The organism is Caldimonas mangrovi (assembly GCF_023721835.1).
Taxonomy (GTDB): domain Bacteria; phylum Pseudomonadota; class Gammaproteobacteria; order Burkholderiales; family Burkholderiaceae_C; genus Caldimonas; species Caldimonas mangrovi.
The window spans coordinates 1-57,671 of record NZ_JAMKFE010000011.1; the positions used below are offsets into that span (position 1 = coordinate 1).

Consider the following 57,671-nt stretch of genomic DNA (forward strand, 5'->3'; position numbering starts at 1 on the left):
GAGAAGCTGTCGCAGGTGGTGGCGGAGGTCAACGGCGGAGCGGAAGCGCTGGCGGGGGCGTCGGAAGAGGTGAGCGCGACGGCGCAGGCGCTGTCGCAGGCGGCCAGCGAACAGGCCGCGAGCGTGGAGGAGACCAGCGCGTCGATGGAGCAGATGACGGCATCGATCTCGCAGAACACGGAGAACGCGCGGGTGACCGACGGGATGGCGACGAAAGCCGCGACGGATGCAGCAGAAGGCGGCGAAGCGGTGAAGGCGACCGTGTCGGCGATGAAGCAGATCGCCCAGAAGATCGGCATCATCGACGACATCGCGTACCAGACCAACCTGCTGGCGTTGAACGCGGCGATCGAGGCAGCGCGCGCGGGAGAGCACGGCAAGGGGTTTGCGGTGGTCGCAGCAGAGGTGCGCAAGCTGGCCGAGCGCAGCCAGGTGGCGGCGCAGGAGATCGGCACCGTGGCGAGCTCCAGCGTGGAGCTGGCCGAGCGGGCCGGCAAACTGCTGGGCGAGATGGTTCCGAGCATCAAGAAGACGTCGGACCTGGTGCAGGAGATCTCGGCGGCATCGCAGGAACAGTCGTCAGGGGTGAACCAGATCAGCTCCGCGGTGACGCAGCTGAGCCAGACGACGCAGCAGAACGCGTCGAGCTCGGAGGAGTTGGCGGCCACGGCCGAAGAGATGAGCGGCCAGGCCGAGCAACTGCAGCGCACCATGTCGTTCTTCAAGCTCGAACACATCGCGGCGGCCGAGCCTGCATCGCCGGCACCGGCACGCCGCGCGGTTGCCGGGGCGAAGGCAGTTGCACGGCCTCGCAGGGAGGTTCGCATGCCCGTGATTCATGCACCGGTCGTCGACGTGCTCGATGAAACCGAGTTCGCCCGTTTCTGATCCGGCACAAAGGGGTCATCATGAACACGACTGCTCTTCAGCAGCCCACGAAGCGCCAGCGGACGGAGGCGCTCCAAGCCAGCGTTCAGAGCGCGCAGTATCTGACGTTCATGCTTGCCGGCGAAACCTTCGCCGTCGGCATCCTGGCCGTCAAGGAGATCATCGAGTACCGGGGGCTGACCGAGGTCCCGATGATGCCGGTGCACGTGCGCGGTGTGATCAATCTTCGCGGTGCCGTGGTGCCGGTGATGGACCTGCTGATGAGGTTCGGCCGCGCCCCGAGCCCAGTGGGAAAACGCACCTGCATCGTCATCCTGGAGATCGAATCCGAGCAGGAACGGCAGGTCATCGGTGTCGTGGTGGACGCGGTCAACGAGGTGCTGGACATCGGCGCTTCGGAGATCGAGCCTCCGCCGGCGTTCGGCGCACGCATACGCAGCGACTTCATCGAAGGCATGGGCAAGGTCCGTGACAAGTTCGTGATCCTGCTCGACGTGAACCAGATGCTGTCCGTCGGCGAGGCCGCGCAGATGACGCGGCAGGCCGAGTCTGCATCCAGCGGTCCGGAGACGAGCGGACGTGCGCTGACCGGCGAGTGATCGGCGAGTAAATCGAGCCGGCTGCCCGAGGCCACCGGCGTATCTCAAGACGAATCCGCGTAGCGCCCGCCACCAGGAGCAGCGGATCAAGGAAAAATCATGTTCAGGAATCTCCAGATCGGGGTCAAGCTCGGCATCGCATTCGCATTGCTGACGCTGTTGTCGGTGATGTTGGGAGCGACAGCGACGTTTCAGACGCGCCACATGGAAGTGTCATGGGCGGGCTTCGAGCAGCAGACGCTCGCGAAGCGCAACGCCGCGGTGCAAGGCAGCGAGAATCTCGCAAGCGGCGTACAGAACTTCAAGAACTTCATCCTGCGCGGCGGCGACTATGCGAAGCGTTTCGACGCCGACATGGACGCGATCGACCAGCAGGCCAAGATCTACGGCGAGATTGCAGAACTGCGCGCAGAAGAAAAGGAGCTCATGCAGCAAGTGTTGGCCGGCACGGCGAGCTACCGCAAGGACATGGAGACGCTGGTCACCCTGCGTGCCACCACCGGGAATCCGCTCGAACTCGACAAGGCCGTCAAGGGAGCGGACAAGCCGATCGCCCAGGCGCTGGACAAGCTGCTGAAGCTGACGGACGAATCGATCGCCAAGGCGGGAGCCGAGATGAGAGCGGCCAGCGCCCGCGCCCAGATGACAGTCGTCCTGGCGCTGATCGTCATCGTGCTGGTCTCCATCGTCAGCGGCGCGGCCATCACGCTGAGCATCACCCGTCCTCTGCGGCAGGCTGTCGCCGTGTCGTCTTCCCTGGCCGCCGGTGATCTCGACGTCCGCATCGACGTGCGGTCGCGCGACGAGACCGGTCGGCTGCTGGAGGCAATGAACCACATGGTCGGCAAGCTGCGCCAACTGGTCGAGGGCCAGCAAGGACTGGTTGCCGCCGCCAATCGAGGCTCGTTCGAGGCGCGCATCGACCCGCAGGGGCTGCAGGGCTTCCAAAAGGAGATGGCCGAGTCGCTGAACCAGCTGATGCACACCACCGGTGAAAGCGTCAGCGACGTCGTGAACGTCATGGAATCGATGGCGCAGGGAGACCTCACCAGGAGGATAGAGCGCGAGTACCAAGGCACTTTCGGCGACATGAAGGGCTACGTCAACAAGACGGTGGAGAAGCTGTCGCAGGTGGTGGCGGAGGTCAACGGCGGAGCGGAAGCGCTGGCGGGGGCGTCGGAAGAGGTGAGCGCGACGGCGCAGGCGCTGTCGCAGGCGGCCAGCGAACAGGCCGCGAGCGTGGAGGAGACCAGCGCGTCGATGGAGCAGATGACGGCATCGATCTCGCAGAACACGGAGAACGCGCGGGTGACCGACGGGATGGCGACGAAAGCCGCGACGGATGCAGCAGAAGGCGGCGAAGCGGTGAAGGCGACCGTGTCGGCGATGAAGCAGATCGCCCAGAAGATCGGCATCATCGACGACATCGCGTACCAGACCAACCTGCTGGCGTTGAACGCGGCGATCGAGGCAGCGCGCGCGGGAGAGCACGGCAAGGGGTTTGCGGTGGTCGCAGCAGAGGTGCGCAAGCTGGCCGAGCGCAGCCAGGTGGCGGCGCAGGAGATCGGCACCGTGGCGAGCTCCAGCGTGGAGCTGGCCGAGCGGGCCGGCAAACTGCTGGGCGAGATGGTTCCGAGCATCAAGAAGACGTCGGACCTGGTGCAGGAGATCTCGGCGGCATCGCAGGAACAGTCGTCAGGGGTGAACCAGATCAGCTCCGCGGTGACGCAGCTGAGCCAGACGACGCAGCAGAACGCGTCGAGCTCGGAGGAGTTGGCGGCCACGGCCGAAGAGATGAGCGGCCAGGCCGAGCAACTGCAGCGCACCATGTCGTTCTTCAAGCTCGAAGCTTGGGCCGTCGCGGCTCCGGGCAAGCGCCTTGCAGCCGCGCCGACTGTGGCCGTGAAGTCGGCCGCCAACAAGCGCCGACCCGCCGTCGGTACCGCCCTCGCGGAAGCGCAGTTCACTTCGGAAGCAGACTTCGTTCGCTTCTGAGGCCGCGACGTCCTTCCGAGCGACGGCACGCCTGCCGCACTTCCTTTCGGGGCTCAGCCGACATGAGTTTCATCGCCATCGACGACAGAGAATTCCTGCAGTTCCAGCGCTTCATTTACGACCGGGCCGGCATCACGCTGTCGTCGACGAAGAAGGCGCTGGTATCCGGCCGACTGGCCAAGCGCGTGCGGCAGCTGCAGCTCGACAGCTACGCCGATTACCTGGAGCTGCTGGCGAGCGGGCAGGCCCAGGCCGAGGTGCAGACGGCCATCGACCTGTTGACGACGAACGAGACCTACTTCTTCCGCGAGAGCAAGCATTTCGAGTTCTTGCGTGAACTGTGCCAGGCACGCGCGCCGAACTCCGAGCCCATGCGCGTGTGGAGCGCCGCGTGCTCGACGGGCGAGGAGCCGTACAGCATCGCGATGGTGCTCGCTGACCTGATGAGCCGCGAGCGCTGGGAGGTGCTGAGCACTGACATCAGCAGCCGCGTGCTGGAACGGGCGCGCGTCGGACACTATCCGATGGAGCGCGCGCGCGACATCCCAGCGGACTACCTCAAGCGCTTCTGTCTGAAGGGCATCAAGGGGCAGGAGGGAACGCTGCTCGTTGAAAGGGCGTTGCGACAGCGGGTGCAGTTCATGCATGCCAACCTCAACGAGCAACTGCCGCAGATCGGCATGTTTGACGTGGTCTTCCTGCGCAACGTGATGATCTATTTCAGCGGCGACACCAAGCGGCAGGTGGTGTCTCGCGTCGTGTCGCAGCTGAAGCGAGGCGGACATCTTTTCATCGGGCATTCTGAAAGCCTTCACGACATCAACAGCGACGTGCAGCAGATCCGCCCGGCCGTCTACCGCAAGCCATGAGTTCCATCAAGGTTCTCGTGGTCGACGACTCGGCCGTCATGCGGCAGGTCGTCTCGGGCTTGCTGCAGGAATGCCCCGGCATCGAGGTCATTGCCGCCTGCGCCGACCCCCTGCTCGCTCAGGAGCGCATGCGTCAGCAGTGGCCGGACGTCATCGTGCTGGACGTCGAGATGCCACGTATGGACGGCATCACGTTCCTGCGCAAGATCATGGAGGAGCGGCCCACACCGGTCGTCATCTGCTCTACGCTCACCGAGAAAGGCGCGAAGACCACGATGGAGGCGCTTGCCGCCGGTGCGGTGGCGGTCGTCACCAAGCCGAAGCTCGGCCTGAAGCAGTTCCTGCACGAATCGGCCGATGAACTCGTCTCCACGGTGCGAGCCGCGGCGAGAACCCACCCCAAGCGCCTGAAACCACGAGCAGAGGCGACGCCGGTGGCACCGAAACACACGGCCGATGCCGTGCTTCCGGCTGCAACGGCGGCGCCCATGATCCAGACGACGGAGCGGGTGGTGGCGATCGGGACGTCGACCGGCGGCACGCAGGCACTGGAGGCCGTACTGACCGCCCTACCTCGCCTGTCCCCGGGGCTGGTCATCGTGCAGCACATGCCCGAACGCTTCACCGCGGTATTTGCCGCTCGCCTCGACGCGCTGTGCGAGATCCGCGTGAAGGAAGCCAGCAGCAACGACAGGGTGCTGCCCGGGCGGGCCTTGATCGCTCCTGGGGGCAAGCACATGCTGCTGCGGCGCAGCGGCGCGCAGTATTTCGTCGACGTCGTCGATGGCCCGCTGGTCAATCGCCATCGGCCGTCGGTGGACGTGCTGTTTCGCTCCGCAGCGCGCTGCGCCGGACCGAATGCGACGGGGATCATCATGACCGGGATGGGCGACGACGGCGCGGCAGGTTTGCTGGAGATGCGCAATGTCGGTGCCCATACGGTGGCGCAGGACGAGCAGAGCTGTGTCGTCTTCGGGATGCCGAAGGAGGCCATCAAGCGCGGCGGCGTTCAGAAGGTGGTCAGCCTCGACGCCATCCCGGCAGAGATCGCCTCGCACCCGCCGCTGCAGCACCGGAGCTGAGGTTCACGACGCGACGTCGAGCAAGCAGCAGTTGCCTCAAACCAGATTCGGTCCACCGGTGATAGTCGTGGGGGCCGACGTGAACCCGCAACAGCAAGGGTGTGGCGATGAGGGCATGACCGCCCGGTTCGAGCATCTCTCGCATGCACCGGACGGCCTCGACCGGCTCGGGCACATGCTCAAGCACCTGATCGGCGATCAGATGTCGAACGGCTTCGGCAGCACGTCCCGGCAGATATCGAACTCGGGATATTCCACCGCGGTGCAGCTTGCAGACGGGAGGCGTTTCCATGCCTGGTTCCAGCCAGGCGACACTTCCAGCACATCGCCGATGCGGCCGCGTGACCCCAGGAATGGGTGGAACGAGTCGATTTGGCGCATTCGCAGCCAATGGCGATCGTCATAGCCGACTTGCTTCAACCATCCCTTGATACGTCGTAGTCCTCGCATTGCGCTCCGTCAGCGGTAGATTCGAAACGCGCTTCAAGATATTGGCCGAAGGCCCAAGCCGCCGCCGCTGGCAAGGAGTCGGATCACGGGGATGGCTCGCGACAGCGATCGTGAGCCAAATCATCCCCTGGCGATCGCCCAACGCTGAATGGCCAGCATCCGGCCGCTGGTGTACTGAGCGGCCACGAGCAGGAACGTGACGCTGCTCGACCCCACGACGACAATCTTGCCCCAGGCTTCGTCGAGCGAGCACATGCGGCCTTCCACGTCATGCACCTGGAAGGCGAGTCCAGGGCGTGGGTCACCAAACTCAAGGAGCACGGGTGCGCCCGAGATTTCTCCCGATAGGGCCAAGCCGTTGCGCGGCGCGCTCAATGCAAGCGCAGCGCTGGGCGCGACCCGATACAAGAGCGGGTGTTTCAGCAGATCGTGAATGGAGCGCCGCGAGCCGCCGCCGTGCCGGTGGGGCCGGCCCGGGCGACTTGACCGAGCAACCCTTGGCAGCCGGTGTGCCCAGCGGAGATCCGTGGAGTCCGCTCGCATGCTCCCTCGTCAAGCGCCCTTCCAGAACCGGACCCTCAACGGTGAAGGCGCTGCTTCCGGCACGTTCATTGCTGCGAAAGAACTCACGACACCACGGATCTGCGATCCCGCCGCCCCTCAAGTTCGCGACGGCAGCGCCGCACATCGTTCGATGGGCCCGAACCGGGCTTCCCTGCTGGGTGTCGCGAACGCCGCGCCACATTCAGCCTTCGATCGGTCCATACAACCGCCATTGACCCTCATGCATGTCGGATTGCTCCGCAGCGCTGCAGCCAGACCGCACGTGTTGGAACGCTTGTGGCCGCTGCTGGTCGCCAGTCTGACAGCGGTCGTGTTGTTCACCTGCCAGCACTTGTACTTCGAGCTTCAATCGGCACGCGAGGATGCGGCCGATGACGCAGCCTCCATACTGGCCCTGGTGCACCACGTCGACGAGGGGCATTGGCCGGGCGCGACGGTCGTTGACGTACTGCGCGAAGCGTCGGCAGGGTTCGACCGGGTGATGTCCGCGACTTACTGCCACAGCGCGCACTGCCTGTCCGAATCCCGTGGATCCGCCCCCGATTGCGAAAGCGGCCGGGACTGGTTGTCGGTGTGCGTGACCGCGGCTGACGACAAATCGACGGCCTCGCTCACCGTTCGGTACTCCTTGGTGGAGGTCTATCTCGAGGCGTTGCGGGCCATCGCCTTCTTCGTCCTGGTGCTGCTGATCGCGGCTGCGACACAAGCGACCGCCTCGCGACGGCTTCGCGCTCGTCTGTCGAGCGCGGAGACGGACCTCCGGCGGGCCGCCACACTCGACGCACTCACCCACCTGCTGAATCGCTCGGCCTTCGAGATGGCGGTGCGCGCCGTGAACGACCGGGCGTCCGCCGATGCGCGCAGCTGGACCTTGATGTATTTGGATCTCGACGGATTCAAGGACATCAACGATCACCACGGCCACACCGTGGGTGACGTCGTGCTGAAAGAAGTGGCCGACCGGCTGCGCAGCGCAGTTCCCGATTCGGCGCTTTTGGGTCGGTTCGGCGGAGACAAGTTCGCGCTCGCGCTCTGCGCAAGCACCGATCGGCCGGCCATTGAGCGACAAGCGCAACGGCTGATGGAAATCGTGTCGCGACCGATCGATCTCGAAACCGGTTCGGTGTCGATGGGCCTGAGCATCGGCGTTGCCGAATCGATCACTGCAGAGCAGCCGTTTGGAGAGGCGTTGCGCCGCGCCGATCTGGCGCTGTACGAGGCGAAGCACGCCGGGCGGGGTCGTCTGCGGTACTTCGACCAGGCGATGTCGCGGCACGCGAGTGATCGCTACGAGTTGCTTGACGCCTTGAAGGCCGCGATCGAGCGCAAGCAGTTCTTCCTGGAGTACCAGCCGCAAGTGGATGTCGATGGCCAACTGCGCGGCGTCGAAGCGTTGGCGCGCTGGCGACACCCGACCCGCGGGATGATCCGGCCCGACCTGTTCATCGCCGCCGCCGAACAATCAGGATGGATGGGCCCGTTGGGTCTGCTGCTGCTCGAACTCGCCTGCACCGACCTGCAAGCCTGCCGGGGCAGCGGCACGTGCATTCCCTACGTCAGCGTCAACATATCCCCCAAGCAACTGGCCGACCCGAGCTTCGTGAGTGTGCTGTGCAACGTGGTGGAACGGCACGGCCTCACATCCCGGGATGTCGAACTCGAAGTCACCGAAGGATCGCTCATGGATGCGGCCACCAGCGAAGACGCGGTCCGGCGGTTGGCGGCCCTCGGTTTCCGTATCGCCATCGATGATTTCGGAACCGGTTACTCCTCCCTGAGTCGCCTGCACCGGCTTCCCGTCCACAAGCTGAAGATCGACCGGGCCTTCGTCGGGCAACTCGAGGGAGACCGCGTCGGCACGTCGATCGTGGAATCGATACTCGCGCTCGCCGATCGCCTGGGCCTCAAGACCGTCGCCGAGGGGGTCGAGACGCGCGAACAATCTCTGTGGCTGAAGGAGGCCGGCTGCACCCTGATACAGGGCTACTACTACGCGCGGCCGATGGCGCGAGAACGGCTGATCGACTGGATCCAAGACCGACGATTCGCTCGCGGCGACGATGCTCCTGCACCCGTGTGGTCCGAGACCTTGCCCGGCGAGGCCATGAAGCGATAGCCGAGGATCATCACGTGCCGCAGATACCGGCGGCACGGCTGCCTCTCACGTCGGAGGCCGATGAGCGGAGAACGCCGTCGCAGGGACGACCGGCGGTAGCAGCGCAGGCGTGCCTCGTCAGGCGGTCACTTTGAATGTCCCGACCGAGTGCGCCAACCGGTGTGCCTGATCCTTCAAACTCTCCGCAGCCGCGGCCGACTCCTCCACCAGCGCCGCGTTCTGCTGTGTCATGCGGTCCAGTTCGGCCACGGCCTGAAACACCTGCTCGATACCCTGATCCTGCTGCACCGCCGACGCGCTGATCTCGGCAATGATGTCGGACACGCGCCGGACCGAGGAGACGATGTCGTTCATGGTGGTTCCCGCGCGCTCCACCAGTTGGGCGCCGGAGCCGACCTTCTCGACCGAAGCGCCGATCAACTGCTTGATCTCCTTGGCGGCCTGCGCGGAGCGCTGCGCCAGATTGCGCACCTCGCCCGCCACCACGGCAAAGCCGCGCCCTTGCTCGCCGGCGCGGGCCGCCTCGACAGCCGCGTTGAGTGCCAGGATGTTGGTCTGGAAAGCAATGCCGTCGATGACGCCGATGATGTCGGCGATCTTTCTCGACGCCTCGTGAATGTCACCCATCGTGCTCACCACCTGCGCGACGACTGCGCCCCCCTGAGACGCGATGTCGCAAGCCGACGCGGCCATCTGGTTGGCTTGACGGGCGGAATCGGCAGACTGCTTGACGGTGTGCGTGAGCTGCTGCATCGAAGAGGCGGTCTGCTGAAGGCTGCCGGCGGCCTGTTCGGTGCGACCTGACAGATCCAGGTTGCCGCTGGCGATCTCGGCCGATGCAGTCGAGATGCTGTCGCTCGCGAGGCGCACGTCGGAGACGATCTTGGCCAGGCTGTGTCGGGTCAGCTGCACAGCCGCTATCAGGCGACCGATCTCGTCGTGTCCCCCTTGGGCATCGACGTCCTCGTTCAATCGACCCTCGGCGATCGCCTGCAAGGCGTGCTGTGCTGCCTCGAGCCGGCGTTGCACAGTGCGGGCCAGAAGGTGCGTGCACAGGAGCACGGTCACTCCGACCGCCAGGCCGATGCCCAGGCAGACGGTGGCGAACTGCAGCGCGGCACGTCGCACCTCGTCGACGTACACGCCCGAGCCAAGCACCCAGCCCCACGGCTTGAACCCGACCACATACGAGCGCTTGGGCTCGGGATACTGGTGGCCGGGTTTCGGCCACAGGTAGTCGACGTAGCCTGCGCCCGCGCGTTCCACGGTACGAACAAACTCCACGAACAGCTTCTTGCCGTCCGGATCCGCCATGCCGCTGAGGTCCTGCCCGTCGAGTTCCGGCTTGATCGGATGGGCAACCATGCGCGGCGTCATGTCGTTGATCCAGATGTATTCCTTGCCCTCGTAGCGGATCGCCTTGATCTCGGCGACAGCCTTGGCCTGTGCGTCGGAAGCGGAAAGCCTCCCTCCGCGCTCGTCGTCGTGATATCGCTGGGCGATGGCCACGGCCTGCTGCACGACCGAGCGCGTCGTCGCCAGACGGTATTCGACGATCTCGTGATAGTAGGTCCAGCCGGTATAGGCGGCCAGAGCCAAGACCGCGAGCGTCACGCCGATGGCGAGCAGACGCAGCTTGAGAGCCAGAGACCAGCGATGGAAACGAGACAGCACTTTGTTCACCTCTGGATTGCCCGCGCAGCGGGGTGATAGCGATGGTGGTCGCCGCACCCGCCCCGGGGGGCGGAACGACAGCGTGGTGTAGCGTTGTCGGCGTGGAACAACGCAGACTTGAGGACACAATTCACGCGCGACCTGCACTGCCGTCCCGATGGGTTGCCGCATTCCGTTGGGCCGGCAGGACCTCTCACTCCATGACCGGCACGCTCCTCCCCCGGATCGCGAGCCGCGAAGTCTGCGAGGGACGACCGCTTTCATTCCCGTTGCGCCAGGGCCTGTTTCATTCCGGCCGGATGCGTTTGAATCAAACGCACGCCCCGTGCATTTCTCACGCCTTGCACGTCCCCCGCCCCTACAAAACGCACGGCAGGAGCCGAAGGCGCAAGCATGCCCGTGCTCGATCCTTTCACGATCGGAGTCGTCTCCGTCCTGTTTGCCACCGCCTTCTCCGTCAGCCTGCTCATCAGTCGGATCAGTCTCGGTGCCTCGGCGATTGGCATGCGAACGTGGCTGCTGGGCGATGCCGCACTCATAGTTTCGCGATACCCGACACTGGCGGAACTGCAACCGGCCATGCTCCCCGCGTCGGTCGACGCGATGCTGCTGACCAACGTCTGCGTCGCCGCGGGTGCCGCCTGGCATTGGCTGGCACTGCGGCGTCACGTGTCGCCTCATCCGAAGGTCGGCACGGGGCTGGCAGGAGGCCTGGCCGTCGGCTTGCTGATCGCCCTGCTCAGTGCCCTGCTCTTCGACAGCGCGGTGGATCGGCAACGCCTGTTCCACGCCGTCATGGTCGTGCTGTTCGCCGTGAAGCTCAAGATCACATGGCCGCATGCGCGCCGTCTGTGGGGAGCACGGGCGCTCACGTTGGCGTTCGCATGGGCTCTCCTGGCGAATCTGGTCATGCTTGGCACAGCATCGGACCACAAGGCCGGAGGGCATCAGTGGGCCACCATGTACTTGCTGATGGGCACGATCATGACGCTGCTCGCGGCCATGGCGTTCCTGCTGTGGCTGCAACAGGAGGCCGCCGAAAGTCTGGCCCACCGCGCAAGCACGGACGCACTGACCGGTGCACTCAACCGACATGGCGTCCTCCCTCGCCTCACTGCCGAACTGCGTCGGGCCAGCCGCAGCGGACGCCCGGTGTCCATAGCGCTGTGCGATCTCGATCATTTCAAGAAGGTCAACGACAGCCATGGTCACGCCGTCGGGGATCAGGTGCTGAAACGGTTTGCCGAGTTGTCGGTCCACATCCTGCGCACGAGCGACCTTGTCGCCCGCTGGGGCGGCGAGGAGTTTCTCCTGGTGCTACCCGACACCGGCGGCTCCGACGCCCTGATCGCGCTCGAGCGCCTTCGCAACGCACAGGCTGCCGCCACCGACGATTTGCCGATGGTCACCTTGAGTGCCGGGATCGCCACCGCCCAAGGCCGGCCGGAGGTCTACCAGATGGACGGCCTGCTGCAGCGCGCCGACGAGCAGCTCTATCGAGCGAAAAGCACCCGGAACTCGGTGCGGTTCGAGCCGATCGGGGCAGAACCTGCTACGGCCTGAACACCTCGATCGCGCCGCCCGAAAAGGTATTGTCCTGACCGCCAGGCAGCCACTTCCACGCACGGAACGCGCGGCCCCGGACCTCCCGGAGGCTCATCGATTCGACGGGCCGCAGCGTTGTAAGCGCGATCAATGACCCTTGGCAGCCCGCGGCCGCTTGCATGACCGACGCAGCGGCCGGCCGGCGTGCCGGGTCGATGACTGCAACGTTTCGTCGCAGATCAGCCATCAGGCTCCGGGCCGCATCGTCGACACTTTCGTCGTTGCTCGGGCCTGTCTGCGGCAACACACGCCTACGCAGGAGCCTCCCATGCCCCAACGACTGATTGCCGCCTGTTTGCTGGCGGGCATCCTGGAAGCCATTCCAGGCTCGGCAGCCGCCCTTGATCTTGCCATCGAGGTGACGAACCCCAAGCTCACCAGCGGAACGCTCTACACCGCTCTGTACAACTCGGCCGACGGGTGGATGAGCACGGCGCAAGCCATGCGCACGCAAAAGGTGGGTGTGCAGACCGACAGGACGGTGGTGCACTACCGGGACTTGCCGCCCGGCCGCTATGCGCTGTCGATCTACCACGACGAGAACGACAACGGCCGGCTCGATACCAACGTGCTCGGCATACCGCGCGAGCGAACCGGCTTCAGCTCGAATGTGCGCGGGCGTATGGGCCCTCCGAGCTTCGAGGACGCAGCGGTGAAGCTCGAGCAGGACACCACGCTGACCGTGAATCTCCATTGAGGAGCCCGCGCCATGGACCGCCGTCACTTTCTGCAAGGACTGTGGGGGGCCGCCGCCGGCTGGAGCGCGGGTGCGCGCGCCTCCGACTGCAGCCCGGACGATTGGGCCTGGGCGTTTGCGGCAAAGGCACAGCAGCATCCCCGCCTGGAGGGATTTCGTGGCCTCAGCCACGACGTACCGCTGGTTCGCATGGCGTTGAGCGGGCGGCTTCCGAAGGGCCTGGCCGGGGCCTTCTATCGCAATGGGCCGGCGCGACACGAGTTGGGCGGCTACCGCTATCACCATCTCTTCGACGGCGACGGCATGGTGCAGAAGTACCAGATCGACGAGCACGGCATCACGCACTTCGGGCGCTTCGTCCGCACTGAAAAGTTTCTCGCCGACACCGAGGCGGGCCGCCCGGTCCGGGGCGCTTTCGGCACTCCGCTGGGTTGCCTTCAGCCCGTCGGTTCTCCCGACGGCGTCAACACCGCGAACATCAGTGTGATTCATCACGGTGGTGAACTGATGGCGTTGTGGGAAGGCGGGTCGGCCACCGTGCTCGACGCGCAGTCACTGGAGACGCGGGGCGTCAAGACATGGAGCGAAGAGTTCACGGCCATGCCGTTCTCTGCGCATCCGAAGGTGGAGCCCGACGGCACGCTGTGGAACTTCGGCGTCGCGGGCTCGCACGGGGTGCTCGCGATCTATCGGATCTCGGCTGCCGGTCAGTTGCAGCAGGCACAGATCATCGAGGTGCCCCGCATCGCGATGATGCACGACTTCGCGATCACCGAGCGCCACCTGGTGTTCGTTCTGCCGCCGTTTCTGTTCGACGCGGAACGTCGCCGTTCGGGTCACACCTTCCTGGACAGTCACGTCTGGCACCCCCGTCAGGCGATGCGGGTGCTGGTGTTGGACAAGAACGACCTGTCACGGCAACGCTGGTTCGAGTTGCCGACGGGTTTCGTGTTTCACCTCGGCAACGCCTGGGAAGACCGACAAGGGCGCAAGATCCATTTCGACCTTGCCCGGTTTGCCGATCCTTCGCTCGCGCAGCAGGAACTTCACCGGCTGATGCGCGGCGAAAAGGTCGCTGGCGCCCCGCCGGAACTCGCGACGGTCGAACTCGATCTCGGCAGCGGCCGCGCCACACAAAGGCTGTTGCCGTACACGGCCGACTTTCCGCGCATCGATCCCCGGCGGGTCGGGCGAAGACACCGCGACCTCTTCTGCGCCCTGCGCAGCCATGCCAACGCCGCGCCGTGGTTCGACGGCGTGATCCGCGTCAACACCGAGAGCGGGTCCGCCGACCGCTTTGTCTATCCCGAAGGGCACATGGTGGAGGAACACGTCTTCGTGCCGTCGCCACAGGCGAAAGGAGAAGGACAGGGCTGGCTGGTGGGCACCGCGCTCGACTGGCGGCGACACACCATGGTCTTTTCGGTCTTCGACGCACAGCGCTTGGCAGCGGGGCCGATGGCGCAGGCCTCGATGCCGCGCACCATGCCGCTGGGCCTGCATGCGACGTTCGTGCCTGCTCGCTCCGGCCAGTCCTCCTGAGTCTCCCCGATGTGCGCGGGTCAGCAGGCGAAAAGCGCTTGCCTGCTTGCGTCGAAGCCGAGTTGCCGAGTTCCCTCGTATGGGGCGGTTGCCCGCGCACACCTTGCCCGGTATACCTATGCTCGTTCATGACCTGTTGCCGCCGTCCGGTGCTGCATGCAGGTTGCGACGCCCCGGGCAGGCGGCGGAAAGCTCGCCCAACGACCTCGGAGGGATCTCCCGGTGTACATCTCCAACACGGATCTGCTGCCACCGCTGTTCGACCGGGTCCTCGCCTACTTCGACGTCAAGCGATCGGGCCATCTGCTGCGGGAAGACATCGTCAAGGGGCTCGAGAACGGCATCATCAACGCTGCTGCCGCTCACGTCCGCGCCCAGGTCGAAAGGCCCGTTCAGCCTGGCACTGCACGAACCGTCGAGCCCGGCATGGGCCTGGGCATTGCTCCGCCCGTGGCCCCCGGCGTGAGCATGACCTTGACCACCTCGGATCGCCTGTCGGGGGCCGACATCTCCCGCGCCGCATTGGTCCAGCAACTCCAGGCCCACACCGACCTCGACGCCGCGCTGATCGAGATCGCCCTGTTGCTGGTCGAGGCGCAGATCGACCTGCGCCTGAAAGGCGGGGTCGCCTTCAAGATTTCAGGCATCGAGTTCTCACGGCCGAACACCGAGCGGCCGGGCGCCGAGCTGCCGCCCGACACCGCGATGTGGTGCCGGTCCGTCCTCGCGCCAGCGCTGCAAAGCGCCACGGAAGACAGGCCCTCGGTCTGGACAGCGTTCGGCAAACGCAGGCCGGCCGGCATCCGCGTGTTGATCGATACCCTCCAGCTCAGCGGCACGCTGCGCGACGCAGTGCCCTACGAGATCAGGGTCGATCGACACCTGGTCGAGCCGCTGCTGGCGGAACCGCGCAGCGATCAACGCATACGGTTGCTGCATATCTCGGATCTTCACTTGGCGGCCGATCTCTCGGAGCCGGGCAGAAAGCTCGCCAGGCCGGTGCTGGCGCCGACCCACAGCTTCGACACCGCGCGGTTCGTGGCCTCGGCGGTGTCGTCGCTGCAGCCGCGCTACGACGCCGTGGTCGCAACGGGGGACCTGACCACCGACGGTGCCCGGGAGTCGTTCGAGACCGTGCTGCAGTATGTTCAAAGCGGCTCGATCACCGGCGCGAACCCGATGCGAATCGCCGCCTACGGGCTGAACGCGTCCAGGTCGCAGCGCATCTTGCTGCCGGGCAACCACGACCGGTATGCAGGCGCGACGGTCACCGGCCAACGACTGGACCTGACCTGCGAAGAGGTGCTCGGCACGCCGCGCGGGTACCCCTACCTGCTCGGCTACCGCCCGCATGGCCGCGAGGCCGATTCGCTGACCTTGCTCTTCCTGGTGTTCGATTCCAGCCTGCAGGCAGGACGCGGATCCGGGCTCAGCCCGGCGGACTGGGCACGCGCGCTGGCAAAGGGAGAAATCCGCGACGCCGAACTGCTGCAGGCACGCAAACTGATCGAAAACAAGGCAGCACAGCCGAGGGTCGAGCGTATCGGTGGCGGCTTCATCGATTTCAACCCCGGCAAGACGCTGCGCATCGCCCTGCTGCATCATCATCCGGTGACCAAGTACGCGAAGCCGGCCACGCCCGGCGACTCCTCGACGTTCTTCGGGTGGATGAAAGAGAAGCTCGTCAAACCCGTACAAGACTACCAAGGCCAGCAGGTCGCCGAAAACATGGCGATGGAGAACTCGGACGCCTTCCTGAGGTGCTGCTTCGACTGCGGCATACAGCTGGTCCTGTTCGGACACCAGCACGACCCTTACCAGCGGCTCATCCTCGACAAGGTCACGCCTGCCGCCGCGTCGCCGTTCGGCCCCGGGGCCGGGTACATGCGTGCATTCTGCTGTCCCACCACGCTCCAGTACGACGCCCCTGCGAACGGCTTCTACGTCTTCGACTTCGAGTCGGAAACGCGCGTCGAGTGGTCGATGCACGGCAACCAGCGTGTTGACGGGCAGCCCGCCGCGCCGATGAAGCTGTTGCAGCGGAAATCGTTCGATTTGAGCGTGCCGCCTTCCGCCGAAGAGCTCGAAGAATGCTACGCCCTCGAGCACTGAGTGCCGGCGACGCCCGGCACCGGCACTTCGTCAGAACAGCGCTCCCGCAGAGAAGTCGGCCGCGTGCGCCGTCAGCTGCTTCATCGCGGCGACCAGCGGCCGTGTGTCGTCGCGACGCCACTGGAACGAATACTGCAGCGGCGCCAGGTCCGGATCGCACCTGAGCTGCCGCAGCAACCCGCGCCGCTGCAGGGCCTGCGCCCAGCCTTGCGGCAACAGCCCCACCCCCACGCCTTCGACCAGCATGCCGGCCACGGCCCCCCAGTGGTTGCAGGTGATGCGCTGAGCCGCTTCCGCCCGCTGCGTGTCCAGCCAATCCCCGACGATGCGGGTGCTGCCCGCACCGGCAGGCAGCGTCACCAGCGACCATCGGGCCAGCAGCGCCGGTGTCAGGCGGCGCGCGCGGCCGACGACGGCGGTGGCGCCGCACCAGACGAACCTCGCCTGCGCAATGGGCTGCGACGCGACGGTGCTGCGCGACGACCGTCCCGCGATGACGGCGAAATCCAGCTCGCCGGCTTCGACCCGCTGCTCGAGGATTTCACCGTAGTTCACGTACGGCTCGACGGCCAGCGCGGGGTGCTCCTGCTGCATGCGCCTCACGAGCCGGGGCAGCCAGGTCAACGCGGTCAACTCCCCCACGCCGAAGCGGCAGGTGCCACGCAAGCCGGTCCGATGCCCGACGTCCAGCCGCAGCTGGTCGGCGGCCGACAGCAGTTCGCGCACCCGAGGCACGAGACGGCTGCCCGCCTCGGTCAGCACGGCCCGGTGCCCGGTACGGTCGAACAGCTGCTCGCCCAGCGACTCCTCGAGTTCGCCGATCCGCTTGGACAACGAAGACAGCGAAAGATGCACCCGCTGCGCCGCCACCGCAAAGCTCGCGCAGGTGGCTGCCCAGTAGAAGGCCTCCAGTTGCTTCAGCGTCATGTTCTAAAAAAGCGAATTTGCTTGGTGAAATATATTCGCTTTCAATGGATATGACGTGGGCATAGATTGGGCGCATCCCACCACAGCGCTTTCCATCCATGCCCCTCGCCGCCGCTTCCGACAAGCTCCCGTCCCTCGCCCGCAACCTGTTTCGGCCCGCTTCAAGGCGGCCGCCTCGGACGCTCCGGCACATCCTTGCCCTCGACGACTTCGAGCACTGCGCGCGGCGACGGCTGCCGCGGCCTCTGTTCGGTTATGTCAGCGGCGCGGCCGAAACCCATCTGTCGCTGAAGGACAACCGAGAAGCGTTCGGAACCTACGCCTTCAAGCCGCACGTCCTGGTCGACGTGTCCCGACGCGACCAACAGACGACGCTGTTCGGCCGGGCCTACGCGTCGCCGTTCGGCATCGCACCGATGGGGCTGGCGGCCCTGTCGGCCTACCGCGGTGACCTGGCTCTGGCCCGGGCTGCGCACGCTGCAAACATCCCGATGGTGCTGAGCGGCTCGTCGCTGATCCGACTCGAGGACGTCATCGAGGCGGCACCCGACGCCTGGTTCCAGGCCTACCTGCCGGGAGACCAGCGACGCATCGACGCGCTGCTGGACCGGGTGGCCGGCGCAGGCTACCGGACGCTGGTCCTCACGGTCGACATCCCGGTGGCCGGCAATCGCGAGAACAACGTGCGCAGCGGCTTCTCGACGCCGCTGCGGCCGTCGCTGCGGCTGGCATGGGAAGGCCTGACCCACCCGCGCTGGCTGTTCGGCACCTTCGCCCGCACGCTGCTGCGCCACGGCATGCCGCATTTCGAGAACTCCTACGCCGAGCGCGGGGCGCCGATCCTGTCGTCGAGCGTGCTGCGTGACTTCTCCGGGCGGGACCATCTGGACTGGGTCCACTTCGATCACATCAGGCGCCGCTGGCGTGGCGCGCTGGTCGTCAAGGGCATCCTGAGCGGCCGCGACGCCGCCATCGCGCGGGAGCGCGGCGCCGACGGCGTGATCGTCTCCAACCACGCGGGCCGGCAACTTGACGGCGCTGCAGCGCCGCTGCGGGTGCTGCCCGAGATCGTTGCCGCCTGCGGCGGCATGCCGGTGCTGATGGACAGCGGCGTGCGGCGCGGCACCGACGTGCTGAAAGCGCTTGCGCTCGGCGCCGCGTTCGTGTTCGTGGGCCGCCCCTTCACCTATGCCGCTGCCATCGCGGGCCAGGCGGGCGTGGCCCATGCGATCGCATTGCTGCAGGCCGAGATCGACCGCAACACGGCGCTGCTCGGCCTGCGCCACTGCACCGACATCACCCCCGAGTTCCTGCTGCGCCGCTGAAGGCATCGCGCTTTTTCATCCCACAACGTCGCAGACCTATCGGGTGAAACGCGCCACCTTCCTCCAGTTCATCGCCGGCGCCGCCTGCGCCACCGCCCTGCCGCCGCTGCACGCGCAGTCTGACCCGAGCAGGTGCTGGTCGAGGGCTGGCGCCTGCGCTGAGCTGAACAACGCCCTCGTGCCCCGAGCGCCGCCAACATGCGCATCGGTGACACGCGAGGCGGGGGCCCATGCCCGGAGCGGCGGGCCTACCGCGCAAAGAAGCGCAGAAGGTCTTGCGCCGTCTCGCGTGGGTTCTCTTCCGGGAAGAAGTGCCCGCCTGGCATGGCCACGCCGCTGACCTCGTCCGCCCACCCCTTCCACACGCCGACCGGTCCGCCTTGGCCTTCGTACCAGGTCGCAAGGCCTCCCTTCGAGCTCCACAGTGCCAGCAGCGGGCTTCCGATCTTCCTGCCCTCTTTCCGGTCGTCCTCGTCGTGCAGACGATCGAGCGTGGCCGCGGCCCGGTATTCCTCGCAGATGGCATGAACACGCGCAGGGTCCCGAAGCGCGTCGACATAGGCGGACCGCACCTCGTGCGGAAACGTCGCGACAGGCGTTCCCCAATGGGTCAGCGCGTTGCCCACGACGGCCTCGGGTGCCCCGGACAACAGCTGCTCTGGCAACGGCCACGGTTGGGCCAGCAGGCTCCAGGGCCAGAAGGCCAGGGCCATGTCAGCATGGGCGTGATGCCAGGCGGTGGACGTCGGCACGACATCGAGCACCGCGACACGGACGACATGCCGTGGCTGGTCGAGCGCCATCCGGTAGGCCACCCGCCCCCCGCGATCATGCCCGGCGACCAGGAAGCGCTCATGGCCCAGCCGGTGCATCGCTCTCACCATGTCGAGCGCCATCGCCCGCTTGCTGTAGCGCGCATGATCGGCGTCGGATTCCGGGCACCCGCTCTGTCCGTAGCCGGGCAGGTCGGCGCACACCACGGCGAAGCGGTGCGCGAGGACCGGAGCGACGTCACGCCACATCAGGTGGGACTGCGGGAAGCCGTGCAGCAGCAGCAGCGCAGGCCCTTCTCCTTTGCAACACGCGAAGATCGATGTTGTGCCGACGTCGATCATCCGTGTCTCGAAGCCACTGAACATTGCACCTCCGCGGGGCGTCAGGGATGCAGATCGGCGTGCAACTTGCGTACCGGCATCACCTCTTGCCCCGCCGGTCCACTGCGTCAGGGAAACGGCGACGACCGCGCCAGCCGCACCACGGTGACACCGGGTCGCAATTGCCGCAACGACGGCATGACCAGTGTGCAATGCTGGTACGGCGTGCGCACCGGACGGTCGTCGTCGTACGCGAGGATCGCGCCCGCGCGCTCGAAGGTTTCCAGGCCGGTGTAGCTGCCGGCGAACCTGAAGTTCATGCTGCGGGCAACGATTGCGTGCGTGACTTCAAGCAGCGTGCGCTGCGGTGGCACCGGCTTCAGCCAGGCCGCCGGCACCCGCTCGGGCACGACCACGCCAGACGCCACCAGGAACCGCGCCGCCATGTCGAGCGCCACTGCGTCGGCCGCCGGATCGAAGTGGTAGCCCGCTTCGAGCAGCAGCGCCATGGCGCCCTCGCGTCCGTCGGGCGCGAACTGCCCGTAGTCGCGCAAGCGGCAGCCGTCTGCATGCCCGGCATCCACCACGACGTGCTGCGGCGTGCCGAGCCGGCGAGCGAGCTGAAGATGGCGGGGGCTGGGCCCCGACAGCAGCAGCGGCCGGCTCGGCTCGTGCATCGAATGCAGGTCCAGCAGCCAGTCGGCGTCGCGCACGAAGGGCAGCAGTTCGAGCGCTCGCAGCCGCTCGCTGCTGGCCGGCATGCTCAGGGCCTCGTCGGTCCAGACCCGGTTCATGTCCTCCTCGACGTAGCGGGAGGCGTGCGGCGTGGCGGCGTCGAAGCGATCGAAGGCCCTCAGGTTGCACAGTGCCAAGGTCAGCACGCCGTGCGTCGGCCGCACCCCGGCGTCGAGCAATGCAGCGATGGCGCTCGCGCCGCTGAACTCGTTGCCGTGCATCAACGCGGTGATCAGCACGCGCCGGCCCGGCGTGCCGGCATCGAAGCGCCAGACCCCTTCAACCCCCGTATTGCCTTCCCGGTAGCGCGCGATATCGGGCGCCTTCGGCATGTCGAGCGTCGTTGTCATTCGGTGATGCGGGCAAAGTCGACGATGTCGGTGTACTTGTCGATCTCTTTCTTGAGAAAGGGCGCGAATTCAAGGTTCGGGGTCAGGGTCAGGCCGGCCGCCTGCAGCTTGGCGCTCACCTCCGGCTCGCCGACCACCGCCTTGAGTTCGGCACGCAGCTGGTCGATCACCGGTTGCGGCGTGCCGGCGGGCGCCAGCACCCCGAACCACAAGGTGAGGTCCATGCCACGCAGCTTCGGGTGTTCGGCCAGGGACGGAACGTCGGGCGCGACGGGCACGCGCTTGGCCGACGTCAGGCCGATCGCCTTCATGCGACCGTCCTTGATATAGGGCAAGGCACTGGACAGCACGAACACGCTGAAGTCGATCTGCCCGCCCAGCACGTCGGTCGCCATCGACGCCGCCCCCCGGTAGGGCACGTGCACCATCGACACCCCGGCCTTCTGCTTGACCATTTCTCCGGCCAGGTGCAGCGGCGTGCCGACACCGGCGCTCGCGTACATCGTCTGGTCGGGGTGAGCGGAAACGTGTCGAAGGAACTGGTCCGTATTGGAGATCGGCAGCTTCGAGCCGGCCACCAGCACCATCGGCTGGGTACCGACCAGGCCGATCGGCGTGAAGTTGCGGATCGGGTGGTAGGTCAGCTTCTTGTTCGTGAGGTGGTTGATGCCGACTTCGCTCGGCGAGCCGACCAGCAGGGTGTATCCGTCGGGTTGTGCCCCGGCCACCTTGGCGGCCGCGATGGTGCCCCCGGCGCCCGCGGCGTTCTCGACGATCACCGGTTGGCCGAGCCGCTTGGACAGCGACGGCGCGATGGCACGTCCCACCAGGTCGACGCTGCCCCCGGCCTGGTAGCCGACCATCAGCGTCACCGGCTTGTCGGGATAGCGGCCGGATTGGGCCGCCCCGGTGGCGGGCAGCAGCGCCAGCGCAGCGAGCGGGGCCAGAAATGCAGCACGGATCTTGAGGGACATGCGACTCTCCGTTGGAATGATGGCACCAGTGTTCCTTCAATGGGCGGCGCTCCTGTGCTCTGTCGGCACGCGCTCGTGCCTTGTCGGCACATCGACGGAACCGGCATCCGGGCAAGAACCGATTCCATGCAGGCGAGCCGCTCTCCACAATCTGCCATGGACCTGAAACTGCTCGAAGACCTGGCTGCGTTGGCAAGGGAGCGCAGCTTTGTCCGCGCAGCCGAGGCCCGGCACGTCACGCATCCTGCCTTCGGCAGACGCATCCGGGCGCTGGAATCCTGGGCCGGCGCGGTGCTGGTCGACCGCGGCCGCAGCCCGGTGCAGCTGACCGAGGCCGGGCTGGCCCTGCTGCAGCAGGCGCAGGCGCTGGTGGAAGGCCTCGCGCAGGCGCGCGAGCAGTTGCGCAGCCATCACGGTTCCATCGGGGGACCGGTCCTGCGCATCGGCGCTGGCCGCACCTTGGCCCGTACGATCGTCGCCGACTGGTTGACCCGGCTGGCGCGCCCGCGCCAACCCCTGCACGAGCAACGGGTGGAAGTGCACACGCGGTCGATGACCGAGGTGGTGACCCTGCTGGAACGTGGCGACGTCGACCTCGTATGCTGCTACGAGCATCCGGCGACGTCCGTGCGCCTGAGCAACCAGCGGTTCAGGCACCTGACGATGGCCCAGGACAAGCTGGTGCCGGTTTCGCGCACCAACGGCAAGGGCCAGCCGATGCACAGCCTGGCCACCGGGCCGCTGATTTCGTACGCAGCCTCGCTTTCGCTGGGTGCGCTGGTACTCGACCACATACGCCAGAGCGTGCCCGGCGCCGGTGCCCGAACGCGTTATGTCTGCGACTCTGCCGACGCCATCCAGGAGTTCGTGCTGAAGGGCCTCGGCGTCGCCTGGTTGCCGTGGTCGATGGTGGCCTCCGACTGCCGCAGCGGCATCCTGGCGCCGCTGGGCAATCGCAGCGACGAGGTGCACTTCCAGGTGCGCCTGTACCGGCCGCGCCTGCGGCAGTCACCGCTGCTCGAACAGGTGTGGGACGCCACCGATCAATGAAGCGGTGCAGCACCCATCCCGGCCCGTTCGACGGTTTCGGCGAACTTGTGCAGTTCGGTCCGAAGAAAGCCGGCGAAGTCCGCGTTCTCCATCAGTGACAGCCCGTCTGCTTCCAGGGCCGACCGCAGCTCCGGCTGCCGCAACGCCTCGCGCAGTTCCGTGCGCAGACGCTCGGCGACTGCCGGGGGCAGCCTGGCCGGCCCGAACAGACCGAACCACACGCCGACGTCCAGGCCGCGCAGGCGCGGATGCGCCCCGAGCACCGGGAGATCCCTCGCGGCTGCAGATCCGGACGCCTGGGTGAGCCCCAGCACCCGCAGCTTCCCGTCACGCACGTGGGGCATCGCGCTCGACAGCACCATCACGGCAAACTCGGTGCGGCCGCTGAGCAGGTCCGGCAGCATCAGCCCGGCACCGCGGTAGGGCACGTGCTCCATCGGCGCGCCCGACAAGCGCTTGATCGTCTCGCCCGCCAAATGCAGCGGGGTGCCGTGACCCGCTGTGCCGTAGCGTGCCTGCCGTTTGTGCGACGTCGCATATGCGAGGAAGCCATCGAGGTTGCGCACGGAGGAGGCGCCGCTCGCCACCAGCACGAGCGGCTGGCTGCCGACGGCACCGATCGGTGTCAGGTCCTTCAACGGATCGAACCGCCCGCGACGGTCCAGCAGGTGGTTGATGCCGATCTCGGCGGGCGAGCCCAGCAGCAGCGTGTGTCCGTCCGGCGCCGCCAGCGCGACGGTGACCGCGGCGATGGAGCCGCTGGCGCCTGCCAGGTTCTCGACCGATACCGGCTGCCCCAGCCGGCGCGACAGCACGGGCGCAACGCGGCGGGCCACGAGGTCGACGCTTCCACCGGCGGCATAGCCCACCACAAGCTTGATCGGCCCGGCCGGAAACGCCGCAGGCTGCGCAGCGACCGGCCGGTGCCCGAACGCCAGCGTCAGCAGCACCACCAGCCCCAGCCAGAGCCGCGAACCCGCGCCAAGAAAAATGTCCTGCTTCATGCATTCCTCCGGTCGACAGCAGCAGTGTGGCCACCGCACGGCGCGCCGGCGTTGCCAGGCCTGCACTGCCACGTGCCGATGAAGCACGGGCCCCGGCTACCTGCGGTACCTGCCGTCGTCGGTCAGCATGCTCAACTCGACATAGGCCGACCCGGTGCGGCGGCCTGGCCCGTAGCCGACTTCGATGCCGCCCAGGTCGTGCCGCCGCAGCGATTCCAAGGCCTGCACGAAGCCTTCACGCGTCAGTGCGGACCCTGCCCGTTTCAAACCCTCGACGAGCACCTTGGCCGAGAGGTAGGCCTCCATCGCGGCATAGGACACGTCCGCTTCGGGCCGGCCGGCCAGCAGTCGCCGCAGTTCCCGGCTCGCAGCAGTGCTGTGGTTGCCGGGCGGCGGCGTCACCTGGCTGACGATGACGCCACGCGCATGAACCCCCAGTTCACGGGCGAAGCCGGCCGACGAGTTGTTCGACAGCGTCATGAAGACGGCCGACACACCCGAGGCACGCGCTGCGGCAATGAACTCGGCGACGCGCCTGGAGGAGCCGATGCACACCACGGCGTGGGGACGTGCATCCGCCAGAGCCCGTGCCTGCTGCGAAAAGTCGGTCTCTGCCGCCGCGAAGCTGCCCTCGTACACCGACGTGACTGCGGTCTGCCGCACGCCTTCCCGATAGCCCTCGGCACCGTCGCGGCCGAATGCATCGTCCACGTGGACCAGTGCGACGCGCTGCTGGCTCACGAGCGCGAAATGCCGCAGCGCGGCGATCACCTCGTCGCGGTAGCGGGCACGGACGTTGAAGACGTAACGATTGGCGGGATCGTGGAAGACGCTGGCGCCGCTGTTGGGCGCGACGAACGGAATCCTGCCCGCGCTCGCATGGGCCATGGCCATGCTGCTGCCGGTGGTGCCGCCGAACAGGAACAGCGCGAATGGCCGCTGCTGGGCCAGGATGCGGCGCAACGCGTCTTCGGTGCGCAAGTCCTCGTTCGCCGTCTGCAGCGCGATGCGCCGGCCATGGATGCCGCCGCCGGCGTTGATCGCTTCGAAGTAGGCGCGCAGCGCTGCTTCCTGCTCGCGCCCCTTGGCCCCGGCGGGGCCTTCGAGCGCGATCACCCGGCTGATCGTGATCGCGTCGGCCGTGATGCCGTCGTCGGCGGCCCGCAGCCAGTCCGGCCACGCTCCCGCTCCCGCGCACAACGACCGCAGCAGCACCCGCCGCCGCAAGCTGCAGTCTCGCCCCATGACGGTCTCCTCGCAAAGAAAAATCCGGCCCCGGATACCGCCCGCGCGGCCCGCCTTCCCCCTGCCTGGCGGACGATGCCCGGTGCGTGCTGCCACCGAAGCCGGTCAAACGCGACGTCAAACCGGCAACGGGCCGGTCATTCGAGCGAGATCCTGGCCGCCTCGACGATGTCGCGGTACACCTCGGCCTGCGGCTTGATGAAGGCCGACAGGCCCTTGCCACCCAGCGGCGCCACGGTGAAGCCCGAATCGGCGAGCTTCTTGCGCAACTCGGGCTCCTCGAGTGCGGCCAGCAGCGCCTTTTCATAAGCGGCGACCACTGCGGCCGGCGTGCCGGCCTTGGCGAACAGGCCCTGCCAAAGCGGAAGCGACACGCCGTTGAAGCCCTCCTCGTCGCCGATGCGCTTGACGCTCGACAACGCCGGCTCGCGCGTCGCGTCGGACACCGACAACGCCTTGATGCGGCCGTCCTTGAGGTGCGGCATCGCGGTCGACAGCACGAGCACGGCGGCATCGACCTGCTGGCCGATCAGGTCGTTGGCGATATGGGCACCGCCACGATAGGGCACGTGCACCATCGAGACCCTGGCCTGCTTGCTGATCAGCGCCGCATAGAAGTGCTGCATGGTGCCGATGCCCGGTGTCGCGTAGGTCAGGTGGCTGCCCTCCTTGCGCGCGGCCGCGATCAGGTCGGACAGGGTCGAATACCGGGAGCTTGCCGGCACCGCGATGACCATCGGCACGGTGGTCAGCCGGCCGAGCGGCACGAAATCCCTCTCCCAGCTGTGCTTGACCTTGGAGTTCACCATCGGGATCACCACGGTGTCGGTGCCGCCCATGTAGATCGCGCTGCCGTCGGCCGATGCGTTGAGCACGCGCTGCACGGCGAGCATGCCGCTGGCGCCGGCCACGTTCTCGATGATGACCTGGCGCCCCAGCCGCTTGCCCATTTCGGGAGCGACGACACGTGCGACGAGATCGGCGCTGCCGCCCGCCGAGTAGCCGACGATCAGGGAGATCGGCTTGTCGCTCTGCGCCTGCACGGGTTGGAGGCCGGCCAGGCCCAGCGCGACGATGCCGACTGCTGCGAGGACTATGCGTTTCATCGTTGCTCCCTTCAGAAGGTGTGCTTGAAGCCGGTGTCGAAGGCGGTCGTGCGGGTGTCGCCGTCACGTTTGGCCGATCCGACGTTGAAGTAGAGCAAGCTGCGCTTGCTCAAGGTGTACTCGGTGCCGGCGCCGAGCATCCACGCGTCGAGGTCGCTCTCGGGGCGGTGCGCGCCGTAGGACGCATACACGCGGCCATACGAGACCGGCACGCGGGCCGACAGGCTGAACGACGTGGCGTCGCCATTCACGCCACCCTTGGCCCGGGCGTAGTTGAAGGTCGGGAACACAACGCCGAAATCGTAGCCACCGGCGAGGATCATCAGGTTGTTGTCGGCGTCCAGCCGGTCGAAGGCAGCCCCGGCCCAGATCGGGCCCTGCTTGAACTGCAGGTTGCCCGAAGTGTTGCGCCGGCGCTGGCCCTCGCCCAGCGCGGTGGCCAGCTCGAAGCTCACGCCGCCGAATGCGGGCGACTTGTAGCCGACGGAATTGGACCAGCGCAGGTTGGACGCCTCGATCGACGACGGCACTGCGGTGTAGCCGGCATAGGTGTAGGCAGAACCGAGCTGGCTGACATAGCTCCAGGAGGTGGGATCGGCGAACAGCGGCACCCAGTACGCCGCCGAGTATTCGCGGCCGGCATACAGCTCGCCCCACTTGTCGCTGCCGAGGGCCACCACCGAGCGACCGAGCCAGAAGACACCCGCGTTGCTCGACGTGCCGGTATCGGCCGCGAAGCGATGCTCGAACTGGAAGCGGGCGTAGCCGCCGTTGCCCAGGTCTTCCCGGCCTCGAAATCCGAGCCGCGACGTGTTGCCGGCCTTGACGATCCACTGGTCAGGGGTACTGCGTCCCGGCAGCATCGCGCCGGGCGTCGTGCCGTCGTTCGCCCGGGTGATGCCCTGGTCGATGATTCCGTAGATCGTCACGGTCGATTGCGCGCTGGCCCCCGCGGCGCCGAGCAGGGCGGCCAGGGCACAGGCGGCAGGCAGGGGGCAGCGGGGCACACCGACGGCGTGCGTCCGGGAGGCGGATGTCTTCACGGGATGTCTCCTGTTGTTCACGCTGGAATGCGGTCAGCGCACATGCAGTGTATTTGTGTTTCGTGTATTGTGTCAATGTATTGTATTGATCCAATTACAGCACGGCCACTCACGTGGTAATACGCTCAAACGCTCAACACACACCGTATTTGTATGCACACCGGAATGTTCGACTCCTTCGTGACCCGCCATTGGTTCCATGCGGAGGCCAAACGCCTCTGGAGCGACGAGGCCACCCTGCAGGCATGGCTCGACGTGGAAGCCGCCCTTGCCCAGGCTCAGGCCGGCCTGGGACTGATTCCTGCCGAGGCAGCGGCGACGATTGCGGCCCATGCCGACGCCCGGCTGTTCGACACCGAGCGGCTGGCCGAGGAGATCGCATTCGCACAACACCCGCTGGTGCCGGTGCTGCATCGCTTCGAGGAGCTTTGCGGCGAGCCTGCCGCCGGATACCTCCACTGGGGCGCGACGACGCAGAACATCTTCGACACTGCCAGCGCGCTGCAAATGACCGCGACGCATGCGGTGATCGCCCGGCATCTCGAGCAGGCCATCGATGCGCTATCGCGCCTGGCCCTCGAGCACCGTGTCACCGCTCAGGCCGGGCGCACGCACGGCCAACACGCGTTGCCGATGACGTTCGGCTTCAAGGTGAGCGGCTGGATCGACGAACTGGACCGTGAGCGCACGCGGCTCGACGAACGACTCGCCGGCGCCTTCCCGGCATGCATGGGCGGCGCCATCGGCACTTTTGCGGCAATGGGACCTGCCGGCCGCGAGGTGGAGCGGCAGCTCGCGGCACTGCTAGGGCTGCGTCCAGCCGGGCTGCCGATGCGCTCCTCGTATGACCGCGCGAGCGACTACATCGCCGCGCTGGGCCTGCTCGCCGGGACAGCGCAGAAGATCGCACAGGACGTGGTGTTCATGCAGCGCACCGAGATTGGCGAGGCAGCCGAGTCTTTTCACGTCGGCAAGGTCGGCAGCTCGACCATGGCGCACAAGCGCAACCCGTCGACCGCATTGCTGCTGGCCAGCCTTGCGCGCATGCTGCGCGCCCGCGTGCCGGCCGCACTCGAAGCCATGGTGCGCATGGACGAAGGCGACTCGTCCGCCACCAACGTCACCGACACGCTGCTGCCGGAAGCGGCGATCATCGCCGCCTCGGTCGCACAGACGCTGCAGCGGCTCGCGCAAGGGCTGGTCGTCGATCCTCAAGCGATGCAGCGCAACCTCACGTGCACGCAGGGTCTGATCGCTTCGGAAGCAGTGATGATGCGCCTCACGCCCCTGATCGGCCGGCACATGGCCCATCGCGTGCTGTACGACGCTGCGCAGCGGGCTCGATCAGAGTGCGTGCCGTTCCTGACAGCGATCGTGGAGCATCCGCTGCTGCAGGGCCTGGAACTGCCGCCGACGCTGGCGCAGGCACTCGAGCCGAGCCGCTACGTCGGTGGCTCGGCAAGCCTCACCGACGAGACCGTGGCACGCGTGCAGAGGCGCTGATGTGCTGCATCGCGCCTGAGCTCACCTGCGGGACGGCGGCACCACCGACGCCCCGGACAGGCGGCGAACCGGCGTGAACCGCACCCCGTACGGCGCCGAGGGCTCGGCCCAGCGCTCCTGGATCGCCTGGTACAGCATCTCCACCTGGTCGGCGACGCTGCATCCGACGACATCGAAGAAGCCGGCATGCTCGTTGTGCAGGTCGGTGCGCCCGAGCAGCACCACACTGAGTGCACCCGGGACCGTGATGCCGGCATCGGCCAGCAAGCTGCGGAATGCCGCACCGTCCTCGATCCCCCAGGCGACCAGCGCGCTGATCGGCAGCCGTCCGGCCGCATCGGCCATGGCCTTCAGCTGGTTCACGAGCGTCTCGGCATAGCGTTCGTCCGGCATCAGGGGAACGCTGATGTCGTGCAGCGTGACGTCGGCCAGCGACTCGCGCAAATGTTGGAAGCGCCTGCGGCCCAGTTGGGTGGCGAGAAAAGGCTGGGCCGTGCTCGCATAGGCGATGCTTCGATGCCCCGCTCGCTGCAACGTCGCCACCGCCTGGGCCAGAGGTTCGCCCCATTCGGTGCCCACCGCCTCCACATCGGCTCCCACCAGGGCGGCGCCATCGACGGCGAGCACCCGGCACTTGTCGCGCAGGGGCGCGAGCAGATCGATCGGCAGGGTGCGATAAGTGGATTGCACGACGCAGGCGTCGAAGGATGGCAAGGCCTTCAACACCGTACGCGCATGCTCCGAATCGGTGTACGACACCTCCAGCACCGGGTGTCCTTCGGACGCGAAGCGGCGGTGCAGGCCTTCGACCAGCACCCGTCCGCGCGCGATGCTGATCGAGCGGCGCAACAGCAGCACCGACCGGGTGGCCGCCGCTCGAGGGAGTGGCTCGGCACCATGGGCGGTCTCGTCGGGCGACGTGGCGCGCCCTTCTCCCCGGAAGTAGGTGCCGCGCCCGACCTGCGATTCGATCAGCCCCCGGGTCTTCAGATCGTGGAACGCACGCTGCACGAGCACCTGAGAAGCGCCGAAGCGCCGCATCAGCTCGCGGATCGGGGGAAGCCGGTCCCCCGGGCGGGCCTCGCCGGCCAGCGCCTCGAGAAAGCGGCCTAACTCTTGTTCTGGACTTTGCATCGCAAAACAATACAACACATTCGCAATATCGATGCACTTGAGCACCGCTGCCTCGATGTATCGGCATCTCGCCTGCGGCCGTGGCAGCGAGGTGCCGGGAACACACGTTGCCTCAGGGCTGCGTGTGCCGGTCCCGCGCTCCGGTCGATCGACTCGGGCGGCATCAGGCGCGAAAGGAGCCAGCATGCGCAAGTGCCTCGGTATCGTGTTGTCCGTCAGCATGGCCGTCCTGGCCGTGCGCGGCAGCGCCGACCCGCTGCCCGCCGACGCCACCTACCGGCCGCTGCCGACCCTGCCGTTCTCTGCCGTAAAAGCTGCAGACGAAGCGCAAAAAGCGGCCGTGATGGCACGCCAGAAGGCGCTGCTGAACACACGCTACGACCTGTCGAACCGGCCGATCCCCGGCGTCATGATGTCGGGCGGGCGCAAACCTGTACAAGGCGGTGTGCGTGTCAAGCTGCCGGCGGGCGCCACCTGGGAATCGCTGTCGCAGATGAGCCCCCGGGAAATCAAGGAGAAGGGCTTGCTGCCGCAAGGCTTCCAGCCGCTGCCGCACGTGAAGCAGGCCAGCGGCGGACAGGTCTTCCCACAGCTGCAGATCGACGAGATCGACCGGCAGGAACAGCGCGACCTGCGCCGTTTCGACGTCGACTTCGACCTGCCCGACCACCTGACGCCCGAGTTCCCGGCGCCGATCTTCCTGACCACGCACCCGCACCTGGGCGACGTTTCGCGCGGGCAACTGCTGACCCTGACCAACTTCTACGAGATCCTCAACGGCATCGTCACGCCGGTGCAGATGGAAGGCATGCGCTTGCTGCTGACGCCCTTTCCGCAGGAAGAGTTCAATCAGACCGAGGACCGCAAGGTGGCGCTGCCCAGTCGCGGCGTGTCGTGCATGGACTGCCATGCCAACTTCCACAGCAACGCGGCTTTCCACCTGACGCCGGACATCCGTCCGCAGGCCTCGCGCTTCCGGCTCGACAGCACCAGCCTGCGCGGCATGTTCAACCAGCAGATCCACGGCTCCAAGCGGTCGCTGCGCTCGATCGAGGACTTCACCGAATTCGAGCAGCGCACCGCCTACTTCAACGGCGACCACGTCAGCGCCACGCGCAAGGGCGCCCACCTGCCCGATCGCACCAACCAGGTCGCGATGATGGCGCAGATGCAGAACATCATCGACTTTCCGCCCGCGCCCAAGCTCGAGGTGTTCGGCCGGCTCGATCCGGCCCGCGCCACGCCCCAGGAACTGGCCGGCGAGCGCCTGTTCCACGGCAAGGCGAGATGCGCCGAGTGCCACGTGCCGGCCAAGGGCTTCCTCGACCACCAGATGCACGACCTGAAGCTGGAACGCTTTTACCGCAGCGTCAGCGTCAACGATTTCGTGCCGCTGCCCGATGGCCCCATCAAGACCTTCACGCTGCGAGGCATCAAGGATTCCCCTCCCTACATGCACGACGGTCGACTGCTGACGCTGGCCGACACCGTCGAGTTCTTCAACCTCGTGCTCGGGCTCAAGCTGACCCAGCCCGAGAAAGAGGCGCTCACGAGCTACATGCTCGCGCTGTAATGCCAACGACACCGGAGCGAACGATGTCACCCACGCGGCACTTCATTGCAACCGTCGCCACGGCCACGCTGCTGGCACCTGTCGCGGCGCCGGCACAGCAAGGCAACCCGGCCGGCAGCACGCCATCCAGCCAGGCGCGCGCGCCGGCGCAGGCACCGAACCCGCAGGACCGCCTGTTCGTCACGCTGACCGGGCAGAGCGGCCTGGCAGAAGTGCAACTCGCCCGGCTGGCGCAGGACAAGGGCCGCAGCGACGCCGTCAAGCGATTCGCGCGCCGCATGCAGGAAGACCACGACCAGGCGAACCAGCAGTTGGCCGCCGCCGCCCGGCAAGCCGGCCTGACACCCCCCGCGCAGCCCTCTCAGGCGCATCAGGCGGAGTACGAACGGCTGGCGCGCCTGGACGGAGCCGCTTTCGACGCGGCCTACCTGCGCGGTCAGCTCGTCGAACACCAGAAGGCCGCGCAGGTGCTGCAGTGGGAGATGAACTCGGGCCACTTCCAGCCGCTGCAGCAGTTCTCGGCCACGACGCTGCCGGCGGTGCTCGACCACCTGCACGACGTGCAGCAACTGCTGGGCGAAGTGACCGGCGCGGCCGTGCGGTAGCGGGCACCACCGACGCGTCACGGCGCCTCGTTGCGGATCGAGAAATCCACCTCGGTTTGCGCCGGATCGCGCGCGCCGAGCGCCTGGTAGTTGATCAGCAGCGTTCCCCACAGCCAGTGGTGCAGCGTCTGCGCCGTCGCATCGGCATCGAAGGACAGCACCATCTCGCGCGCGTCGGTCGGCCCCAGCCACAGCGGCAGGCCGATCGTCTTGCGCTCGGCCTGCTCGTCGAAACCGATCGGCTTGCCGCCAGCGTCCCAGCAGGCCAGCGGCACGTCCTTGGGCCGCTCGAGCCTCAGGCCGAGCACATACACGCCGTGCGAGGTGACGTTGGTCAGGCGCACCAGCACACGGTGCTGCGCGCCGACCCGGCCGCTGCGCAGCACCTGGGCCGGCAACACGACCTTGCCCTTCAACAGCGGCGCCACAAGGCTCAGCACGTCGGCGGCCGACTTGCCCGCCGATGCGGCGGCGGCGGCGAGCGCCGCGTATTCCATCACCGCCTGCGGGCGGCTCGTGCTCTGGCCGCGCGCGCGTGCGGACGGCGTCGTTCTGCTGGCCATCGGTGGCTCTCTCCTGTGTGCGATGCGCGAAGCGTTCACTGTAGTACGGCGCGTCCTTCAGGCCGCCGTTTCCAGCGGCCACACGCTGACCTTCACCTCGAGCCGCTGTTCGCCGCCGCCCAGGATCACACCGCGCAGCGGTGCAACGTCGGAAAAGTCGCCGCCCCACGCGAGCGTGACGTAGCGCATGTCGGCGAGGCAGTCGTTGGTGGGATCGAACTCCACCCAGCCGTGCTGCGGAGAATGGGTCGCGACCCACGCGTGCGTCGCGTCGGCTCCGACCAGCCGCGACTGGCCGGGCGGTGGGTCGGTCAGCAGGTAGCCTGAAACATAGCGCGCAGGCAGCCCGTGCGTGCGCAGGCAGGTGATCATCAGGTGCGCGAAGTCCTGGCACACGCCGCGGCGTTCGTCCAGCACGGTGTCGACCGGCGTGCTGACGGTCGTCGCCCCCGGTTCGAACTCGAACTCGGTGTGTATGCGGTGCCGCAGGTCCTGCACGGCTTCGAACCAGTCACGCCCGGGCAGCAGGCTGCGTGCGGCGTAGTCGAAGGCAGCTTGTGACCAGGGCAGGTAGGCGGTGGTCTCGCGCGCCAAGGCGAGGGCCAGGTCGTGGGCGGCGCTGGGGCGTGCCAGCCCGTCGCGCACCTCCTGCCATGCTTCGTGCTCGCGCGGGCTCCACGCGGGCCGTGCGTCGAGTTCGACTTCGCAGGCCATGCGTGCGCTCAGGCTGTCGTGGGCCCGATGCAGCGCGAAGCTCGTCACGGTGTTGCCGAAACTGTCGACGCGCACGTCGGTCTCGTCGGGACGCGGGTCGAGTTCCAGGGTGTGCCAGGCCGTGCGCTGCCACGGCAGCCGCCGCGGCGTCAGCCGCGCCAGCTGCCAGGCGTCGGAAGCCGGCGCCGCGTACTCGTAGCGCGTGTCGTGTTCGATGCGGTAGCGTGCGGTCACGTGCTCACCCGGGTCTGGCTGCGCTGGGCATGCGTGAAGAAGGTGTGCGTGACCGCCTCGGAGACGCGATAGGCGCTCTCGCGCACGTCCGCCAGCAAGGTCTGCAGGGCCGTGTTCTCGGGCGACAGATCTTCCGGTGCGAGGCGCGCGAGCGCCTCAGCGGAACCGGCGAGCAGCGTGCTGGCAAAGCCGCCGTGCAGCGACTCGACCTTCTGCACCATCTGCAGCAGGCCCGGCAGCTGAAAGCCGATCGAGCGCGTATGGGTGTCGTCGCGCACCAGCAGGTCGAGCACCGGCAGCCATTCGGGCGCGACCATGTAGCGCGAGCGATAGGTGACGGTCGAATCGCACAGGTCGAGCAGCCAGTCGAGGCCGCTGCCGTGGCCCGCCTCCATCGCGCTCTGGATCGACAAGGCCAGGAAGTCGAGGCGTTCGATACGCCGGCCGATCGACATGAAGCGCCAATCGGTGCCGCGCGTCATGCCGTCGAGCGCGAAGCCCGACAAGGTGACGAGCGTGGTCACCGCGCGGTCGAGCCAGTTCAGCGCGGCCGGCAGCGAGGCGCGGCGGGTCAGCACCGGGTCCTGCACCAGCTGGTTCAGGGTGCGCCAGTTGTCGATCGACAGCCGGTCGCGGAGGCTGAAAGCCGCACGGCCCATCTGCCGCAGCACGGCGCCCAGCCCCTGGTCGGGCTGCGTGGCTGCCGACAACAATTCCGCCACCGGGTCGCCCTCGCCATCGATCAGATTCCATTCGCGCGCGAGGGCCAACGCCGGCAGGCTGCCCTCGTCGAGTTCTTCGGTTTCCGCGACGCAGCGTGCGAGCGCGACACGCAGCAGGCGCGCGGCGCACTCGCTGCGCTCGGCGTAACGGCCATACCAGAACAGGTTCTCGGCCACACGCGACGACAGGTGGGCCCGCGGCGCCTTCAGGTCGGCCGGCGTGATCGTCGTGCGCAGCAGCGACAGCGAACTGCTCGCCGGCCCGTCGGACAGCACCCAGGCGTCCTTCGAGCCACCGCCTCGCTGCATCGAAATCACGTCGGCTTCGGGCGCGCTGCCCATGCGCGTGAGACCGCCTGGCATCACCGCATAGCCGCTGCCGGTGGCCACCGCGAACGCGCGCAGTCCCACCGCACGCGCCGAAAGATGCCTGGGCCGTTGCCGGTCGAGCACCGGCGCCTGCGACAGGCGCACCCACTCCTGCGCGACATAGCGGTGCGGCTGCAGCCGCACGCGCTCGTGCAGCGCGTCGCGCGCCGCCGGTGACAGCCGCCGGCCGAACAACACCTCGCTGCCGGCCGCGCGGTCGGTCGGCTTGATGATCAGGTCATCCAGGCGGCGCCAGGCGTCTTCCAGTGCGGCCGGCTCGCCGAGCCACCAGGTGGCCACCGAGGGCAGCAGCAGCGGCTCGCCGAGCAGCCGCTCGCACAGCGCCGGCAGGTAGCCGAGCAAGGCACCCGACTCGAGCACGCCCGAGCCCAGGCTGTTGGCCAGCAGCACCGTGCCGCGGCGTGCGCAGTCGGCCAGACCGGCAATGCCGAGCGCAGAGTCGGCACGCAGTTCCAGCGGGTCGCAGTAGTCGTCGTCCTGGCGTCGCACGATCGCATGCACGCGCTGCAGACCGGCCACCGTCTTCAGCCATACGCGCCCCTCGCGCACGGTCAGGTCGCTGCCTTCGACCAGCACGAAGCCGAGATAGCGCGCGATCAGCGCGTGCTCGAAGTAGGTCTCGTTGTATGGGCCCGGCGTCAGCAACACGGTCATCTGCGGCCCGTCGCCACGCGGTGCGAGCTGCGCGATCGATTCGCGCAGCGACGCGAAGAAAGGCGCCTGGTGCTCGATGTTGAGCTCGCGGAACATCTCGGGGAACATGCGCGAGACGACGAGCCGGTTTTCCAAGGCGTAGCCGGCCCCCGAAGGCGCCTGCGTGCGATCGGAGAAGACCCACCAGCGGCCGTCCGGCGAGCGCGCCAGATCGGCCGCGTACTGGAACAGGTGCACGCCACCGGGCGGGCGGATGTCCTTGGCCGGGTGCAGGTAGCCACGATGGCCGAACACCAGCGACGGCGGAATCAGGCCCTGGGTCAGCAGTGTCTGCGCGCCGTAGATGTCGGCCAGCACCGCGTTCAGCAACCGCGCACGTTGCGCGACGCCGGCTTCGACCTGGGCCCAGTCTTCGGGCGCGATCAGCAGCGGGATCGGGTCGACCTCCCACGGCCGGTCGGCGCCGCGCGGATCGGCATAGACGTTATAGGTGACGCCGTTCTCGCGCACCTCGCGCTCGACCAGCGCCATGCGCTCGGCCAGCTGAGCCGGCTCGCTGGCCGCCAGCGCCTGCATGAAGCGGCACCAGTGCGGACGCAGTTCGCCGGGCGCGGCGAGCATTTCGTCGTGGCGCTGCGGGCACAGGCGATAGCCTTCGAGCAAGGGATCAGACATGCGGGCAGTCTGCCATGGCACCAGCCGGCGCAGCGGTTCAGGCGGCTGCCCGGCGCAAGTCGAGCGCGATCGGGAAATCCGGTTCGCGCGCCTCCGGTCGCACAGCCACCGCACCCGGCGTATGGCCGAGCCGGCCGCCCCTCATCGCCCATGATGTGCCAGGGTTCAAGCGCGAGCCGCAATTCGACCTCGACACCGCGTGACGCGAAGTCGCCGAGCCGCGGAAAACGGAACTCGCGGTGCGGCGCCAACCATTCGAGCTCCACCGGGTAGCGGAAGGCGGGTCCTGTTCGGAACACCCGACGCCAGCACCCAGCCCTTGTACCGTCGCTGTGGCAATTTCAGATCGCCGGCCGGCTGCAACTGGCGGCTCGAAGCCGACGAGCACGACCAGGGTGGACAGCCCCTGTGCATCTCATGCCGGCTGAATCGCACCATCCCCGACCAGTCCGTGGTCGAGAACCAGCCGCTGTGGGGGGTGCATTGAAGCCGCAACCGCCGGCCGGTCTCGCGACTGTGGCGACCGGGGGAGCCGCGGCTCCCCGCTTTCTCTCGATCGTCAATGCATGGATGGAGCTGACCGGTGTGCTGAACGAACTCTCGTGCAGCATGGGCCAGCCCGACTTCTACCCCTTCGCGCTGTCGGCGCGAGCCGTCAGCAAGCTGCACTTCGTGCACATGGTGGTGGCGCAGAAGGAAAGGGCGGCGGCGGGGTGAGCGTCGCCTCGACGGAAAAACACCGGCACAGGCCTATGCTTCCCTGGAGCGTATCAAGCAGCGAGCGGCTGGCGAACACAGAAGGCTACGCTGGTCTGCGGCCGAGGCTCCCGGACGCAAAACGCCACTGTCTTTTTCATCTGCTGAGGCCCGCGGACACAGAACGCGGTCGACTTTTCAGCCTGCTCGGGCCTGCGCACGCAGAATGCCGCCGATTTCTGAGTCTGGACCGGCTTGCGTACACAGAACGCAGTTTTCTTCACTGCTTGGTCGGGCTTGCGTACACAAAAGGCCGCCGACTTCTCCGCTCGCACGGGCTCGCGCACGCAGAAGGCCGCACTCTCCTGCTCGGGCTCGCGCACGCAGAAGGCCGCACTCTCCTGCTCGGGCTTGCGCACGCAGAATGCAGCTGATTTCTTGGCCTGCTCAGGCTTGCGTACACAGAACGCCGCGCCGCTGGGCACAGATTGCGGCTGCCCCACGCAGAACGCAGCAGATACCTGCCTCTGCTGCGGCTCGCGCACGCAGAATGCCGCATCATCGGGCAGTTCTTCACCGAACTCAGCCAGGTACAACTCGTCCATTGCGGCGCCCGCATCGGCATGCGCCTGCTGGTCGGCCTCGTCATCTTGCAGTCCAACGTACGGATAGTGATGGACGAACTCGCCAAAGACCCGCTGGCAATCCGCGGCGTACTTGCGCGTGTCAAGAATGTGGGCATGCCAGAAGGTGTCGATGTCGCGCGTCGGCGCAATCGCCCGCTCCGGATACTTGGCCATCAACGCCAGGAAGCGCTTGTAACCCACCTCGATGCGCTCCGCGTGCTCCCGGCTCCAGCGGTACTCGTCCTTCTCGCATGTCAGCTTGAACTTGATGGGTTCAAGATCCAGCCCCTCGATCCCGGCCAAGATGTGGTCCAGGGTATGTTGTTGCATGTGTCAACTCCAGCGTAGATGAACAAAATAAAACCGGGAGACGGTGACCCTCCCGGCAGCACAAGGCCCGGTGCAACGGCCCGTCAGGCCGCCACTGACGGGCCCATCAGGTTGCGCAAATCGACCGCCAGGAAACGGCTGATCTCCTCGGCGGCAATCGGTTTGCTCAAGTAGTAGCCTTGGATCTCGTCGCACGCGTTCGAGCGCAGGTAGGCCAGCTGTTCAACGGTTTCCACCCCTTCGGCCACCACTTTCATGCGCAGCCGATGCGCCAACCCGATGATGCCGGCCGTCAGCGAGGCCGCGTCCTCGTCACCCGGAAGATCCTTGATGAAGGAGCGGTCGATCTTGAGAACGCTCAACGGAAAGCGCTGCAGATAGGACAGCGACGAATAGCCCGTGCCGAAATCGTCGATGGCGAGCGACACGCCGAGTTGCCGCAGCTCCTGCAGCAGCGCGGCGGCCCGGTTCGGGTTGTGCATGACGCCGCTCTCGGTGATCTCCAGCTCGAGCAACGACGCATCGAGCTTGGCATCGGCCAAGACCTGGGCCACCTCGCTGGCCAGTTGCGGTCTGTTCAGCTGCCGCGGTGACAGGTTGACGCTCACTTGCACCGGATGGCCTTCGTCGCGCCAGCGGCACGCGTCCCGGCACGCCACTTCGAGCGCCCAGCGGCCGAACTGCTCGATCAGGCCGATGTCCTCGGCCATGGGAATGAATTGCGCCGGCGACACCAGGCCGAGGACCGGATGGCGCCAGCGCATCAGCGCCTCGACGCCCGTGACCTGCCGGGTGCGCAGGTCGAGCTTGGGCTGGTACTGCAGGAACAGCTCGTTGCGCTCCAGCGCACGCCGGAGGTAGCTCTGCAGTTCGAGCTGCTCCTGCCCGTGCGCATTCATCTGCGCCGAATAGAAGTGATAGGTGCTGCGGCCCTTCTCCTTGGCGCGATACATTGCGGTGTCCGCGTTCATCAGCAGCGTCTCGACGTCCTGGCCGTCCTCGGGATAGACGCTGATACCGATGCTGGCAGTGGCCGACAGCTCGCGGCCGTTGACCTCGAAGGGCTCGCTGCATCGCGAGAGCAGTTTCATCACCGGCGTGACGGCATCCGCCCCTTCGTGCAGGTCTTCCAGCACGACCACGAACTCGTCGCCGCCGAAACGCGCCACGGTGTCGGTCTCGCGCACGCATTCGTTCAGCCGCTGGGCGCAGTTCTGCAGGAGTGCATCGCCGGCGCTGTGGCCCAGGCTGTCGTTGATGAACTTGAAGCGGTCGAGGTCGAGGAACAGCACCGCCAGCCGCTGCTCGTGGCGCTCGGCCCGCTTGATCGCATGCGCCAGCCGCTCGTGCAGCAACGGCCGGTTCGCCAGACCGGTCAACGTGTCATGGCTCGCCAGGTGACGCAAGGCCTGCTCGGCCTGCTTGCGCTGCAGGTACTGGCCCAGCTGGCTGGCGATCGACTGCATGAAGCCGACCATGTCGCGGTCGACGGCGACCGGCTGGCGACTGAAGAACTCCAGCGCCGCCACGGTTTGGCCCGCGATCACCGGCACCGTCAGCGCGGTATGAAAGCCCGCCTGCCGCGCGAGATCGTCCGGAACGTGCGCTGACACCGAGACGGGCACCGCACGCCACAAGGTATTGCCGGACGACCATGCCGCAGACAGGTTGGTGCCAGCCGCATCGCCGCTCCACGGACGCACGGCCTGCACGAAGCCTGCCGCCGCCGCATTGCCGTCCGCAGCCCAGTTGGTGGCGCAACGCACGACCCCGTCAGCGCCGGCGGTCCAGCAGATGCCGGCGTCCCAGCCGAGCAGCTCGCCGGCACAGGCCAGCACGTGAGACATCGCAGTGTCGATCTCGATGTCCCCTCCCAGCTGGCGGGCGATGCCGTGTGCGACCTCGAGTCTCAGCGCAGCCCTCTTGCGCGAGGTTTCGTCCCGCACCGTGCCCTGCACGGTGGTCTTGCCGCCTTCGCTGACACGCTGCAGCGCGACGCTGACCCAGAGTTCAGTGCCGTTGGCGAGCATCAGCCGATGCTCCTTCTCGACCCGGATGCCGGTGCGCCCCGCACCGACGATCGCCTCACGAACCTCGCTGCGCTGCCCGTCCGGCACCAAAGCCAGCAGTTGCGTGAGCGTCGGCAGCCGATCGGTCAGCGCGAAGCCGTAGATGCGGCGGGCTTCCGGCGAACACTCCAGCATCCCGGTGTCGAGGTCGAGTACCCAGCTGCCCACCTTCGCGAGGCTTTGCGCTTCGGCGAGCCGACGCTCGCCCGCGCGCAGGCTGTGGGTCATCACGTGCGCGATGCCGACGGCGCGTCGTTGGGACGTCAGAAGCGAGAACAGAACACCGGCCAGCAGAACACTGATGGCACCGCCCCCTAACAGGACGATCACCGGCAGCGCACGATCCAGCTGCGAAATCCACTGCGTGTCAGGAACGGAGGACTCCACGAGGAAGACCCGCCCGCCCAGCGCGAACGACTGCACTTGACTGAAATGCCCCTTGCGGGCGGGCTGTGCAGCCACAGAAGCTCTTTCCGTTGGAATCCCCCCCCTGGGATCTTTCGTGTCGAACAGGAGCTTCTCTGAAATCGTCGACGCCGCAATCCGTTCTGGAAGCGACTGATCGCTCTGGGGCCCGCCGTCATACAGCCGCAAATGCAGCCCTTCAATCTTTTCGTCCTGCAAGCCAGTGAAAACCGCCTCGATCCGCATGCCAGCGCCGACCGATCCCAGGTAGGCCGCACGCCGCTCCTCGACGGTCTGGACCGGCTGCCCAGCCTTGTAGATTGGCAGGCGCACGGCAAGGCCCACGTAGGCGTCGGGACCTTTGACTTGAACTGCCTTTCCAGACGAGGTCAACGCGCCGCTGTCACGGGTGGCATGAAGAATTGCCAATGCGCCCGGTACGGCGCCGAGGTCTTTGCCAAGCAGCAGTTCGTTGCCTTCGAGCGGCTCAATAAATGCGAGCGGATGGTGCTCGGCTCGGCTTCCCGGCGGCGCAATCAGGAACTTCGCGCGAAGGCCCATGTCCAGCGCCAGATCCTCACGCACCAGCTTCTCGAATTCCGACTTTTCTTGCCCGCTCACGTACGGCGCGAAGTTGAGCGCCTGAAAGCCCGGAAACTTTTGCTTCAACTCCAGAGCCTGCGCATAGCGACGAAAGTCTTCACGCGACACTTCCCCGGTGCTGAACAGCGCCCGCAAACCATAGAGCACCTCGACATAGCCGGTGATGCGTCGCTCGACCTCGGCGGCCGCACGGGTGGCGACTGCGTCGAAGCGCAGCTTGGCCGCGCGCTCGGTTTCCTGGCGGGCCCAATGAGCGGCCATGGCAGACAAGGCCAGGCCCACAGCCAGTGCCAGCAAAGGAAGACCGACATGCGCCCACCGCGAGCGCGGCCATGCGGTCGCCGCACGCATCAGCCGCCGGGGCACGCTCGGCCCACGTCGCAGCAAGCCGCCACCCGCGTGCGCATCTTCACCGTCACTTGCTGTCTTCATGTCACCCCTTGCTGCCCTTGCCGACGACCTTTCCGCTGCGATCTGCCACATGCGGCGGCCGGCGGATTCGGTCCGGGCGCTCGAACATCACGGGTTTGCCCCTATGACCGACTGCCATGAAATGTAAGAACAGCGGCTTGAACGGTCTGTAAGGCGTTCTCCAACACGCTTGTGAGGCAGCCTCCGCATTCCCCGTAGGAAAGCCCGGAGCCGGCATGCTGCGAAGCCAGTTCCGGCACCGGGAACCCGGTACTAATTCACGCGACAACGGTCTGGGTTTGTCCCAGGCCTGTCGAGCGCCTCGGCAGCAAGCTGCTTCTCAACCGGGACCCGCTACGCTTGCGGTTGCAGCGCACTGCATTGGCGCCGCAGTCGACATGCGTTCAGACCCCCTGCCTCTCCTGCACGGTGCGCCAGCCAGCCGCTGGGTGCCCGGCGTGCTCGTGCTCGCCCCGGACACCACGGCGCAGCAATTCGCCGCCCGGGCCTGCCGCCATTTCGAGCCGCATGCGCACGTGCAAGCGTGCGCCCACCTCGCTGACGCTTTCCGCCGCATCGTCGCCGGCACACCTGACCTGCTGTTGCTCGACCCCGCACTGGCCGGAGAGCAACTGGCGGCGCTCTTGCAGCACGCGCGCCGCTTCCGTCCCGCGCTCACGATCGCACTGATCGGCGCAACGCCGCCTCGTGTGTCCACACCGAGGGCAGCAGAGCGCCCCGACGCATGCCTCGAATGGGCCGAGCTGACGCCATGGCTCGCCCAGGTGCTCCCGCGCTTGCGCTGCCGTGCACAACTTGAAGCACTGCAGGTCGGCGCTTTCGGCGACACGACAAAACCGGCCGATCTGGTGCCCGCGGCCTGAAACTCAGCCGGCCGCCGGGCCGCCGGGCACCTGGGCGTGAATCAACGCCTCGAAGTCCTGTGCCGTCATCGGCCGTCCGAGGTAGTAGCCCTGTGCCTCGTGACAGCCGTGTGCGCGCAGGAAGTCGAGCTGCTCGCTCGTCTCGACGCCCTCGGCAACGAGGCCGACCTGCAGCGTGTGCGCCATGGCGATCAGCGCAGCGGCCAACCGCGCGTCGCTGGCCGAGGACGGCACCGCACTGAGGAACACCCGGTCGATCTTGAACTTGTCGACCGGCAGCTCCCGCAGGTAGGACATGCTGGAATAGCCGACGCCGAAGTCGTCGATCGCGATGCTGATGCCCAAAGCGCGCAGGCGCGACAGCACCTCGGCGGTGGACAGCGTGTCGCGCACGATCGCGCTCTCGGTGATCTCCAGCTCCAGCCGGGACGGTGCCAGGCCGCTCGCCTGCAGCGCGTGCGAGATATGGTCGACGAGGTGGCCGGCCTCCAGCTGGCGCGGCGACAGGTTGACCGCGACGCGCAGCGGAACGCCCGTGCGCGTCTCCCACTCGCTGGCCTGCTCGCAGGCCTCGCGCAGCACCCAGGCTCCGATCGCGACGATCAGGCCCGTATCTTCGGCCAGGGGAATGAAATCGGCCGGCGACACCATGCCTTGCACCGGTCGGCACCAGCGCAGCAAGGCTTCCGCCCCCACCAGCCGGCCGGTGGCGACCTCGAACTGAGGCTGGTAGAACACCCGCATCTCATTGCGCTCCAGCGCCTCGTGCAGGTCGTTCTCCATGCGCAGCCGTTCGGCCGAATCGCGCGTCATGCTCTCGTCGAACATGCGCATCGAATTGCGCCCTTGTGCCTTGGCGTGGTACATGGCCGCGTCGGCTGCGCGCATCAGCGTGACCGGGTCGTCGCCCGCCTGCGGGAAGGTGGCGACGCCGATGCTCGGCGTCACGCGCAGCTCGTAGGTGCCGACCTGCATCGGTTCGCCGAGCGCGGCAATCATCTTGCGCGCGACGAGCTCGCAGTCGTCGACATGCGCCACCTTGGGCAGCAGCACGACGAACTCGTCGCCGCCCATGCGCGCCACCGTGTCGGAAGCGCGCACCGCCGCGCGCAGCCGCTCGGCGACGATTTTCAGGATCGAGTCGCCGACGTGATGGCCGAGCGAGTCATTGATGTTCTTGAACCGGTCGAGGTCGATGAACATCAACGCCATGCAATCGTCCTCGCGTTTGGCACGCACCAGCGCGGCGCCGAGCCGCTCCTGCAGCAGCGCGCGGTTGGGCAGCGAGGTCAATGCGTCGTGGTGTGCCATGTGCCGGATGTGTTCCTCGGCGCGCTTGCGCTCGGTCACGTCGTAGGCGATCCCCATGTAGCCGACCGGCTCGCCGGCGTCGTTGACCATCGTGTTGACGACCAGCACCACCGGCACGCGCCGGCCGTCCTTGCGGATGTAGGTCCACTCACGTTCGTCGGGCCTGCCACGGCGAGCACGCGCCACCAGTGCGTCGAAGCCCGGCAGCACGTTCTCGCCGAGCTCCGCGGTCAGTTGCGTCGCGCGCAGCGACAGCTCCTGGCGGTCGTGGAAGATTTCCGGCGTCTGCCGGCCGACGAGTTCGTCCGGGCTGTAGCCCAGCAGCATTTCGGCGGCCGGGTTCAGAGCCTGGATCACGCCGCGCAGATCGCTCGCAACGATGGCGAACGGTGCGCTGTCGTAGATGCTGCGACGCACCGCATCGGCACGGCGCAGCTGTCGCTGCGTTTCCTCGTACGCGAGTTCCGACGCACGGCGTTCGCTCATGTCGCGCAGCATGCCGACGAAGTGGCGCCGGCCGTCGAGCAGCACCTCGTTGACGCCCAGATCGATCGGAAACAGGCTGCCATCGCGCCGCATGCCTGTCACCTCACGTCCGGCGCCGAACACCGTGGCTCGCCCGGTGTCCAGGTAGCGCTTCAGGTAGTCGTCGTGCTGGCGCGCGTCGGGCATCGGCATCAGCATCGAGACGTTGCGGCCGATCATCTCGTCTTCTCGGTAGCCGAACATGCGCTGCGCCGCCGCATTGACGCCGGTCATGCGGCCGGCAGTATCGATCGTGACGATGCCGTCGACGGTGCTGTCGATCACGTTGCGCAAGCGTGCCTCGCTCTCGCGTGCCTGGCGGCTCAGGCGCTGGGCCAGTTCCGCCGCGCGGCTGTAGCGGCCGGCGAACACACGCAACGCCGCCCACAATGCCAGGGTGCCGAACAAGCCGCCACCGAGCACCGCGAGCGCAGAGGGCTGCGCGTGATGCTCGAGCGGCTGCCGCGTCACCGTGAGTTCCCAGATCCGGCCGCCGGCTTGCAACGCCTGCACCCGCTGGTCCCGAGCGCGGATGTCGCTCGAAGGGATGTAGCCCTCGCGCCACAGTTCGGTAGCATCGAACAGCGGCACCTTCGCCTCCAGCCCCCCCAGGGAGGTCGCGTCGCCGGTATCCGCCAGATGCACGTGGTAGCGCCGGACATCCTGGTGAGCCAGCGCATAACGCATCAGGTCAGCCGACCGCACCACGACACTGATCTGCCCGAGATACGCCGCCCGACGCGCCTGTGCGCTCTCGAGCGGTCGAGCCGAGCGGTAGACCGGGGCCCGGATCACGAAGGCCCGCAGCGGCGGATTGCCCTGTATGAGCGTCAGAGGCGCCGAAACCGCCGGGCGCCCACTGTCGCGCGCACGTTCCATCGCCTGCCGGCGCACCGCGCCGGCCGCAGTGTCGTGCCCGAGGGCAGCCTCGTTGCCTTGCGGTGGCTCGTTGTAGAGCACCGGCACGTAGAACTCGCGCATGCCTGCGGGATGCACGCGATAGGTGGCCAGTCCCTCGGCCTGCGTACGGAGCTCGAAGGTGTCCTTGCCGGCGCCTGCAACGTAGGGCGCGTACTGCAACGCCTGCAACGCCGGATAGCGTTCGTCCACGCGCAGCGACAAGAAGTGGTCCCGGAACTCGGCGCGCGTGACCTCGGTGCTGGCATGGAACACGGCAGCGACGCCGGTGGCGAGATCGATGTACCGCTCCAGCGACTCGCCGATCTGCCTCAGCAGAGACGACACATGGCCGTCGAACATCTCCTCGTCGTGCTCGCGCAGCCCGGCCGCGCTCAAGTGCCACCCGAACAGGCTCACCACCAGTCCCAGGACGAGCATCGCATCGGCCAGCCGGCGGTACAGCTTGTGCCGCGAAGCGGGATCCGGGGCGCTCGGGTCGACGAGGCTCTTGCTCACGTGGGCGACGGTCCATGGACGAAGGTGGCCATGCCGCATGCTACCGGCACTGGCGGGCGGCCGGACAGCCCGCCGTCAATCGGCCAGCATGGCGAAGTCGGAGTCCTTGCGGGGCGCCGGCCATCGCTCGACCAGCGCCAGGAATTCGGACGCCGGCATCGGCCGCCCGAGCAGGAATCCCTGCGCTTCGTCGCAGCGCAAGGTCTTGAGCTGCTCGAGCTGGAACGGGGTTTCCACCCCCTCGGCGACGATGCCGACCTTCAGGCTGTGCGCCATTGCGATCAGCGCACGCACCAGGCGGTCGTCGCTGCCAGGCCCGTGCAACCGGGCGATGAAGGAGCGGTCGATCTTGAATTTGTCGACCGGCAGCTCCTGCAGATACGACAGGCTGGAATAGCCGACGCCGAAGTCGTCGATCGCGACGCTGACCCCCAGCGCGCGCAGACGCTGCAGTGTGAAGGCAGCTTGCTGGGTGTCGCGCACGACCGCACCCTCGGTGATCTCGATTTCGAGCAGCGTGGGCGGCAGCCCGCTGAGTGCGATCGCATCGGCCACCGCATCGACCACGCCGGCAGCTTCCAGTTGCCGCGGCGACAGATTGACCGACACCCGCACCGGCCACGACAGGTGCGGCTGCCAGGACAGCGCCTGCCTGCAGGCCTCGCCGAGGGCCCAGGTACCGATCGGCACGATCAGTCCAGTTTCCTCGGCCAGCGGGATGAACTCGGCCGGCGGAACGAGCCGTCCGGCCCGATTCCAGCGTACCAGCGCTTCGGCGCCCACCAGCCGGCCGCTGCGGCAGTCGAACTGCGGCTGGAAGTACAGCACCAGTTCACCGCGTTCGAGCGCGCGGTGCAGGTCGTTCTCCATCAGCAGGTGGGTCGCGGTGGCCAGGTCGCGCCCGGGCGTGAACACCTTGAAGGTGTTGCGGCCGGCCTCCTTTGCGTGGTACATCGCACTGTCGGCATGGCGCATCAGATGCATGGGGTCGCTGCCCGACTCCGGGCCGGCCGCGATGCCGATGCTGGCCGTCACGCGCAGCTCGTGGGCATCGACGACCATCGGCGGCGTCATCGCCACGAGGATCTTGTGTGCCACGAGTTCGCAGTCGAGCGGACTCGCAATATGCGGCAGCAGCACCACGAACTCGTCGCCGCCCATGCGAGCCACCGTGTCGCTGTGCCGCACCGAAGCGCGCAGCCGCTGCGCCACTTCGCACAGCACGCGGTCGCCGATGTGGTGTCCCAGCGAATCGTTGATGTTCTTGAAGCGGTCGAGGTCGATGAACAACAGCGCCATCGACTCGCCGGTCCGGCGCGCCCGCTCCATCGCGGCACCGAGCCGGTCCTCGATCAGCACCCGGTTGGGCAGCCCGGTGAGTGCATCGTGGTGGGCCATGTGGCGGATGCGCTCCTCGGCGCGGCGGCGCTCGGACACGTCGCGCACGATGCCGACGAACTGGTGCTCCTCGTCCAGCCACATCTCGTTGAAGGCCACGTCGACCGGGAACTCGCTGCCGTCGCCGCGCCGGCCCAGGGTCTCGCGGGCGGTGGCGCCGAGCGCCACGCTGAAAGAGCCCTGGATGAAGTCCCCGATCGGCCGACCGATCATCTGCACCTCGTCCAGCCCGAACATCCGGTGCGCGGCCGTATTGGCGCTCGTGACCACACCGGCCGAATCCAGGGTGACGATGCCGTCGACCGTGCTGTCGATCACCGTCTTCAGTCGCGACGCGTTCTCGCGCGCTTCGCGTCCGAAGCGGCGCGCGATCTGGGTCGCGCGCTCGTATCGCGCGGCAAAGCTCAACAGTGCCGCAAAGCACGCCAGCGACGCCAGCGTACCGCCGGCCAGCACCCCCAGCGGATAGGGCTGCCGCCAGAACACGACGGGCTGGCGTGCCACCTGCACGCTCCACAGCCTTCCTGCCACGACCATCGCATGCTCTCGCAGGTCCGACGGGGTGGGCCGGAACGCCCCTTCTTTCGGGGCGCTGTCGTACAGCAGCAGATTGCCCGCGTCTGCCTGCGCCTCGGCGGGTGCGATGTCCTCCACGCGCACCCGGTAGCCCCTCAAGGATTCCGGCAGCACGTCGGACATCACGTTGACTGCGCGAAACACACCCGAGATCTGCCCGACATACGCAGCCCGCCGCTGCTGGATCGTGTCGCTCGGCATGTCGGAGCGGTAGACCGGCAGGCGCAACACGATGCCGGTGTCCCCTTGCAGCAAGATCACCGGCCTGGACGCGAGCGGCTCGCCGCTGTCACGCGCTCGCTCGACCACGTCGCCGTGCAGCGGGCTGCCGAGGCTGTCGAAGCCCATCGCGACCTCGTTGCCGGCCAGCGGCTCGCAATACGCCACCGGCAAGTACTCGGGCCGATCGCCGGGCGGATGGACTCCGAAGTCCGGATAACCCGCGGGGCGCAGGCTGCGGTCTTCGCGCATCTGCCGCTCGAAATCCGCCTTCCCGGCATGCGCGATGCGCGGCGAATACTGCACGGCCAGGACCCCGGGGTAGCGCGACTCGGCCGTCATCGCGACGAAGTGCTGGTGGAATTCGCTGCGCGAGACGTCCTGGCTTGAACGGAACAGGCTCTGGAAGCTCACCAGCAAGTCGGTGTAGCGGCTGAAACGATCGTCGATCACGACGGCGGTGCGCAACGAGAATTCGTCCAGCCGGGCATCGGCCTGCTGACGCAGTTGCTCGGTCGACAACCGCCACAAGAACAGCGTCGCGGCCAGGCCGGCGCACAGCACGGCCCAGGCCAGCGCCTTGTAGGCGTGGCCGCGGCGAGGCAGTTGCTCCAGTGAACCGTCCAAGTGCCACCCTTTCATTGCGCCCGCGGCCCAGCCGCCGTCCGGGCACGACACATTCTCGTTCTATCGGCGAACGGACGCGGAAGTTGAGGGTGGGATGGGGAGATCAGCGTCAGCGCTGCCCGCGCATCGCCCGCGACAGCAGCAGCACCGGCAGCAGCCCGACCAGCACGATGGCCAGCGACGGCAACGCCGCTTCGCCGAGCCGCTCGTCCTTCGCGAGCTGGTAGGCCACGACGGCCAGCGTGTCGCTGTTGAAGGGCCGCAGCACGTAGGTGGCGGGCAGTTCCTTCATCACGTCGACGAAGACCAGCAGCGCTGCCGCCAGCATCGAGCGCCTGAGCAACGGCAAGTGCACGGTGCCGAGCAGCTTCCAGCGGGGCGCACCGAGCATGCGCGCCGACTCGTCCAGCGTGGCCGGGATGCGGGCATACCCGGCCTCCACCGATTGCAGCGCGACCGCGGAGAAGCGCACCAAGTAGGCATACATCAGGCCGAACACCGTGCCGGTCACCAGCGCCGCCGCACCGCTGCCCGGCCACAGCGTCTGCAGCCAGCCGGCCGGCAGCAGGATGCCGACCGCGATCACCGCGCCCGGCACGGCATAGCCGAGCGAGGCGACGCGCGCAGCGAAGCGCAGCCCCGGGCGCGGCTTCAGCCGCAACGCGAAGGCCAGTACCAGCGCCAGCACCGCGGCGAGCAGCGCGGCCAGGCCGGCCAGCTTGAAGCTCGTCCAAGCCCACTGAGCAAAGCGGCCCCATGGCACGCCGAACTCCGAATGCTGCGCCTCGGCCCAAAGCAGGTGCAGCAGCACCCCCACCGGCAGCACAAAGCCGAGGAGCACCGGCAAACCGCAAATCGCCCACGCCAGCCAACGGTGGCCGCCCCGCAGCTGCGTGGGCCGGGCCTCCTGGCTGGCGCTGCCGCCGCTGCGCCCGGTCGAGAAGCGCAGCCGCCGCTGCGCACGGTGCTCGAACCACAGCAGCAGCGCCACGGCCCCAAGCAGCACGGTGGCCAGCTGTGCCGCCGCCAGCCGGTCGTCCATCGACAGCCAGGCCTTGTAGATGCCTGTGGTGAAGGTGGTCAGGCCGAAATAGGAACCGACGCCGTAGTCGGCCAGCGTCTCCATCAAGGCCAGCGCCACGCCCGCGGCCACCGCCGGGCGTGCCAGCGGCAGCGCCACCTGACGCACCCGCCGCCCCGTGCCGGCGCCAAGCAGACGTGCGGCCTCCATCAGGTGCACACCACGTTCGCTGAGTGCCGCGCGCGCCAACAGGTAGACATAGGGATAGAGACAGAAGATGAACATCGGCACCGCGCCGCCGAGACTGCGCACGTCCGGCAGCAGCGCGCCCTGGGCACCCGTCAGCGCGCGCAGCGTCGATTGCAGCGGGCCGCTGTACTGAAGGAAGTCAGTGTAGGCATACGCCATCACGTAGGCCGGCATCGCCAGCGGCAGCAACAGTGCCCACTCGAAAACGCGCCGGCCGGGAAAGTCGAACAGGGTCACCGCGGCCGCCGTGACACCGCCGACCGCAGCGACGCCGAGGGCGACGAAGGCCGACAGCAGGAAGGACGTCCAGGCATAACCCGGCAGCACGGTCGACAGCTGATGCGCCAGTACCGCGTAGCTGTCCGCATTGAGCACGGCCCACGATCCGAGCACGCCGAGTACAGGCAAAGCGAGCAGCAGGGTCAGGACGGTGATCAGGCGCATCGGGACAGCAGCGAGCGGCCCGCCAACATGGCGCAGAGGCAGGATGCTCTTTTTGAGGGAAATCAAGACAAATCTAAATGAGAAAAGTAATCATTTGTCTTGGGCTCTATGATAGAGGGCTTTTCTGTTTCTCCATGTTCCTCGAGCTCGACCACGTCACGATCCGCTATCCCGGCAGCCAGTCCGTGCACCCGGCCGTCGACCACGTCTCGCTGACGCTGCAGCCAGGAGACATCGGTGTGCTGATCGGACCGTCCGGCTGCGGCAAGACATCCTTGCTGCGTGCCATTGCGGGGTTGGAACATATCCACGCCGGACGGGTGGGGATCGCCGGGCAGGCCCTGAGCGACGCGTCCCAGCCGGGCCGGCCGGTGCACGTGCCACCGGAGCGCCGGCAGATCGGCATGGTGTTCCAGGACTACGCGCTGTTCCCCCACCTGAACGTGCACGACAACGTCGCGTTCGGGCTGCCGAAGCTGGCTCGCGCCGAGCGGGTCCAGCGGGTGGCGCAGATGCTGGAACTGGTCGGTCTGGGGGGCCTGGAGCAGCGCTTGCCGCACCAGTTGTCGGGCGGCCAGCAGCAACGCATCGCCCTCGCCCGGGCGCTGGCGCCGCAGCCGCGCCTGCTGCTGCTGGACGAGCCGTTCTCCAATCTCGATGTCGAGCTGCGCGAACGACTGGCCCATGAGGTCCGCACGATTCTCAAGCAAGCGGCCACCACGGCGCTGTTCGTCACCCACGACCAGATGGAGGCCTTCGCGGTCGGCGACGCGATCGGCGTCATGCACCGGGGCCGGCTGGAGCAATGGGACAACGCCTACCATCTCTATCACCGCCCGGCCACCCGCTTCGTCGCCGATTTCATCGGGCACGGCGTGTTCACTCCGGCACAGATCGTCGCGACGCCCGCGGGTCCGGTGGTGCGGACGCCGCTGGGCGATCTGAACGACATCGAGGAATGCCCGCTGCCGAGCGCCTATCCGGATGGCGAATGCGAAGTGCTGTTACGGGCCGACGACATCGTTCACGACGACGCCAGCCCGGTCAAAGCCCGCATCGAGCGCAAGGCCTTCCGCGGCTCCGAGTTCCTCTACACGCTCAGGCTCGCGTCCGGCCAGCAGGTGCTGGCCCACGTGCCGTCACATCACGACCATGCCTTGGGCGAGTGGATCGGCATCCGGCCCGAAGTGGACCACGTTGTGACATTTCCCCGCGAAACTGCCGTGAGTCGCACCTAAACTGGCCGTGGATGAGGGGAACTCCCTGCAACTTTCTGGCCATTTGACGCATCGAAGCAGCTGGCCGCCGGCCTATACTCGATTCCACCTCCCTTGAACAAGAGGGCTAGCGAAAGGACTGCGCGCACATGGGTGCCAAATTGAAGATTGCTGGATGGATCTCGCTCGGAGCGGTCGCGGGCGCGTTGACCACCATGCAACTGCAGGCTACCGCGAGGAATGGCCTCGCCCCCCTGCCGCTGGAAGAACTCCAGCAACTGGCCGCGGTCTTCGGCATGGTCAAGTCGGACTACGTCGAGCCGGTCGATGAGAAGAAGCTGATCACCGACGCGATCGGCGGCATGGTGTCGGGGCTCGACCCGCACTCGCAATACTTCGACAAGAAGTCTTTCAAGGAATTCCGCGAAGGCACGACCGGGCGTTTCGTCGGCGTGGGCATCGAGATCGGCATGGAAGACGGGCTGGTCAAGATCGTCTCGCCGATCGAAGGCTCGCCGGCCTTCCGCGCCGGCCTGAAGAGCGGCGACATGATCACCAAGATCGACGACACGGCAGTCAAGGGCCTGACGATCGACCAAGCCGTCAAGCGCATGCGCGGCGAGCCGAACACCAAGGTTTTGCTGACCATCTTTCGCAAGGCCGAGAGCCGCACCTTCCCGGTGACGATCACGCGCGAGGAAATCCGGGTACAGAGCGTGCGCTCGAAGATGGTCGAGCCCGGCTACGCGTGGCTGCGCGTCAGCCAGTTCCAGGACCGCACGGTCGAGGACTTCTCGCGCAAGCTCGAGGAAATCTACAAGCAGCAGCCCGACCTGAAAGGCATCGTGCTGGACCTGCGCAACGACCCGGGCGGCCTGCTCGAAGGCGCAGTCGCGGTCGCGGCGGCCTTCCTGCCGAAGGATGTAACCGTCGTATCGACCAACGGCCAGATCGCCGAGTCGAAGGCCGTCTTCAAGGCCAGCCCCGAGTACTACATGCGCCGGGGCGGCGGCGACCCGCTGAAGCGGCTGCCGGAAGCATTGAAGACCGTGCCGCTGGTGGTGCTGGTCAACGAAGGCTCCGCTTCGGCCAGCGAGATCGTCGCGGGTGCACTGCAAGACCACAAGCGCGCCGTGATCATGGGTTCGCAGACCTTCGGCAAGGGCTCGGTCCAGACGGTGCGTCAGCTGACGCCCGACACCGCGCTGAAGCTGACGACCGCCCGCTACTACACGCCGAGCGGGCGCTCCATCCAGGCGCGGGGCATTGTGCCGGACGTGATGCTCGACGAGACCGCCGAGGGCAACATCTATTCGGCGCTGCGCATGCGCGAGGCCGACCTGCAGAAGCACCTGATGAACGGCGACGAGAAAAACGACAAGGACCCGACGCGCGAAAAGGCGCGCGAAGAGGCCCTGAAGCGTCTCGAGGAAGAAGCCGCCAAGCAGCAGAGCAAGGCCAACACGCCGCCGAAGCCGCTGCCCGAGTTCGGCAGCACCGAGGACTTCCAGCTGCAGCAGGCGCTGAACCGCTTGAAGGGCAAGCCGGTGCTGGTGTCGAAGACAGCTGTCGAGCGCAAGGTCGACGAGACGCAAGCGAACTGAACCCCGCTCGGCCCTGCACAAACGCCCGCTTCATGCGGGCGTTTGCTCTTGCGCCCGACCATCCCTCGGCCGCGAATTGAGTATGCTGGCGCGATGAACGACGACCAGCTTCTGCGCTACAGCCGGCACCTGCTGCTCGATGAACTCGGGGTCGAGGGGCAGGAGCGCATCCTCGCCGGGCACGCGCTCGTGATCGGCGCCGGCGGGCTCGGCTCCCCGGTGGCCTTCTACCTCGGCACGGCCGGGGTCGGCCGCATCACCATCGTCGACAACGACGAGGTCGACCTGACCAATCTGCAGCGGCAGATCATCCACGACATGTCGCGCATCGGCACGCCGAAGGCGCAGTCGGCCGGCGCCTCCATTGCAGGCATCAATCCCGAAGTCCACGTGCGCGCCCTGGTGCGCCGCGCCGACGCGGCGCTGCTCGACGAACTGGTGGCCGAAGCCGACGTGGTACTGGACTGCAGCGACAATTTCTCGACCCGCCAGGCCGTCAACCTCGCCTGCGTGCGGCAGCGCAAGCCGCTGGTCAGCGGCGCGGCGATCCGCTTCGACGGGCAGGTCTCGGTCTACGACGTGCGCCGCGTCGATGCGCCCTGCTACGCCTGCGTGTTCCCGCCCGACCAGCAGTTCGACGAAGTGCGCTGCGCGACGATGGGCGTGTTCGCGCCACTGGTGGGCATCATCGGCACGGTACAGGCCGGCGAGGCCCTCAAGCTGCTCGCCGGCATCGGCACCTCGCTGGCGGGCCGGCTGCAGATGCTGGATGCACGCTCGATGGAATGGAGCGAGATCCGGGTGCCCCGGCATGCCGGCTGCTCGGTGTGTTCGAGCCTGCGCTGACGCCCGCCCCTGCTGCCGTCACATCGGGAATCGGCCCCGGCGCGCGCCTGGGCTAAGCTGGCGCCTCGTGAACATCAAACGGTGCAACCCATGAACAACAAGCGTCAGACACTGACCGCACGCAATTTTCCGTCGGCACAAGAGGATGCTGCTGCCGCGACCGCGCTGCCCCGGTACGGTGGCCCGGAAAGTGCCTATCGCCTCGCCTTCAGCGACGACGAGTTCCTGCTGCGCGACGAGCTGCGCCCGGTGCGCATGCAGCTCGAGCTGCTGAAACCGGAGCTGGTGCAGCGCGAGCACGAGATCGAATCGACCGTCGTGATCTTCGGCAGCGCCCGCATTCCACCCGCCGAGGTGGCGCAGGAGCTGCTCGCCGAGGCGCAGAAGTCGAACAACCCCGTGTTGGTTCGCCATGCCGAGGCACGCCTGCGCATGTCCCGCTACTACGAGGAAGCGCGCCGCTTCGCAGCGCTGGTGACCGAAGCGTCGAAGCGGCTGGACCCGCCGATCTACGTCTGCACCGGCGGCGGGCCCGGCATCATGGAAGCCGGCAACCGCGGCGCCTTCGAGTCGGGCGGCAAGAGCGTCGGCCTGAACATCGTGCTGCCGCACGAGCAGGAGCCCAATCCCTACATCACGCCGGAGCTGTGCTTCCTGTTCCACTACTTCGGCCTGCGCAAGATGCACTTCCTGATGCGGGCGATCGCGCTGGTGTGCTTTCCCGGCGGCTTCGGCACGATGGACGAGCTGTTCGAGGTGATGACGCTGGTGCAAACCGGCAAATCGCGCAAGCGCCCGATCCTGCTGTTCGGCCGCGACTTCTGGACCCGCGTGATCAACTTCGAAACGCTGATCGAAGCCGGCATGATTTCGCCCGAAGACGTCGAGCTGTTCCAGTACGTGGAAACGGCCGAGGAAGCCTGGGAAGCGATCTGCTCGGCGTACTCGCTCGACGCACCGCCGACGGCCACCGGCGCATTCGCGGACGACTGAACCCGAGGAGCCAGACCATGCCCACACCCGTCAGCCTGATCGGCGCGCCCACCGATGTCGGTGCCGGCGCCCGCGGCGTCTCGATGGGCCCGGAGGCGCTGCGCGTCGCCGGCCTGCAGCCGATGCTCGAGGGCCTCGACTGCACCGTACTCGACCGCGGCAACCTGGCCGGCCCGCCGAACCCATGGCAGCCGCCGGTCGAGGGCTACCGCCACCTGAGCGAAGTGGCCGCCTGGAACACTGCCGTGCACGAAGCGGTGTACACGGAGCTGCAGCAAGGGCGGCTGCCGATCCTGCTCGGCGGCGACCACTGCCTCGGCATCGGCTCGATCAGCGCGGTCGCGCGCCATTGCCGCGAGCGCGGCAAGAAGCTGCGCGTGCTGTGGCTCGATGCGCACGCCGACTTCAATACCAGCCTGATGACACCGAGCGGCAACATCCATGGCATGCCGGTCGCCTGCCTGTGCGGCCACGGGCCCGAGCCGCTGGTCGGCATCGGCGGCCACGTGCCGGCCATCCTGCCCGGCATGGTGCGCCAGATCGGCATCCGCAGTGTCGACGAGGGCGAGAAGCGCTTCGTGCACGAGATGGGGCTCGAAGTCTTCGACATGCGCTACATCGACGAGATGGGCATGCGCCACACGATGGAACTTGCACTCGCGATGCTGGACAGCAACACGCACCTGCACGTGAGCTTCGACGTCGACTTCCTCGACCCTGACGTCGCGCCCGGCGTCGGCACCACCGTGCGCGGCGGGCCGACCTATCGCGAAGCTCAGCTGTGCATGGAGATGATTGCCGACTGTGGCCGCATGGCCTCGCTCGACGTGATGGAGCTGAACCCGGCGCTCGACGTGCGCAACCAGACAGCCGAGATCGCGGTCGACCTGATCGCCAGCCTGTTCGGCAAGTCGACGCTGATGCGCCGGTGACAGCCGAGCCCCGCGCGCTTCACGCGCCCCTCGCCTGCACATCGCACCGGCGGGTCGCCTGCCGGGCGCTCTCGGTCGCCGGGATCGCGATCTGCTCCCCCGCCCTTGCACAGGACGGCCCAGCGGTGTCCGCCACGCCGTTGGAGCCGATCGTCGTGACCGGGTCGGTCACCGAGCTGCGCATGTTCGACGCGCCGTACGCCATCGGTGTCGTCGACCGCGACGCGCTGCGTGCGGGGGGCCTCCAGGTCAACCTGTCCGAGGCGCTCGGCGCCGTGCCCGGGCTGTCGGTGCTGAATCGCAGCAACTACGCACAAGACCTGCAGATGAGTTCGCGCGGCTACGGTGCGCGAGCCGGCTTCGGCGTGCGCGGCCTGCGGCTGTACACCGACGGCATCCCGGCGACGATGCCGGACGGCTCCGGCCAGGTGACTCACTTCGACCTCGCCGGGGCGCAGCGCATCGAGGTGCTGCGCGGCCCCTTCTCAGCGTTGTACGGCAACAGCTCCGGCGGCGTCATCGCGCTCGTCAGCGCGCCGGTGACCGAGCGGCATGCCCGCATCGGCGTCGATGTCGGCAGTCACGGCACACGGCAGGTGCGGGGCAGCTACGAGGCGCCGCTGAACGAGCACTGGGACGTGCGCGCCGGCGTGTCGGCCTTCGAGACCGACGGCTTCCGCCCGCACGGCAGCGCGCAGCGGCTGCTGGGCAACGTGCGGCTCGGCTGGCGCGACGGTGCCGACTCCGTCGTGATCCACGCCCACGCACTGCACCAGCCGGCCGACGACCCGCTCGGGCTGAGCCGCGAGCAGTACGACGCCGACCCGTTGCAGACCACGTCGCAGGCGAGCGAATTCGACACGCGCAAGACCGCGTCCCAGCAGCAGCTCGGCGCCCAGTGGAAGCGCCGACACGACCGCGGCGCGCTGAGCGAGACGGCACTGACCGGCTACATCGGCCGCCGTGACGTCAAGCAATGGCTCGCGGTGCCGCCCGGCGCACAGGCCAACCCCGGGCACGGCGGCGGCGTGATCGACCTCGAGCGCGGCTACCACGGTGCCGACGCGCGCGCGGTGTGGCAGTGGCGCCGGGTGCGCTGGGTCGCGGGCGCGGCCTACGAACGCCAGCAAGACCGCCGCCGCGGCTACGAGAACTTCCGCGGCCCAGAAACCGATCGCGACCTCGGCGTCACCGGCGACCTGCGTCGAAACGAGGTCAACTTCGCCGACACCACCGACGCCTACACGCAGGCCGAGATCGAACTCGGCGAGCGGCTCGTCGCGACGTTCGGGGTGCGCAGCGGCCGGGTGCGGCTGCGCTCGCGCGACCGCTATCTGGACAACGGCGACGACAGCGACAGTGCCGCCTTCCGCTACACCAACCCGGTGGCCGGGCTGCTGTGGCGCGCCACGCCTCAGTTGAACCTGTATGCCAGCGCCGGCCGCGGCTTCGAGTCGCCGACCTTGAACGAGTTGGCCTACCGCGCCGACGGCAGCAGCGGCTTCAACGGCGGGCTGCAACCGCAGCGCAGCCGGCAGCTGGAACTGGGCGCGAAATGGCGCGCCCCCGATGGCCGGGCGGCCGTGGACCTCGCCGTGTTCCGCGCCGAGACTCGCGATGAGCTCGCCGTGCGCAGCAACGCCGGCGGACGCGCCAGTTTCGCGAACGTCGGTCGAACCGTGCGGCAGGGGGCGGAACTGGGATTGCAGTGGCAGTGGCAACGAACCTGGCATACGCGCGTGGCGATGACCTGGCTCGACGCCACCTATCGTGACGGCTTTCTCGCCTGCGCCGGCACGCCCTGCAACGAGCCCAGCGTCCCGGTCGAGGCCGGCAACCGGATCGCCGGCACCACACCGCGCAGCGCCTTCGCCGACCTGGCATGGCGGCCCGCACAGGGGCGCGAACTCGCCGTCGAATGGCGCGCACAGGCCGGCACCGCGGTCAACGACGTCAACAGCGACTTCGCCGGCGGCTACGGCCTGCTCGCGCTGCGCGGCCGCTGGCGCTTCGGCCACGAGAACGGGCCTGAGCTGTTCGCGCGGATCGACAACCTGTTCGACCGGCGTTATGTGGGCAGCGTGATCGTCAACGAGGGCAACGGGCGCTACTTCGAGCCCGGCGCGCCGCGCACGTGGACATTCGGTCTCAGCTGGCCGCTGTAGCGGCCGGCCTGCAGGGGCCGTGCCAGCGGCGGAACACCTGCGGCTGCATCGGGTCGGGCTGCGAGAACAGGCCCCGGTGCCGAACGCGCGCTTCACGCTCCTGGCGTGCATAGGGTCCGTCGCTGCGCCGGAAGCGGTAGCTCCAGGCATGACCTTCGCTCACCATCCACGCGGACACGTCGTCGCCGTCCAGCCACAGGCTGCCGAGCCAGCGACGGTAGGCGTCCTGCGCGCGCAGCACCACCTGTACCTTGCGACCGAGCACCCGCCCCGTCAACGCCTGGGCGGACT

45 protein-coding genes and 1 pseudogene (1 of these 46 running past the window's edge) are annotated in these 57,671 nt (G+C 67.5%); 24 read left to right on the top strand and 22 right to left on the bottom strand.

Annotated features, from left to right (window positions below):
- The 5 genes from M8A51_RS17170 to M8A51_RS17190 form a co-directional block, all read left to right on the top strand.
- A partial coding sequence (locus M8A51_RS17170; RefSeq protein ID WP_251779748.1) for a methyl-accepting chemotaxis protein occupies window positions 1–888 on the top strand: 888 nt, incomplete at its 5' end.
- A 20-nt stretch (window positions 889–908) separates the two neighbouring features.
- Complete coding sequence (locus M8A51_RS17175) at window positions 909–1,487, top strand: chemotaxis protein CheW (protein ID WP_251779749.1); 579 nt, start codon at window positions 909–911, stop codon at window positions 1,485–1,487.
- A gap of 99 nt (window positions 1,488–1,586) precedes the next feature.
- On the top strand, window positions 1,587–3,482 hold the full coding sequence (locus tag M8A51_RS17180) for a methyl-accepting chemotaxis protein (protein WP_251779750.1): 1,896 nt from the start codon (window positions 1,587–1,589) through the stop codon (window positions 3,480–3,482).
- A 62-nt stretch (window positions 3,483–3,544) separates the two neighbouring features.
- A complete protein-coding gene (locus M8A51_RS17185; protein ID WP_251779751.1) occupies window positions 3,545–4,351 on the top strand; it encodes a CheR family methyltransferase in 807 nt (268 codons plus the stop codon).
- On the top strand, window positions 4,348–5,433 hold the full coding sequence (locus M8A51_RS17190) for a protein-glutamate methylesterase/protein-glutamine glutaminase (RefSeq protein WP_251779752.1): 1,086 nt from the start codon (window positions 4,348–4,350) through the stop codon (window positions 5,431–5,433). Before M8A51_RS17185 ends, M8A51_RS17190 begins: the two co-directional genes overlap by 4 nt.
- Before the next feature lie 198 nt (window positions 5,434–5,631).
- Here M8A51_RS17190 and M8A51_RS17195 read toward each other — a convergent pair whose 3' ends face one another.
- Together M8A51_RS17195 and M8A51_RS17200 are read right to left on the bottom strand one after the other, a co-directional pair.
- Window positions 5,632–5,853 carry a hypothetical protein gene (locus M8A51_RS17195; protein WP_251779753.1) on the bottom strand — a complete coding sequence of 74 codons (222 nt, stop codon included), beginning with the start codon at window positions 5,851–5,853 and terminating at the stop codon, window positions 5,632–5,634.
- 150 nt (window positions 5,854–6,003) lie between these two features.
- Window positions 6,004–6,150: a hypothetical protein gene (locus M8A51_RS17200; RefSeq protein ID WP_251779754.1), complete on the bottom strand. Its 147-nt coding sequence runs from the start codon at window positions 6,148–6,150 to the stop codon at window positions 6,004–6,006.
- Window positions 6,151–6,424: 274 nt separating this feature from the next.
- Here M8A51_RS17200 and M8A51_RS17205 point away from each other — a divergent pair, with 274 nt between their 5' ends.
- Window positions 6,425–8,563 (top strand): putative bifunctional diguanylate cyclase/phosphodiesterase, encoded by a 2,139-nt coding sequence (locus M8A51_RS17205; protein WP_251779755.1) that lies wholly within the window; start codon window positions 6,425–6,427, stop codon window positions 8,561–8,563.
- A 117-nt stretch (window positions 8,564–8,680) separates the two neighbouring features.
- Here the strand turns inward: M8A51_RS17205 and M8A51_RS26310 are convergent, their stop codons facing one another.
- Window positions 8,681–10,408, bottom strand: a complete 1,728-nt coding sequence (locus tag M8A51_RS26310) for a methyl-accepting chemotaxis protein (protein ID WP_259372053.1) — start codon at window positions 10,406–10,408, stop codon at window positions 8,681–8,683.
- A gap of 222 nt (window positions 10,409–10,630) precedes the next feature.
- Here M8A51_RS26310 and M8A51_RS17220 point away from each other — a divergent pair, with 222 nt between their 5' ends.
- The 4 genes from M8A51_RS17220 (at window position 10,631) to M8A51_RS17235 (ending at window position 16,193) form a co-directional block, all read left to right on the top strand.
- On the top strand, window positions 10,631–11,800 hold the full coding sequence (locus tag M8A51_RS17220; protein WP_251779756.1) for a GGDEF domain-containing protein: 1,170 nt from the start codon (window positions 10,631–10,633) through the stop codon (window positions 11,798–11,800).
- A 310-nt stretch (window positions 11,801–12,110) separates the two neighbouring features.
- A complete protein-coding gene (locus M8A51_RS17225) occupies window positions 12,111–12,539 on the top strand; it encodes a DUF2141 domain-containing protein (RefSeq protein WP_251779757.1) in 429 nt (142 codons plus the stop codon).
- 12 nt (window positions 12,540–12,551) lie between these two features.
- Window positions 12,552–14,081 carry a carotenoid oxygenase family protein gene (locus tag M8A51_RS17230; protein WP_251779758.1) on the top strand — a complete coding sequence of 510 codons (1,530 nt, stop codon included), beginning with the start codon at window positions 12,552–12,554 and terminating at the stop codon, window positions 14,079–14,081.
- A gap of 222 nt (window positions 14,082–14,303) precedes the next feature.
- Window positions 14,304–16,193, top strand: coding sequence for a metallophosphoesterase family protein (locus M8A51_RS17235; RefSeq protein ID WP_251779759.1), 1,890 nt, complete (start codon window positions 14,304–14,306; stop codon window positions 16,191–16,193).
- A gap of 30 nt (window positions 16,194–16,223) precedes the next feature.
- Here M8A51_RS17235 and M8A51_RS17240 read toward each other — a convergent pair whose 3' ends face one another.
- Window positions 16,224–17,120, bottom strand: coding sequence for a LysR family transcriptional regulator (locus tag M8A51_RS17240; RefSeq protein WP_251779760.1), 897 nt, complete (start codon window positions 17,118–17,120; stop codon window positions 16,224–16,226).
- Window positions 17,121–17,218: 98 nt separating this feature from the next.
- On the opposite strand from M8A51_RS17240, the gene M8A51_RS17245 reads away from it, so the two are divergent.
- A complete protein-coding gene (locus M8A51_RS17245) occupies window positions 17,219–18,445 on the top strand; it encodes an alpha-hydroxy acid oxidase (RefSeq protein ID WP_251779761.1) in 1,227 nt (408 codons plus the stop codon).
- A 248-nt stretch (window positions 18,446–18,693) separates the two neighbouring features.
- Here the strand turns inward: M8A51_RS17245 and M8A51_RS17250 are convergent, their stop codons facing one another.
- The 3 genes from M8A51_RS17250 to M8A51_RS17260 form a co-directional block, all read right to left on the bottom strand.
- The gene (locus M8A51_RS17250; RefSeq protein ID WP_251779762.1) at window positions 18,694–19,560 is read right to left on the bottom strand and encodes an alpha/beta fold hydrolase; all 867 of its coding nucleotides are present in this window, start codon (window positions 19,558–19,560) and stop codon (window positions 18,694–18,696) included.
- 107 nt (window positions 19,561–19,667) lie between these two features.
- A complete protein-coding gene (locus M8A51_RS17255; RefSeq protein ID WP_251779763.1) occupies window positions 19,668–20,624 on the bottom strand; it encodes a M14 family metallopeptidase in 957 nt (318 codons plus the stop codon).
- Complete coding sequence (locus tag M8A51_RS17260; RefSeq protein ID WP_251779764.1) at window positions 20,621–21,598, bottom strand: Bug family tripartite tricarboxylate transporter substrate binding protein; 978 nt, start codon at window positions 21,596–21,598, stop codon at window positions 20,621–20,623. The genes M8A51_RS17255 and M8A51_RS17260 overlap by 4 nt, the downstream gene beginning before the upstream one ends.
- 156 nt (window positions 21,599–21,754) lie before the next feature.
- Here M8A51_RS17260 and M8A51_RS17265 point away from each other — a divergent pair, with 156 nt between their 5' ends.
- Complete coding sequence (locus M8A51_RS17265; RefSeq protein WP_251779765.1) at window positions 21,755–22,648, top strand: LysR family transcriptional regulator; 894 nt, start codon at window positions 21,755–21,757, stop codon at window positions 22,646–22,648.
- On the opposite strand, the gene M8A51_RS17270 is transcribed toward M8A51_RS17265, so the two are convergent.
- The 4 genes from M8A51_RS17270 to M8A51_RS17285 all read right to left on the bottom strand — a co-directional run bounded on the left by M8A51_RS17270 (window position 22,642) and on the right by M8A51_RS17285 (window position 27,046).
- Window positions 22,642–23,652, bottom strand: a complete 1,011-nt coding sequence (locus M8A51_RS17270) for a Bug family tripartite tricarboxylate transporter substrate binding protein (protein WP_251779766.1) — start codon at window positions 23,650–23,652, stop codon at window positions 22,642–22,644. The two genes, M8A51_RS17265 and M8A51_RS17270, sit on opposite strands and share 7 nt — an antisense overlap.
- 96 nt (window positions 23,653–23,748) lie before the next feature.
- Window positions 23,749–24,897, bottom strand: coding sequence for an ABC transporter substrate-binding protein (locus M8A51_RS17275; protein ID WP_251779767.1), 1,149 nt, complete (start codon window positions 24,895–24,897; stop codon window positions 23,749–23,751).
- A 137-nt stretch (window positions 24,898–25,034) separates the two neighbouring features.
- Window positions 25,035–26,003, bottom strand: coding sequence for a Bug family tripartite tricarboxylate transporter substrate binding protein (locus M8A51_RS17280; RefSeq protein WP_251779768.1), 969 nt, complete (start codon window positions 26,001–26,003; stop codon window positions 25,035–25,037).
- 11 nt (window positions 26,004–26,014) lie between these two features.
- Window positions 26,015–27,046 (bottom strand): porin, encoded by a 1,032-nt coding sequence (locus M8A51_RS17285; protein WP_251779769.1) that lies wholly within the window; start codon window positions 27,044–27,046, stop codon window positions 26,015–26,017.
- A gap of 165 nt (window positions 27,047–27,211) precedes the next feature.
- Here M8A51_RS17285 and M8A51_RS17290 point away from each other — a divergent pair, with 165 nt between their 5' ends.
- Entirely contained in the window at window positions 27,212–28,549 is a 1,338-nt protein-coding gene (locus M8A51_RS17290; RefSeq protein ID WP_251779770.1) for a class-II fumarase/aspartase family protein, read from the top strand.
- 21 nt (window positions 28,550–28,570) lie between these two features.
- Here the strand turns inward: M8A51_RS17290 and M8A51_RS17295 are convergent, their stop codons facing one another.
- Window positions 28,571–29,683, bottom strand: coding sequence for a GntR family transcriptional regulator (locus M8A51_RS17295; RefSeq protein ID WP_251779771.1), 1,113 nt, complete (start codon window positions 29,681–29,683; stop codon window positions 28,571–28,573).
- A gap of 184 nt (window positions 29,684–29,867) precedes the next feature.
- Here M8A51_RS17295 and M8A51_RS17300 point away from each other — a divergent pair, with 184 nt between their 5' ends.
- Window positions 29,868–31,256 carry a hypothetical protein gene (locus M8A51_RS17300; protein WP_251779772.1) on the top strand — a complete coding sequence of 463 codons (1,389 nt, stop codon included), beginning with the start codon at window positions 29,868–29,870 and terminating at the stop codon, window positions 31,254–31,256.
- Between the two features lie 23 nt (window positions 31,257–31,279).
- Complete coding sequence (locus tag M8A51_RS17305; protein WP_251779773.1) at window positions 31,280–31,861, top strand: DUF4142 domain-containing protein; 582 nt, start codon at window positions 31,280–31,282, stop codon at window positions 31,859–31,861.
- A gap of 17 nt (window positions 31,862–31,878) precedes the next feature.
- Here M8A51_RS17305 and M8A51_RS17310 read toward each other — a convergent pair whose 3' ends face one another.
- From M8A51_RS17310 to M8A51_RS26575, 4 genes and pseudogenes are all read right to left on the bottom strand, one after another.
- On the bottom strand, window positions 31,879–32,424 hold the full coding sequence (locus M8A51_RS17310) for a hypothetical protein (protein ID WP_251779774.1): 546 nt from the start codon (window positions 32,422–32,424) through the stop codon (window positions 31,879–31,881).
- A gap of 57 nt (window positions 32,425–32,481) precedes the next feature.
- Entirely contained in the window at window positions 32,482–33,372 is an 891-nt protein-coding gene (locus M8A51_RS17315; RefSeq protein WP_251779775.1) for a transglutaminase family protein, read from the bottom strand.
- On the bottom strand, window positions 33,369–35,813 hold the full coding sequence (locus tag M8A51_RS17320; protein ID WP_251779776.1) for a circularly permuted type 2 ATP-grasp protein: 2,445 nt from the start codon (window positions 35,811–35,813) through the stop codon (window positions 33,369–33,371). The genes M8A51_RS17315 and M8A51_RS17320 overlap by 4 nt, the downstream gene beginning before the upstream one ends.
- Window positions 35,814–35,962: 149 nt before the next feature.
- Window positions 35,963–36,112, bottom strand: a pseudogene (locus M8A51_RS26575) (transglutaminase family protein); the annotation flags it as partial.
- Window positions 36,113–36,132: 20 nt separating this feature from the next.
- Here M8A51_RS26575 and M8A51_RS26580 point away from each other — a divergent pair.
- Window positions 36,133–36,300 carry a zinc-ribbon domain-containing protein gene (locus tag M8A51_RS26580; RefSeq protein WP_368408566.1) on the top strand — a complete coding sequence of 56 codons (168 nt, stop codon included), beginning with the start codon at window positions 36,133–36,135 and terminating at the stop codon, window positions 36,298–36,300.
- Window positions 36,297–36,530 carry a putative zinc-binding metallopeptidase gene (locus M8A51_RS17325; protein ID WP_251779777.1) on the top strand — a complete coding sequence of 78 codons (234 nt, stop codon included), beginning with the start codon at window positions 36,297–36,299 and terminating at the stop codon, window positions 36,528–36,530. Before M8A51_RS26580 ends, M8A51_RS17325 begins: the two co-directional genes overlap by 4 nt.
- Window positions 36,531–36,583: 53 nt before the next feature.
- Here M8A51_RS17325 and M8A51_RS17330 read toward each other — a convergent pair whose 3' ends face one another.
- Window positions 36,584–37,465 carry a glycine-rich domain-containing protein gene (locus M8A51_RS17330; protein WP_251779778.1) on the bottom strand — a complete coding sequence of 294 codons (882 nt, stop codon included), beginning with the start codon at window positions 37,463–37,465 and terminating at the stop codon, window positions 36,584–36,586.
- Window positions 37,466–37,548: 83 nt separating this feature from the next.
- Window positions 37,549–40,974: a bifunctional diguanylate cyclase/phosphodiesterase gene (locus M8A51_RS17335; protein ID WP_251779779.1), complete on the bottom strand. Its 3,426-nt coding sequence runs from the start codon at window positions 40,972–40,974 to the stop codon at window positions 37,549–37,551.
- Window positions 40,975–41,351: 377 nt separating this feature from the next.
- On the opposite strand from M8A51_RS17335, the gene M8A51_RS17340 reads away from it, so the two are divergent.
- Complete coding sequence (locus M8A51_RS17340) at window positions 41,352–41,837, top strand: hypothetical protein (protein WP_251779780.1); 486 nt, start codon at window positions 41,352–41,354, stop codon at window positions 41,835–41,837.
- Window positions 41,838–41,840: 3 nt separating this feature from the next.
- On the opposite strand, the gene M8A51_RS17345 is transcribed toward M8A51_RS17340, so the two are convergent.
- The 3 genes from M8A51_RS17345 to M8A51_RS17355 all read right to left on the bottom strand — a co-directional run bounded on the left by M8A51_RS17345 (window position 41,841) and on the right by M8A51_RS17355 (window position 49,623).
- Window positions 41,841–45,089, bottom strand: coding sequence for a bifunctional diguanylate cyclase/phosphodiesterase (locus M8A51_RS17345; RefSeq protein ID WP_251779781.1), 3,249 nt, complete (start codon window positions 45,087–45,089; stop codon window positions 41,841–41,843).
- Window positions 45,090–45,164: 75 nt separating this feature from the next.
- Complete coding sequence (locus M8A51_RS17350) at window positions 45,165–47,909, bottom strand: bifunctional diguanylate cyclase/phosphodiesterase (RefSeq protein ID WP_251779782.1); 2,745 nt, start codon at window positions 47,907–47,909, stop codon at window positions 45,165–45,167.
- Between the two features lie 109 nt (window positions 47,910–48,018).
- Entirely contained in the window at window positions 48,019–49,623 is a 1,605-nt protein-coding gene (locus tag M8A51_RS17355; protein ID WP_251779892.1) for an ABC transporter permease, read from the bottom strand.
- Window positions 49,624–49,757: 134 nt separating this feature from the next.
- Here M8A51_RS17355 and M8A51_RS17360 point away from each other — a divergent pair, with 134 nt between their 5' ends.
- The 6 genes from M8A51_RS17360 to M8A51_RS17385 all read left to right on the top strand — a co-directional run bounded on the left by M8A51_RS17360 (window position 49,758) and on the right by M8A51_RS17385 (window position 57,380).
- Window positions 49,758–50,861, top strand: coding sequence for an ABC transporter ATP-binding protein (locus M8A51_RS17360; protein ID WP_251779783.1), 1,104 nt, complete (start codon window positions 49,758–49,760; stop codon window positions 50,859–50,861).
- A gap of 128 nt (window positions 50,862–50,989) precedes the next feature.
- A complete protein-coding gene (locus M8A51_RS17365) occupies window positions 50,990–52,444 on the top strand; it encodes a S41 family peptidase (protein ID WP_251779784.1) in 1,455 nt (484 codons plus the stop codon).
- Between the two features lie 93 nt (window positions 52,445–52,537).
- Window positions 52,538–53,290 carry a HesA/MoeB/ThiF family protein gene (locus M8A51_RS17370; protein WP_251779785.1) on the top strand — a complete coding sequence of 251 codons (753 nt, stop codon included), beginning with the start codon at window positions 52,538–52,540 and terminating at the stop codon, window positions 53,288–53,290.
- A gap of 90 nt (window positions 53,291–53,380) precedes the next feature.
- Window positions 53,381–54,283: an LOG family protein gene (locus tag M8A51_RS17375; protein WP_251779786.1), complete on the top strand. Its 903-nt coding sequence runs from the start codon at window positions 53,381–53,383 to the stop codon at window positions 54,281–54,283.
- Between the two features lie 17 nt (window positions 54,284–54,300).
- Window positions 54,301–55,215 (top strand): arginase, encoded by a 915-nt coding sequence (gene rocF, locus M8A51_RS17380; RefSeq protein WP_251779787.1) that lies wholly within the window; start codon window positions 54,301–54,303, stop codon window positions 55,213–55,215.
- A gap of 125 nt (window positions 55,216–55,340) precedes the next feature.
- A complete protein-coding gene (locus tag M8A51_RS17385; RefSeq protein ID WP_251779788.1) occupies window positions 55,341–57,380 on the top strand; it encodes a TonB-dependent receptor family protein in 2,040 nt (679 codons plus the stop codon).
- On the opposite strand, the gene M8A51_RS17390 is transcribed toward M8A51_RS17385, so the two are convergent.
- A protein-coding gene (locus M8A51_RS17390) for a thermonuclease family protein (protein ID WP_251779789.1) crosses the window boundary here: on the bottom strand, window positions 57,364–57,671 show its 3' portion. Its footprint extends 208 nt past the window's final position; 308 of the gene's 516 nt are visible here — the last part of the coding sequence; its start codon lies beyond the right edge, outside the window — the gene reads right to left on this strand; the stop codon is at window positions 57,364–57,366. The two genes, M8A51_RS17385 and M8A51_RS17390, sit on opposite strands and share 17 nt — an antisense overlap.

Bases quoted from the DNA above. Each gene is read 5' to 3' on its own strand.
- M8A51_RS17220 (WP_251779756.1), top strand. From the start codon at position 10,631: ATGCCCGTGCTCGATCCTTTCACGATCGGAGTCGTCTCCGTCCTGTTT.
- M8A51_RS17365 (WP_251779784.1), top strand. From the start codon at position 50,990: ATGGGTGCCAAATTGAAGATTGCTGGATGGATCTCGCTCGGAGCGGTC.
- M8A51_RS17230 (WP_251779758.1), top strand. From the start codon at position 12,552: ATGGACCGCCGTCACTTTCTGCAAGGACTGTGGGGGGCCGCCGCCGGC.
- M8A51_RS17295 (WP_251779771.1), bottom strand. From the start codon at position 29,683: ATGCAAAGTCCAGAACAAGAGTTAGGCCGCTTTCTCGAGGCGCTGGCC.
- M8A51_RS17305 (WP_251779773.1), top strand. From the start codon at position 31,280: ATGTCACCCACGCGGCACTTCATTGCAACCGTCGCCACGGCCACGCTG.
- M8A51_RS17280 (WP_251779768.1), bottom strand. From the start codon at position 26,003: ATGAAACGCATAGTCCTCGCAGCAGTCGGCATCGTCGCGCTGGGCCTG.
- M8A51_RS17205 (WP_251779755.1), top strand. From the start codon at position 6,425: ATGCTCCCTCGTCAAGCGCCCTTCCAGAACCGGACCCTCAACGGTGAA.
- M8A51_RS17360 (WP_251779783.1), top strand. From the start codon at position 49,758: ATGTTCCTCGAGCTCGACCACGTCACGATCCGCTATCCCGGCAGCCAG.
- M8A51_RS17340 (WP_251779780.1), top strand. From the start codon at position 41,352: ATGCGTTCAGACCCCCTGCCTCTCCTGCACGGTGCGCCAGCCAGCCGC.
- M8A51_RS17270 (WP_251779766.1), bottom strand. From the start codon at position 23,652: ATGAAGCAGGACATTTTTCTTGGCGCGGGTTCGCGGCTCTGGCTGGGG.
- M8A51_RS17180 (WP_251779750.1), top strand. From the start codon at position 1,587: ATGTTCAGGAATCTCCAGATCGGGGTCAAGCTCGGCATCGCATTCGCA.
- M8A51_RS26310 (WP_259372053.1), bottom strand. From the start codon at position 10,408: ATGCGGCAACCCATCGGGACGGCAGTGCAGGTCGCGCGTGAATTGTGT.
- M8A51_RS17355 (WP_251779892.1), bottom strand. From the start codon at position 49,623: ATGCGCCTGATCACCGTCCTGACCCTGCTGCTCGCTTTGCCTGTACTC.
- M8A51_RS17330 (WP_251779778.1), bottom strand. From the start codon at position 37,465: ATGCAACAACATACCCTGGACCACATCTTGGCCGGGATCGAGGGGCTG.
- M8A51_RS17290 (WP_251779770.1), top strand. From the start codon at position 27,212: ATGTTCGACTCCTTCGTGACCCGCCATTGGTTCCATGCGGAGGCCAAA.
- M8A51_RS17300 (WP_251779772.1), top strand. From the start codon at position 29,868: ATGCGCAAGTGCCTCGGTATCGTGTTGTCCGTCAGCATGGCCGTCCTG.
- M8A51_RS17265 (WP_251779765.1), top strand. From the start codon at position 21,755: ATGGACCTGAAACTGCTCGAAGACCTGGCTGCGTTGGCAAGGGAGCGC.
- M8A51_RS17190 (WP_251779752.1), top strand. From the start codon at position 4,348: ATGAGTTCCATCAAGGTTCTCGTGGTCGACGACTCGGCCGTCATGCGG.
- M8A51_RS17240 (WP_251779760.1), bottom strand. From the start codon at position 17,120: ATGACGCTGAAGCAACTGGAGGCCTTCTACTGGGCAGCCACCTGCGCG.
- M8A51_RS17370 (WP_251779785.1), top strand. From the start codon at position 52,538: ATGAACGACGACCAGCTTCTGCGCTACAGCCGGCACCTGCTGCTCGAT.
- M8A51_RS17375 (WP_251779786.1), top strand. From the start codon at position 53,381: ATGAACAACAAGCGTCAGACACTGACCGCACGCAATTTTCCGTCGGCA.
- M8A51_RS17275 (WP_251779767.1), bottom strand. From the start codon at position 24,897: ATGGGGCGAGACTGCAGCTTGCGGCGGCGGGTGCTGCTGCGGTCGTTG.
- M8A51_RS17255 (WP_251779763.1), bottom strand. From the start codon at position 20,624: ATGACAACGACGCTCGACATGCCGAAGGCGCCCGATATCGCGCGCTAC.
- M8A51_RS17250 (WP_251779762.1), bottom strand. From the start codon at position 19,560: ATGATCGACGTCGGCACAACATCGATCTTCGCGTGTTGCAAAGGAGAA.
- M8A51_RS17310 (WP_251779774.1), bottom strand. From the start codon at position 32,424: ATGGCCAGCAGAACGACGCCGTCCGCACGCGCGCGCGGCCAGAGCACG.
- M8A51_RS17185 (WP_251779751.1), top strand. From the start codon at position 3,545: ATGAGTTTCATCGCCATCGACGACAGAGAATTCCTGCAGTTCCAGCGC.
- M8A51_RS17245 (WP_251779761.1), top strand. From the start codon at position 17,219: ATGCCCCTCGCCGCCGCTTCCGACAAGCTCCCGTCCCTCGCCCGCAAC.
- M8A51_RS17335 (WP_251779779.1), bottom strand. From the start codon at position 40,974: ATGAAGACAGCAAGTGACGGTGAAGATGCGCACGCGGGTGGCGGCTTG.
- M8A51_RS17260 (WP_251779764.1), bottom strand. From the start codon at position 21,598: ATGTCCCTCAAGATCCGTGCTGCATTTCTGGCCCCGCTCGCTGCGCTG.
- rocF (WP_251779787.1), top strand. From the start codon at position 54,301: ATGCCCACACCCGTCAGCCTGATCGGCGCGCCCACCGATGTCGGTGCC.
- M8A51_RS17225 (WP_251779757.1), top strand. From the start codon at position 12,111: ATGCCCCAACGACTGATTGCCGCCTGTTTGCTGGCGGGCATCCTGGAA.
- M8A51_RS17320 (WP_251779776.1), bottom strand. From the start codon at position 35,813: ATGTCTGATCCCTTGCTCGAAGGCTATCGCCTGTGCCCGCAGCGCCAC.
- M8A51_RS17175 (WP_251779749.1), top strand. From the start codon at position 909: ATGAACACGACTGCTCTTCAGCAGCCCACGAAGCGCCAGCGGACGGAG.